Annotated in this window: 48 protein-coding genes and 8 tRNA genes (1 of these 56 only partly in view); 16 read left to right on the plus strand and 40 right to left on the minus strand. The window is 73.0% G+C overall.

Annotation, left to right across the window (positions count from 1 at the left end; all coding sequences use genetic code 11):
* Positions 1–164 precede the first annotated feature (164 nt).
* Genes ACIQE0_RS35050 through pgsA form a run of 3 tightly spaced genes read right to left on the minus strand, consistent with a single transcriptional unit; the run spans position 165 to position 2,871 of the window.
* Positions 165–1,283 (minus strand): glycosyltransferase family 4 protein, encoded by a 1,119-nt coding sequence (locus ACIQE0_RS35050; RefSeq protein ID WP_366337872.1) that lies wholly within the window; start codon positions 1,281–1,283, stop codon positions 165–167.
* A complete protein-coding gene (locus ACIQE0_RS35055; RefSeq protein ID WP_402339535.1) occupies positions 1,280–2,218 on the minus strand; it encodes a phosphatidylinositol mannoside acyltransferase in 939 nt (312 codons plus the stop codon). Before ACIQE0_RS35055 ends, ACIQE0_RS35050 begins: the two co-directional genes overlap by 4 nt.
* Positions 2,218–2,871 (minus strand): phosphatidylinositol phosphate synthase, encoded by a 654-nt coding sequence (gene pgsA, locus ACIQE0_RS35060; protein ID WP_366337876.1) that lies wholly within the window; start codon positions 2,869–2,871, stop codon positions 2,218–2,220. The genes ACIQE0_RS35055 and pgsA overlap by 1 nt, the downstream gene beginning before the upstream one ends.
* A 275-nt stretch (positions 2,872–3,146) precedes the next feature.
* Between pgsA and ACIQE0_RS35065 the strand changes: the two genes are divergently transcribed.
* Positions 3,147–5,345, plus strand: coding sequence for an elongation factor G-like protein EF-G2 (locus ACIQE0_RS35065; protein WP_402339538.1), 2,199 nt, complete (start codon positions 3,147–3,149; stop codon positions 5,343–5,345).
* A 171-nt stretch (positions 5,346–5,516) separates the two neighbouring features.
* A complete protein-coding gene (locus tag ACIQE0_RS35070) occupies positions 5,517–7,187 on the plus strand; it encodes a hypothetical protein (RefSeq protein WP_402339541.1) in 1,671 nt (556 codons plus the stop codon).
* A 104-nt stretch (positions 7,188–7,291) separates the two neighbouring features.
* Here ACIQE0_RS35070 and ACIQE0_RS35075 read toward each other — a convergent pair whose 3' ends face one another.
* The 6 genes from ACIQE0_RS35075 to ACIQE0_RS35100 all read right to left on the minus strand — a co-directional run bounded on the left by ACIQE0_RS35075 (position 7,292) and on the right by ACIQE0_RS35100 (position 13,902).
* Complete coding sequence (locus ACIQE0_RS35075) at positions 7,292–8,482, minus strand: hypothetical protein (protein WP_402339543.1); 1,191 nt, start codon at positions 8,480–8,482, stop codon at positions 7,292–7,294.
* Positions 8,482–9,285 (minus strand): polysaccharide deacetylase family protein, encoded by an 804-nt coding sequence (locus ACIQE0_RS35080; protein WP_402339546.1) that lies wholly within the window; start codon positions 9,283–9,285, stop codon positions 8,482–8,484. The genes ACIQE0_RS35075 and ACIQE0_RS35080 overlap by 1 nt, the downstream gene beginning before the upstream one ends.
* 90 nt (positions 9,286–9,375) lie before the next feature.
* Positions 9,376–9,933 carry an HIT domain-containing protein gene (locus ACIQE0_RS35085; RefSeq protein WP_366337884.1) on the minus strand — a complete coding sequence of 186 codons (558 nt, stop codon included), beginning with the start codon at positions 9,931–9,933 and terminating at the stop codon, positions 9,376–9,378.
* Between the two features lie 75 nt (positions 9,934–10,008).
* Positions 10,009–11,991 (minus strand): threonine--tRNA ligase, encoded by a 1,983-nt coding sequence (gene thrS / locus ACIQE0_RS35090; protein ID WP_366337886.1) that lies wholly within the window; start codon positions 11,989–11,991, stop codon positions 10,009–10,011.
* Positions 11,992–12,094: 103 nt separating this feature from the next.
* A complete protein-coding gene (locus ACIQE0_RS35095; RefSeq protein ID WP_402339551.1) occupies positions 12,095–13,315 on the minus strand; it encodes a hypothetical protein in 1,221 nt (406 codons plus the stop codon).
* Entirely contained in the window at positions 13,315–13,902 is a 588-nt protein-coding gene (locus tag ACIQE0_RS35100) for a DUF4365 domain-containing protein (RefSeq protein WP_384105237.1), read from the minus strand. Before ACIQE0_RS35100 ends, ACIQE0_RS35095 begins: the two co-directional genes overlap by 1 nt.
* A 223-nt stretch (positions 13,903–14,125) precedes the next feature.
* Between ACIQE0_RS35100 and ACIQE0_RS35105 the strand changes: the two genes are divergently transcribed.
* Positions 14,126–14,851 (plus strand): exonuclease domain-containing protein, encoded by a 726-nt coding sequence (locus tag ACIQE0_RS35105; RefSeq protein ID WP_402339554.1) that lies wholly within the window; start codon positions 14,126–14,128, stop codon positions 14,849–14,851.
* A gap of 135 nt (positions 14,852–14,986) precedes the next feature.
* Here ACIQE0_RS35105 and ACIQE0_RS35110 read toward each other — a convergent pair.
* From ACIQE0_RS35110 to ACIQE0_RS35120, 3 genes are all read right to left on the minus strand, one after another.
* A tRNA-Val gene (locus ACIQE0_RS35110) sits at positions 14,987–15,058 on the minus strand.
* 83 nt (positions 15,059–15,141) lie between these two features.
* On the minus strand, positions 15,142–15,612 hold the full coding sequence (locus ACIQE0_RS35115; protein ID WP_402339557.1) for an SRPBCC family protein: 471 nt from the start codon (positions 15,610–15,612) through the stop codon (positions 15,142–15,144).
* An 86-nt stretch (positions 15,613–15,698) separates the two neighbouring features.
* A tRNA-Val gene (locus ACIQE0_RS35120) sits at positions 15,699–15,770 on the minus strand.
* A gap of 379 nt (positions 15,771–16,149) precedes the next feature.
* Here ACIQE0_RS35120 and ACIQE0_RS35125 point away from each other — a divergent pair.
* Positions 16,150–16,563, plus strand: a complete 414-nt coding sequence (locus ACIQE0_RS35125) for an SsgA family sporulation/cell division regulator (protein WP_003959770.1) — start codon at positions 16,150–16,152, stop codon at positions 16,561–16,563.
* 224 nt (positions 16,564–16,787) lie between these two features.
* Positions 16,788–17,354, plus strand: coding sequence for a CGNR zinc finger domain-containing protein (locus ACIQE0_RS35130; RefSeq protein WP_402339560.1), 567 nt, complete (start codon positions 16,788–16,790; stop codon positions 17,352–17,354).
* A gap of 69 nt (positions 17,355–17,423) precedes the next feature.
* Here ACIQE0_RS35130 and ACIQE0_RS35135 read toward each other — a convergent pair whose 3' ends face one another.
* Together ACIQE0_RS35135 and ACIQE0_RS35140 are read right to left on the minus strand one after the other, a co-directional pair.
* On the minus strand, positions 17,424–17,579 hold the full coding sequence (locus ACIQE0_RS35135; protein ID WP_366337898.1) for a hypothetical protein: 156 nt from the start codon (positions 17,577–17,579) through the stop codon (positions 17,424–17,426).
* A gap of 68 nt (positions 17,580–17,647) precedes the next feature.
* On the minus strand, positions 17,648–18,094 hold the full coding sequence (locus ACIQE0_RS35140; RefSeq protein ID WP_366337952.1) for a hypothetical protein: 447 nt from the start codon (positions 18,092–18,094) through the stop codon (positions 17,648–17,650).
* A 171-nt stretch (positions 18,095–18,265) separates the two neighbouring features.
* Between ACIQE0_RS35140 and ACIQE0_RS35145 the strand changes: the two genes are divergently transcribed.
* Positions 18,266–18,817 (plus strand): DsbA family protein, encoded by a 552-nt coding sequence (locus ACIQE0_RS35145; protein WP_402339563.1) that lies wholly within the window; start codon positions 18,266–18,268, stop codon positions 18,815–18,817.
* Between the two features lie 60 nt (positions 18,818–18,877).
* Here ACIQE0_RS35145 and ACIQE0_RS35150 read toward each other — a convergent pair whose 3' ends face one another.
* The 3 genes from ACIQE0_RS35150 to ACIQE0_RS35160 are packed head-to-tail and all read right to left on the minus strand — an operon-like array spanning position 18,878 to position 21,636.
* A complete protein-coding gene (locus ACIQE0_RS35150) occupies positions 18,878–19,708 on the minus strand; it encodes a GNAT family N-acetyltransferase (RefSeq protein WP_384105226.1) in 831 nt (276 codons plus the stop codon).
* A 37-nt stretch (positions 19,709–19,745) separates the two neighbouring features.
* Entirely contained in the window at positions 19,746–20,570 is an 825-nt protein-coding gene (locus ACIQE0_RS35155) for an aminodeoxychorismate lyase (RefSeq protein WP_366337904.1), read from the minus strand.
* Between the two features lie 4 nt (positions 20,571–20,574).
* A complete protein-coding gene (locus ACIQE0_RS35160) occupies positions 20,575–21,636 on the minus strand; it encodes a chorismate-binding protein (RefSeq protein ID WP_402339567.1) in 1,062 nt (353 codons plus the stop codon).
* Between the two features lie 177 nt (positions 21,637–21,813).
* Here ACIQE0_RS35160 and ACIQE0_RS35165 point away from each other — a divergent pair.
* From ACIQE0_RS35165 to ACIQE0_RS35185, 5 genes are all read left to right on the plus strand, one after another.
* A tRNA-Gly gene (locus ACIQE0_RS35165) sits at positions 21,814–21,886 on the plus strand.
* A 38-nt stretch (positions 21,887–21,924) separates the two neighbouring features.
* Positions 21,925–21,998: transfer RNA gene (locus tag ACIQE0_RS35170), tRNA-Cys, on the plus strand.
* Position 21,999: 1 nt separating this feature from the next.
* A tRNA-Val gene (locus ACIQE0_RS35175) sits at positions 22,000–22,071 on the plus strand.
* A 24-nt stretch (positions 22,072–22,095) separates the two neighbouring features.
* A tRNA-Val gene (locus ACIQE0_RS35180) sits at positions 22,096–22,167 on the plus strand.
* 39 nt (positions 22,168–22,206) lie between these two features.
* Positions 22,207–22,278 (plus strand) — tRNA-Val (locus tag ACIQE0_RS35185).
* 261 nt (positions 22,279–22,539) lie between these two features.
* Here ACIQE0_RS35185 and ACIQE0_RS35190 read toward each other — a convergent pair.
* Positions 22,540–22,749 carry a hypothetical protein gene (locus ACIQE0_RS35190; protein WP_366337908.1) on the minus strand — a complete coding sequence of 70 codons (210 nt, stop codon included), beginning with the start codon at positions 22,747–22,749 and terminating at the stop codon, positions 22,540–22,542.
* Positions 22,750–23,363: 614 nt separating this feature from the next.
* Between ACIQE0_RS35190 and ACIQE0_RS35195 the strand changes: the two genes are divergently transcribed.
* The gene (locus tag ACIQE0_RS35195) at positions 23,364–24,734 is read left to right on the plus strand and encodes a serine/threonine-protein kinase (protein ID WP_402339570.1); all 1,371 of its coding nucleotides are present in this window, start codon (positions 23,364–23,366) and stop codon (positions 24,732–24,734) included.
* Positions 24,735–24,802: 68 nt separating this feature from the next.
* Here the strand turns inward: ACIQE0_RS35195 and ACIQE0_RS35200 are convergent, their stop codons facing one another.
* The 9 genes from ACIQE0_RS35200 to ACIQE0_RS35240 form a co-directional block, all read right to left on the minus strand.
* Complete coding sequence (locus tag ACIQE0_RS35200; protein WP_402339573.1) at positions 24,803–25,351, minus strand: YciI family protein; 549 nt, start codon at positions 25,349–25,351, stop codon at positions 24,803–24,805.
* A 140-nt stretch (positions 25,352–25,491) separates the two neighbouring features.
* Positions 25,492–26,313, minus strand: coding sequence for an RNA methyltransferase (locus ACIQE0_RS35205; RefSeq protein WP_366337914.1), 822 nt, complete (start codon positions 26,311–26,313; stop codon positions 25,492–25,494).
* A 54-nt stretch (positions 26,314–26,367) separates the two neighbouring features.
* On the minus strand, positions 26,368–27,606 hold the full coding sequence (cobA, locus tag ACIQE0_RS35210; RefSeq protein ID WP_402339576.1) for a uroporphyrinogen-III C-methyltransferase: 1,239 nt from the start codon (positions 27,604–27,606) through the stop codon (positions 26,368–26,370).
* A gap of 329 nt (positions 27,607–27,935) precedes the next feature.
* Positions 27,936–32,369: a nicotinate-nucleotide--dimethylbenzimidazole phosphoribosyltransferase gene (cobT, locus tag ACIQE0_RS35215; RefSeq protein WP_402339579.1), complete on the minus strand. Its 4,434-nt coding sequence runs from the start codon at positions 32,367–32,369 to the stop codon at positions 27,936–27,938.
* 235 nt (positions 32,370–32,604) lie between these two features.
* The gene (gene cbiE, locus ACIQE0_RS35220) at positions 32,605–33,825 is read right to left on the minus strand and encodes a precorrin-6y C5,15-methyltransferase (decarboxylating) subunit CbiE (protein WP_402339581.1); all 1,221 of its coding nucleotides are present in this window, start codon (positions 33,823–33,825) and stop codon (positions 32,605–32,607) included.
* 170 nt (positions 33,826–33,995) lie between these two features.
* Positions 33,996–34,631 carry a GNAT family N-acetyltransferase gene (locus ACIQE0_RS35225; RefSeq protein ID WP_366337922.1) on the minus strand — a complete coding sequence of 212 codons (636 nt, stop codon included), beginning with the start codon at positions 34,629–34,631 and terminating at the stop codon, positions 33,996–33,998.
* Positions 34,632–34,933: 302 nt separating this feature from the next.
* Complete coding sequence (locus tag ACIQE0_RS35230) at positions 34,934–35,791, minus strand: MetQ/NlpA family ABC transporter substrate-binding protein (protein ID WP_366337924.1); 858 nt, start codon at positions 35,789–35,791, stop codon at positions 34,934–34,936.
* Between the two features lie 99 nt (positions 35,792–35,890).
* A complete protein-coding gene (locus ACIQE0_RS35235) occupies positions 35,891–36,625 on the minus strand; it encodes a methionine ABC transporter permease (protein ID WP_402339586.1) in 735 nt (244 codons plus the stop codon).
* Entirely contained in the window at positions 36,622–37,668 is a 1,047-nt protein-coding gene (locus ACIQE0_RS35240; RefSeq protein WP_402339589.1) for a methionine ABC transporter ATP-binding protein, read from the minus strand. The genes ACIQE0_RS35235 and ACIQE0_RS35240 overlap by 4 nt, the downstream gene beginning before the upstream one ends.
* 633 nt (positions 37,669–38,301) lie before the next feature.
* Between ACIQE0_RS35240 and ACIQE0_RS35245 the strand changes: the two genes are divergently transcribed.
* Positions 38,302–38,670, plus strand: a complete 369-nt coding sequence (locus tag ACIQE0_RS35245) for a hypothetical protein (protein WP_366337930.1) — start codon at positions 38,302–38,304, stop codon at positions 38,668–38,670.
* Entirely contained in the window at positions 38,663–39,124 is a 462-nt protein-coding gene (locus ACIQE0_RS35250; RefSeq protein ID WP_366337932.1) for a hypothetical protein, read from the plus strand. Before ACIQE0_RS35245 ends, ACIQE0_RS35250 begins: the two co-directional genes overlap by 8 nt.
* A 60-nt stretch (positions 39,125–39,184) precedes the next feature.
* Here the strand turns inward: ACIQE0_RS35250 and ACIQE0_RS35255 are convergent, their stop codons facing one another.
* Entirely contained in the window at positions 39,185–39,673 is a 489-nt protein-coding gene (locus ACIQE0_RS35255; RefSeq protein ID WP_366337934.1) for a GNAT family N-acetyltransferase, read from the minus strand.
* Between the two features lie 202 nt (positions 39,674–39,875).
* Positions 39,876–41,042 carry a glycerophosphodiester phosphodiesterase gene (locus tag ACIQE0_RS35260; protein WP_402339593.1) on the minus strand — a complete coding sequence of 389 codons (1,167 nt, stop codon included), beginning with the start codon at positions 41,040–41,042 and terminating at the stop codon, positions 39,876–39,878.
* 313 nt (positions 41,043–41,355) lie between these two features.
* On the opposite strand from ACIQE0_RS35260, the gene ACIQE0_RS35265 reads away from it, so the two are divergent.
* A complete protein-coding gene (locus ACIQE0_RS35265) occupies positions 41,356–42,027 on the plus strand; it encodes a lysophospholipid acyltransferase family protein (protein WP_402339595.1) in 672 nt (223 codons plus the stop codon).
* A gap of 85 nt (positions 42,028–42,112) precedes the next feature.
* Here ACIQE0_RS35265 and ACIQE0_RS35270 read toward each other — a convergent pair whose 3' ends face one another.
* The 5 genes from ACIQE0_RS35270 to ACIQE0_RS35290 all read right to left on the minus strand — a co-directional run bounded on the left by ACIQE0_RS35270 (position 42,113) and on the right by ACIQE0_RS35290 (position 49,477).
* The gene (locus ACIQE0_RS35270; RefSeq protein WP_402339597.1) at positions 42,113–44,083 is read right to left on the minus strand and encodes a bifunctional metallophosphatase/5'-nucleotidase; all 1,971 of its coding nucleotides are present in this window, start codon (positions 44,081–44,083) and stop codon (positions 42,113–42,115) included.
* 280 nt (positions 44,084–44,363) lie between these two features.
* Positions 44,364–45,995, minus strand: a complete 1,632-nt coding sequence (locus ACIQE0_RS35275) for an MFS transporter (protein WP_402339600.1) — start codon at positions 45,993–45,995, stop codon at positions 44,364–44,366.
* On the minus strand, positions 45,992–46,543 hold the full coding sequence (locus tag ACIQE0_RS35280) for a helix-turn-helix domain-containing protein (RefSeq protein WP_366337944.1): 552 nt from the start codon (positions 46,541–46,543) through the stop codon (positions 45,992–45,994). The genes ACIQE0_RS35275 and ACIQE0_RS35280 overlap by 4 nt, the downstream gene beginning before the upstream one ends.
* A gap of 205 nt (positions 46,544–46,748) precedes the next feature.
* Positions 46,749–48,176 (minus strand): argininosuccinate lyase, encoded by a 1,428-nt coding sequence (gene argH / locus ACIQE0_RS35285; RefSeq protein ID WP_402339603.1) that lies wholly within the window; start codon positions 48,174–48,176, stop codon positions 46,749–46,751.
* Positions 48,177–48,280: 104 nt separating this feature from the next.
* On the minus strand, positions 48,281–49,477 hold the full coding sequence (locus ACIQE0_RS35290; protein ID WP_402339606.1) for an argininosuccinate synthase: 1,197 nt from the start codon (positions 49,475–49,477) through the stop codon (positions 48,281–48,283).
* Between the two features lie 309 nt (positions 49,478–49,786).
* Here ACIQE0_RS35290 and ACIQE0_RS35295 point away from each other — a divergent pair.
* A tRNA-Pro gene (locus tag ACIQE0_RS35295) sits at positions 49,787–49,860 on the plus strand.
* A gap of 123 nt (positions 49,861–49,983) precedes the next feature.
* Here ACIQE0_RS35295 and ACIQE0_RS35300 read toward each other — a convergent pair.
* The 6 genes from ACIQE0_RS35300 to ACIQE0_RS35325 form a co-directional block, all read right to left on the minus strand.
* Positions 49,984–50,526 carry an arginine repressor gene (locus ACIQE0_RS35300; RefSeq protein ID WP_366339636.1) on the minus strand — a complete coding sequence of 181 codons (543 nt, stop codon included), beginning with the start codon at positions 50,524–50,526 and terminating at the stop codon, positions 49,984–49,986.
* A gap of 19 nt (positions 50,527–50,545) precedes the next feature.
* Positions 50,546–51,796 (minus strand): acetylornithine transaminase, encoded by a 1,251-nt coding sequence (locus ACIQE0_RS35305; protein WP_402339609.1) that lies wholly within the window; start codon positions 51,794–51,796, stop codon positions 50,546–50,548.
* Positions 51,793–52,746 (minus strand): acetylglutamate kinase, encoded by a 954-nt coding sequence (gene argB / locus ACIQE0_RS35310; protein WP_366339632.1) that lies wholly within the window; start codon positions 52,744–52,746, stop codon positions 51,793–51,795. The genes ACIQE0_RS35305 and argB overlap by 4 nt, the downstream gene beginning before the upstream one ends.
* Positions 52,747–52,810: 64 nt before the next feature.
* Complete coding sequence (argJ, locus tag ACIQE0_RS35315; RefSeq protein WP_402339613.1) at positions 52,811–53,968, minus strand: bifunctional glutamate N-acetyltransferase/amino-acid acetyltransferase ArgJ; 1,158 nt, start codon at positions 53,966–53,968, stop codon at positions 52,811–52,813.
* Between the two features lie 112 nt (positions 53,969–54,080).
* Positions 54,081–55,109, minus strand: coding sequence for an N-acetyl-gamma-glutamyl-phosphate reductase (gene argC / locus ACIQE0_RS35320; protein ID WP_402339616.1), 1,029 nt, complete (start codon positions 55,107–55,109; stop codon positions 54,081–54,083).
* Between the two features lie 176 nt (positions 55,110–55,285).
* Positions 55,286–55,806: the end of a N,N-dimethylformamidase beta subunit family domain-containing protein gene (locus tag ACIQE0_RS35325; protein ID WP_402339619.1), read on the minus strand. It continues 1,057 nt past the right edge of the window; only the last 521 of its 1,578 coding nucleotides appear in the window; its start codon lies beyond the right edge, outside the window; its stop codon occupies positions 55,286–55,288.

The raw sequence follows: 55,806 nt of genomic DNA on the forward strand, positions 1-55,806 counted from the left end.
GGTGTGCCGGACGTAAAGCGAAGCAGTCCGGCACACCCCTACCGCCCCACAGACCCGGCACCGCACCCAACAGCCCCGCGCAGCGGACAGGCACCACACCCGACAAGCCCCGCGCAGCGGCACCGCAGCGGACCCGCGCCGCAGGCGCAACGTGGGGAGGAGAACTAATCCGCCGCCACCGCCGACGCGCCGGCCGCCACCGTCTCGTAGACGGCGAGGATGTCCGCGCCGACGGTCGTCCAGTCGAAGCGGCGGACGTGCTTGCTGCCGCGGGCCCGGAGCTCGGCCAGGCGTTCGGGGTGGTTCAGGAGTCGGATCGCGGCGGCGGCCAGCGCGTCGGCGTCCTCGTTGGCGAAGAGTTCGCCGGCCTCGCCCTGGTCGAGGACCTGGGCGAACGCGTCGAGGTCGCTGGCCAGTACGGGGGCGCCGGCGGACATCGCCTCCACGAGGATGATGCCGAAGGACTCGCCGCCGGTGTTGGGCGCGACGTAGACGTCCACGCTGCGCAGCAGGCGCGCCTTGTCCTCGTCGGAGACCATGCCGAGGAACTCGACCCGGGAGCGGAGTTCGGCGGGCAGCCCCGCGACCGCCTCGTCCTCGTCGCCGCGGCCGGCGACCAGGAGCCGGGCGTCGGGGATCGCGGCGAGGATCGCGGGCAGCGCCTTCATCACGACCGGCAGGCCCTTGCGGGGCTCGTCGATCCGGCCGATGAAGCCGATGGTGCGGCCCTGCCACTCCGGGCGCGGCTCGGCCCGTGCGAAGAAGTCGACGTCGACGCCGTTGGGGATGACCACGGCGTCGCCGCCGAGGTGCTCGACCAGGGTGCGGCGGGCGTACTCGCTGACCGCGATCCGGGCGCTGATCTTCTCCAGCGCGGGCTGGAGGATCGGGTACGCGGCGATCATGGCGCGGGAGCGCGGGTTGGAGGTGTGGAAGGTCGCCACGATCGGGCCCTGCGCCGCCCAGCAGGCGAGCAGGCCGAGCGAGGGCGAGGCCGGCTCGTGGATGTGGATGACGTCGAAGGCGCCGTTCTGGAGCCAGCGGCGGACCCGGGCGGCGGAGAGGAAGCCGAAGTTCAGCCGGGCGACCGAGCCGTTGTAGGGCACGGGCACGGCGCGGCCGGCCGGGACGACGTAGGGGGGCAGCGGCGTCTCGTCGTCGGCGGGGGCCAGGACGGAGACCTCGTGGCCGCGGCGGATCAGGTGCTCGGCCAGGTCGCGGATGTGGAACTGGACGCCGCCCGGGACGTCCCAGGAGTACGGGCAGACGATGCCGATCTTCACGCGGGCTCCGTTCCGGGGGTCCCGCCGCGCGGCTCCAGGTCGGCCAGCCACAGGCGCTGGAGCATGTGCCAGTCCTCGGGGTGGCCGGCGATGCCGGAGGCGAAGGCGTCGGCGAGCTGTTGCGTCATGTGGGCGGCCTTCTCGGCGCGGGTGCCGGTCTGGGGCACCTCGATCTCCGGGTGGACCCGGCCGCGCATGATGGGGCTGTCGTCGTACCAGAGGGTGACCGGCAGCAGCATCGCGCCGGTCTGGAGGGCGAGCATCGCGGGCCCGGCGGGCATCTTCGCCTCCTCGCCGAAGAACTTCACCGGTATCCCGGAGCTGGACAGGTCGCGGTCGGCGACCAGGCAGACCAGGCCGCCGGCGCGCAGCCGCCGGGCCAGCGTGCCGAACGCGGAGCCGCCGGTGTGCGGCAGCACCTCCATGCCCAGGCCCTCGCGGTAGGCGACGAACCGGTCGTAGAGGGACTCCGGCTTGAGGCGCTGGGCGACGGTGGTGAACGGGACGCCGAGCTTGGTGGTGACCCAGGCGCCGGCCAGGTCGTAGTTGCCCATGTGGGGCAGCGCCAGGACGACCCCGCGGTCGCTCTTGAGGGCCTCCTCCAGGTGGTGCACGTCCTCGGGGTCGAAACCGGCCCTTATCCGCTCCGGGCTCCACGCCGGCAGCCGGAAGGACTCCATCCAGTACCGCATGTACGAGCGCATCCCGGCCCGGGAGAGCGCGGCCAGGCGCTGCGCCGAGGCGTCCGGCACGACCCGGGCGAGGTTGGCTTCCAGGCGCTCGATGCCCTTGCCGCGGCGCCGCCAGGTCACGTCGGCGAGCTGCCGCCCGAGCTGCACCGCGACGCCCTCGGGCAGCCGCTTGACGGTGCTCCAGCCCAGGCCGTAGAGCCCGTCCGCCAGCTTCTCGCTGTCGATCAGCGGTCCGCGTCCCATCAGCGGTTCCCCCCTTGAGTGAGCGCGTCGGCCTCGGCCGACTCCCGGCGTACCGTCACCACGCGCTGGCCGAGGGTGACGGCGCTGCCCGCCGCGACCGCCCACAGGGCGATCGGCAGCAGGACCTCGACGCCCGGCACGCCGAACTTGTGCAGCCCGGACAGCCCGCAGGCGACCAGCGAGATCACCAGCCGCTCGGCGCGCTCCACCAGCCCGTTGACGTCCACCGGCAGCCCGATGGCCTCACCGCGCGCCTTGGTGTACGAGACGACCTGGCCGCTGGCGAGGCAGAAGATGGCGACCGCGCAGAGCGCGAGGCTGTCACCGCGTCCGGCGTACCAGAGCGCCAGCCCGCCGAAGATCGCGGAGTCCGCGACCCGGTCGAGCGTGGAGTCCAGGAAGGCGCCCCACCGGCTGGACCGGCCCAGTTGCCGCGCCATGTTCCCGTCGACCAGGTCGGAGAAGACGAACAGCGTGATCACGATCGTGCCCCAGAAGAACTCACCCTGGGGGTAGAAGATCAGGGCGCCGGCCACCACGCCGCCGGTCCCGACGACGGTGACCGCGTCCGGACTGACCCCGAGGCGGATGAGCAGGGCGGCGAACGGAGTGAGAACACGCGTGAAGAACGCACGCGCGTACTTGTTCAGCATGACCTTCCCGAAAGTTGTTACGGGCCGCGCGGTCAAGGGGCCACCGGCTGGCCCATCGTAGCCAGGACGCTGCGGGGCTCCGCGAACGCATCGCGGCGCGGGGTGCACGCCGGGGCTCGGGCCGGTCACCGCACGCCGTCGGGCGCGCCCACCAGGCCCGTCCGGTGGCCGAGAGCACTCCTAGGGACACCGGCCCCGTGCGCCACGTATGGACGCATCCTGAACCCGGTGGAAAGCTCGAATCACCGCAAAGTGTCGACCTGGAGGCGAGACACATGAGCGAGAAGTCGAGTACACACCCAGGAGCCGCCGGAAGGGCACCGGCGGCCGACCGGCCCGCCGCCCTGCGCAACGTGGTGCTGGTCGGCCACAGCGGCTCCGGAAAGACCACCCTGGTCGAGGCGCTCGCGCTGGCGTCCGGCGCGGTCAACCGGGCGGGCCGGGTCGAGGACGGCGGCTGCCTCTCCGACTACGACGAGATAGAACACCGGCAGCAGCGCTCGGTCCAGCTCTCCCTCGTCCCGGTCGACTGGGGCGGAATCAAGATCAATCTGTTGGACACCCCCGGATACGCCGATTTTGTCGGGGAACTCAGGGCCGGTCTGCGCGCGGCGGACGCGGCCCTCTTCGTCGTCTCGGCCGCCGACGGGGTGGCCGGCGCGACCCGGATGGTCTGGGACGAGTGCGCGGCCGTCGGTATGCCGCGCGCCTTGGTCGTCACCCACCTGGAAGCCGCCCGCGCCGACTTCGACGAGATGACCCGGCGCTGCGCGGTCACCCTCGGCGGCGAGGACCCGGACGCGGTCCTCCCCCTCTATCTTCCCCTGTACGGCACCCCAGGCGCCGACGGCCACGCACCGGTCGAGGGCCTGATCGGCCTGCTGACCCAGCGCGTCTTCGACTACTCCTCCGGCACCCGCACCGAGCGCGCCCCCACCGACGACGAGCTCCCGCTGATCGAGGCGGCCCGCAACCGCCTCATCGAGGGGATCATCGCCGAGAGCGAGGACGAGTCCCTCATGGACCGCTACCTCGCCGGCGAGGAGATCGACGTCAAGACGCTCATCGGCGATCTGGAGACCGCGGTCGCCCGGGGCTCCTTCCACCCGGTCCTGGCCGCCGCCCCGGCCACCGACGGCGCCAAGCAGGGGCTGGGCACCGTCGAGCTGCTGGAGCTGATCACCGGCGGCTTCCCCACCCCCGCGGAGCGCGAGGCACCCGCCGTGACCGGCCCCGACGGCTCCCCGCGGACGAGCCTGGGCTGCGACCCGGAGGGCCCGCTCGCCGCCGAGGTGGTCAAGACCTCCTCGGACCCGTACGTGGGCCGGCTCTCCCTGGTCCGGCTCTTCTCCGGCACGCTGCGCCCGGACGAGACGGTGCACGTCTCCGGGCACGGCCTTACGGACCGCGGCCACGAGGACCACGACGTCGACGAGCGGGTCGGCGCGCTGTCCGCGCCCTTCGGCAAGCAGCAGCGCCCGCTGCCCCAGGCGATCGCCGGCGATCTGGCGTGCGTGGCCAAGCTGACCCGCGCCGAGACCGGCGACACCCTCTCCGCCAAGGACGACCCGCTGCTGATGGAGCCGTGGGAGATGCCCGACCCGCTGCTCCCGGTCGCCATCCGGGCGCACAGCAAGGCCGACGAGGACAAGCTCTCCCAGGGGCTGGCCCGGCTGGTCGCCGAGGACCCCACGATGCGCCTGGAGCACAACCAGGACACCCACCAGGTGGTCCTGTGGTGCATGGGCGAGGCGCACGCCGACGTGGCGCTGGAGCGGCTGCGCGCCCGCTACGGCGTCCAGGTCGACACCGTCGACCACAAGGTCGCGCTGCGGGAGACGTTCGGCGGCGCCGCCGCGGGCCGCGGCCGGCATGTCAAACAGTCCGGCGGCCACGGCCAGTTCGCGATCTGCGAGATCGAGGTGGAACCGCTGCCGGGCGGCTCCGGCATCGAGTTCGTCGACAAGGTCGTCGGCGGCGCGGTCCCCCGGCAGTTCATCCCGTCCGTCGAGAAGGGCGTCCGGGCCCAGGCCGCCCGCGGGATCGCCGCCGGGTACCCGCTCGTCGACGTCCGGGTCACCCTGCTCGACGGCAAGTCCCACTCCGTCGACTCCTCCGACGCCGCGTTCCAGACGGCGGGGGCGCTGGCGCTGCGGGAGGCCGCCGCGCAGACCACGATCGAGCTCCTGGAGCCGGTCGCCGACGTGCGCATCCTGGTGCCCGACGAGTACGTCGGCCCGGTGCTCAGCGACGTCTCCGGCCGCCGCGGCCGGGTCGTGGGCACCGAGCAGTCCGGCTCCGGCCGCACCCTGGTCCGCGCCGAGGTGCCGGAGATCGAGATCGGACGCTACGCCGTCGACCTGCGCTCGCTCTCCCACGGCACCGGACGGTTCAGCCGCGGCTACCTGCGGCACGAGCCGATGCCCGGGCCGCTCGCCGCCCGGATGCGTGAACAGGCCGAGAACGGCGCATAGTTAACGCCCGGTCAGCCGCCGTCCCGGACACCCCTGTTGGGCCGGGCCGGCGGCTGTACGCTGGGACTCCATCGCTGCGCCGGGCGTTGTGGGCCAACCTGCGAACCTGCGGCGCGGCAGGTGTGCGCGCAAGCGCAGTCGGGTAGAGCGCATCAGCGGGTACATGCGGTGATGGGGGCGGTAGTGGCAGACGGTTTTGACTTCAGTCCGGGAGCGCAGGTCCCCATTTCGGGGGGCGCCGGACAGACGGCGGCGACCCAGGCCCTGGCCTCGGCCGCCTATCGGGACAGCCCGCTCTCGGACATCTCCAAGGCGGACTCCGACTCCGGCGCCTCCAGCATCAAGAAGCCCAAGCTGTCCCTGTTCGCACCCAATCTCGGGGAGGCGTTCTCGCGCGCCGTCCAGATGCGGATGCTCGGCGGCGGCCGCGGCCCCCTGATCCAGTCCTTCGGCACGGAACCCCAGACGATCGTCGAACACTGCCTGGCGGCCACCCGTATCCGCAAGCACCGCGACACCCGGCTGACGGTCCTGATGGTGGTCTGCGGGCTGCTCTTCCTGCCCGGTGTGCTGCTCTGGCTGGGCGCCTTCCAGCTCCGCAAGATGTTCTCCAAGGACGGCGAGGGCAACGGCATCTCGCTGCTGGGCGGTGCGCTGCTGGCACTGCTCGCCGCCGCCGGCCTGTTCTTCATGATCAAGCTGCCGCTCACCGGCTTCTGGCCGCTCTACGCCCGCGGCATGCTCATCGCCCCGGTGGTGGGCTGGTGGCTGGCCAAGCAGATCTGCGAGCGGACCGCGGTGAGCCTGCGGGAGGCGTGGAAGGGACTGCTGGACGGCGGCGGGGTCGCCGCGAAGATCCCCGAGGCGGTCCCGCTGGACCCCAACCACACCTCCGCCGAGACCCTCCGGCACAACCTCGCCAAGGTCTCCGCCGAGCAGCGCAGCAACGTCGTCTTCTACGCCGGCCCCAAGGGCATACTCGGGATGGGCACCCGCTGGGGCAGCTGGCAAATGGCCGAGGAGCTGCGGCCGGCCAAGGAGGGCACCGAGATCCACCCGTTCCGCAGCTGGGACGTCATCCGCGCGATCCACGACCGGCTGACCCTGCTGCAGCGCAGCCCCCTGCACACCGGCGGGTTCCAGCAGCCGCCGTCGGTCCGCCACTGGATCGTCTCCCCGGTGGGCGAGAACGCCAAGTCCGTCTCCCGCCCCGACGGCAGCCACGTGGACGGCTACGAGATCCGCGGCCACGAGATAGAGCGGATCTGCAACGAGCAGCAGTTCGGCAGCGGCGACCGGCACTACCTCGGCGTCCAGTTCGTGCTGTGGGACGGCCAGTTGGTGATCACGCTGATGATCACCGTCACCGTGCTCCACGAGACGCTGCGCATCGAGGTCAGCGGCCATGCCCTCGGCCCGGTCAACCCCCTGTTCATGGGCAAGCCGTCGCCCAAGACCAAGGAGGTCGCCAAGGTCGTCCGGTTCTGGGAGACCAAGACCCACACGCTGCCGCTGATCGAACCGTCCGAGGTGGTCCGGCTCGCCGCCCGGGCCCCGCTGACGTGGTTCCCGCCGGTGCTGGACTTCCTCGGCGGCAAGCTCGGCCTCCCCGAGCCGTTCGGCCTGCGCCACGTCTGGGCCGACAAGCCCTGGCGCCACCGCTTCATGGCCGATGACGCGCTGCGCGCCGCGACCCCGGTCCTGCGGGCCGTGCACGCCGCCGCGATGAGCGTCCTGAAGGAGAACGGCGTCGACGTCGAGCGCTTCGACAACCGCTCGCTGGTGCTCAGCGGCATGGTCCAGGGCGCCGAGCCGAAGAAGGCCGACGAGTACAACGCATAAGACGGCACCCCGCCTCCGCACGGACGGGCGCGCGCACGGCTTCTCCGCCGGGCGCGCGCCCGTCCCGTTCTCCGCCCCGCCCCCTCATCTCCTCACCGCCGCGGCTAACGGAAGATGCCGGTGTGCCCCAGCGAGTACCGCCCCGGCTGCGGGTAGACCGCGAGCCCGTGCGGCCCCTCCCCCACCCGGATCTTCGCCAAGGTCTTGCCCGACGCGGTGTCGAGCGCGTAGACCTCGGAGTTGTAACGCCCCGAGAGCCACAGCACCTTGCCGTCCGCCGAGACCCCGCCCATGTCGGGGCTGCCGCCGCCGTCGATGTGCCATTTGCCGACCAGATCGCCGGTCTTGAAGTCCAGCAGCGAGATGGAGCCCTCGCCCCGGTTGGAGATGTACATGGTGCGGGAGTCGCGGCTGACGTAGAGGCCGTGCGCGCCCTTGCCGGTGGGCAGCAGCCTGGGCTTGCCGAAGGAGTCGCCGTTCAGGATCCAGACGCCGTCGGCCATCATGTCGGCGACGTACCAGGTCCTGCCGTCCGGCGAGATCTTCACGTCCTGCGGCATCGCGCCCTCGAACGGCAGCTTCTGCTTGTCGATCACCGCCATCTTCGCGGTGTCGACCTTGAGCAGCTCGGCGGAGAACTCGCAGGAGACGATGAAGTACTTCCCGTCCGGCGAGAAGTCGGCGTGGTTGACGCCCGCGCAGTCGACCGGGACGGTCTTGCGGATCTCCATGGTGTGCGGGTCCCGGAACACCAACTGCCGGTCCATGGACGCCATCACCACCGCGTACTTCCCGTCCGGCGTGAAGTAGAGGTTGTACGGGTCGTGCACCCTGACCGGCTTGCCGGCCTTGCCGGTGGCCGGGTCGATCGGGGTGAGGTCGTGCCCCCGGTTGTTGTTGACCCACAGCGTCTTCAGGTCCCACGACGGCACCACGTGCTGCGGCTGCACGCCCACCGGGATCGTGTCGATGACCTTGTACGTCCCGGGGTCGATGACGCTGACCGTGTCGGAACCGGTGTTGGGCACGTACACCCGGGACGGGAAGCCCCTGACCTGCTGCACCAGCCGGTTGGGCCGGTCCGCGGCGTACAGGTCGTGCGGGTCCAGCACCGGCGGCATCCCGGGCAGGCCCTGGGAGACGGCCTTGCCGGGCGAGGCCGGTGCGGGACGCGGGCCGGGGGCGGACTGCCCGCCGCCGGCGCAGCCCGCCGCCGCCAGGACGCAGGCGGTGACCAGCAGCGCGGTGCGGCGGGAGCGGCTCGGGCGGGGGTGGGTGCGGTTCCGGTCAGCCATCAGGTCACTAGCTCCGTTGTCGTCACCGCGCGCAGACCGCGCCGGCGGAGGCCGTCGAGGATCGGGGGCAGCGCGGCCACCGTGCCGGCGTGCCCGAGGTGGAGACTGACGACCGAGCCCGGCCGGACGCCGTCCAGGACCGTGCGTTGGACGGCCGGGGCACCGGGGTCGTTCGCGTCGAGGGAGTCCACGTCGTACGACAGGACGTGCGGATAGCCCGCCTTGCGGGCCAGCTGGATCACCTGCCCGGTGGCCAGCCGGGTCTGCGAGGGGCGGAACCAGCTGCCGATGGTGCCGGTGAGCCGGCGCAGCCGGTCGGCACACTGGCTGATCTCGGCGTACGCGGCGTCCGCGGGCAGTGCGCTGATGTTGCGGTGGTGCATGGTGTGGTTGCCCAGCTCGTGGCCGCCGTCGAGGATCCGGCGGGCCATCGCGGGCTGCTCGTCGAGCCAGACGCCGACGGCGAGGACGGTGACGCGGACGCCGGCCCGCTCGGCCTCGCCCAGCAGCGCCCGCGCCAGCTTGGGGTCGCCCCGGCCGTGGAAGGTGAGGGCCACCGCGTGGCCGTCCCGGGGTCCGTGCTCGATCTCGGCGGGCAGGCCCGGCGCGCGGGTCGGCGGCCGGGCGCCGGGGTGCCGGGCGGGGGCGGACCGGCCCGTTCCGTGGGGGCTCGGTCCGCCGGAGGGCCGTGCGGAGGCGGCGTCGTCGGCCGAGTGCCTCGGGTCGCAGCCCGTCGTGAGCGCACCGGCGGCCGCGGCCGAGGCGGCCGCGCGCAGCACGGAACGACGATCTAGGGAAGTCACCACCCCATTAGAGGGGCAAAAAATCCCAATCGGGGCGATATATACGATTCATCCGAGTACGTGTCGCCCCGTTCACCCGGGGTGCAGCGGCTACGCCGGCCAGGCCGCGGCGAGCATCGCCCGGGTGTCGGCCAGCAGCTGCGGCAGCACCTTGGTGTGGCCGACCACCGGCATGAAATTGGTGTCGCCGCCCCAGCGGGGAACGACGTGCTGGTGGAGATGGGCGGCGATACCGGCCCCGGCCACCGTGCCCTGGTTCATCCCGATGTTGAAACCGTGCGCCCCGGAGGCGGTGCGCAGCGCCACCATCGCCCGCTTGGTGAAGTCCCCCAGCTCCGCCGTCTCCGCCTCGTCGAGGTCGGTGTAGTCGGCGACGTGACGGAACGGGACGACCATGAGGTGCCCGCCGTTGTACGGGTAGAGGTTCAGCACCGCGTAGACCCGCTCGCCGCGGGCGATCACCAGGCCGTCCTCGTCCGACTTCGAGGGAATGGTGCAGAACGGACAGCCGTCGGCGGCCCCCGGGCCGCTCGGCTTGTTCTCCCCCTGGATGTAGGCCATCCGGTGGGGCGTCCACAGGCGCTGGAAGGCGTCCTGCGTCCCGACTCCGATCTGCTGCTCCGGCTCACTCGTCATGTTGCGAAGCATATTCTCCCGGGCCGGCGGGCGAAGCGGCGAGGGGCGGTCCCGACTCCGGGACCGCCCCTCGCCACCTCGGCCTCATCAGATCTCGGCGCGACGCTCCACCACGTCCAGGAGCTTGGCCAGCGCCTCGTCCTTCGGAATGCCGTTCTCCTGCGAACCGTCGCGGTAGCGGAACGACACCGCCCCGGCGGCCATGTCCTCGTCACCGGCGAGGATCATGAACGGCACCTTGGACTTCTGCGCGTTGCGGATCTTCTTCTGCATCCGGTCCGAGGAGGAGTCCACCTCGACCCGCAGCCCCTTGGCCTTCGCCTCCGCGGCGAACTCCGCCAGATACGGGACGTGCGCGTCACCGATCGGGATGCAGGTGGCCTGCACCGGGGCCAGCCACGCCGGGAAGGCACCCGCGTAGTGCTCCAGCAGCACCGCGAAGAACCGCTCGATGGAGCCGAACAGCGCGCGGTGGATCATGACGGGCTGCTGCTTGGAGCCGTCCGCCGCGGTGTACTCCAGACCGAAGCGGGCGGGCTGCTGGAAGTCGACCTGGATCGTCGACATCTGCCAGGACCGGCCGATGGCGTCCTTCGCCTGCACCGAGATCTTCGGCCCGTAGAACGCGGCGCCGCCCGGGTCGGGCACCAGCGGCAGCCCCTGCTTCTCGGCCGCCTGGCGCAGCGCCTCGGTGGCCTCCTCCCACTCCGCGTCCTCGCCGATGAACTTGTCGGACTCCGGGTCGCGGGTGGACAGCTCCAGCTCGAACTCGGTCAGGCCGTAGTCGCGCAGCAGGTCGAGGACGAAGGTGAGCAGGTTGTCCAGCTCGTCCGCCATCTGCTCCTTGGTGCAGTAGATGTGCGAGTCGTCCTGGGTGAAGCCGCGGGCCCGGGTCAGACCGTGCACGACGCCCGACTTCTCGTAGCGGTACACCGTGCCGAACTCGAAGAGCCGCAGCGGGAGTTCGCGGTACGAGCGGCCGCGCGCCTTGAAGATCAGGTTGTGCATGGGGCAGTTCATCGCCTTGAGGCGGTAGTTCTGCCCGTCGAACTCCAGCGGCGGGAACATCGCCTCGCCGTAGTTCGGCAGGTGCCCCGAGGTCTCGAAGAGAGCTTCCTTGGTGATGTGCGGGGTGTTGACGAACTCGTAGTCCGACAGCTCGTGCCGCTTGCGGGAGTAGTCCTCCATCACCCGGCGCACCACGCCGCCCTTGGGGTGGAAGACGGCGAGGCCGGAGCCCAGCTCCTCCGGGATGGAGAACAGGTCGAGCTCGGCGCCGAGCTTGCGGTGGTCGCGCTTCTCGGCCTCGGCGAGGAAGTCCAGGTGGGCCTTGAGCTCGTCCTTGGTGGGCCAGGCGGTGCCGTAGATGCGCTGGAGCTGCGGGTTCTTCTCGCTGCCGCGCCAGTAGGCGGCGGCCGACCGCATCAGCTTGAAGACCGGGATGTGCCGGGTGCTGGGCAGGTGCGGCCCGCGGCACAGGTCCTTCCAGCACAGCTCGCCGGTCTTGGCGTCGAGGTTGTCGTAGATGGTCAGCTCGCCGGCGCCGACCTCGGCGGAGGCGCCCTCGGCGGCGTCCGCGGCGGAGCCCTTGAGGCCGATCAACTCCAGCTTGTACGGCTCGTCCACCAGCTCCGTGCGGGCCTCGTCGTCGGAGACCGCGCGGCGGGCGAACTTCTGGCCGCGCTTCTGGATCTCCTGCATCTTCTTCTCGATGCGCTTGAGGTCGTCGGGGTGGAAGGGCTTCTCGACGTCGAAGTCGTAGTAGAAGCCGTCCTTGATCGGCGGGCCGATGCCGAGCTTGGCCTCCGGGAAGAGCTCCTGCACGGCCTGGGCCATCACGTGCGCGGTGGAGTGCCGCAGGATGTTCAGACCGTCCTCGGAGGTGATCTCGACCGGCTCGACCTCGTCGCCGTCGGCCAGTTCGTAGGTGAGGTCCTTCAGCTCGCCGGCGACCCGTGCGGCCACGATGCTGCGCTCGCCCTGGAAGAGGTCGGCGGCCGTAGTGCCCGTGGTCACCACGCGTTCTTCCCGCTCGGAATCGCGTTGGACGGTCACACGGACGTCTGACACCGGTCTCTCCTGACTCATGTCTCTCTCGCGTCAGCGATTGCTGCGCGCCCCCGATCGTACCGAGCCGTGGGACCGCACCGCGAAACGGATTCCCGCGGCCCGCTCAGGGCTCCGCCGGAGGACCCCCGCACGCCCCGTCGGAAACGTCGAAGCCGTCCTCCCCCGGCTCCGCGGGATGCACGGTTTCTTCCAGGAGTGCCTTCATCAACCGGTCCCGGTCGGCCGGGTCGACCGGTACGGGGGCGACGTCCCGGCCGCCGGTGATCCGCCGGAAACCGCCCCGGCTCTCCAGCCGCCCGCTGAGCCGGATCGGCAGCCCGGCCAGATGCGCATGCCCGGCGATCCGGTAGTCCTCCTCCCCCAGCGCGACCCGCACCTGCCCCACGTCCGCCCCGGAGAGCACCCGCAGCCGCACCGCCCCCGGGCCGTCCGGCCGCTCCCGGCGCAGCCGTACGACGGCGCCGGTCACCCGCACCGGCAGCGACGGCTCGGCTCGGGCGTAGCGCTGCGCGGCCTGCTGGAGGGCGGGCAGGTCGCCGGGCGAGAACTCGACCGGTTCGGGGCGGGCCGCGAAGCCGGGCGGGGTGCCGGCCGCCGGCGACCACGCGATGCCGATCCGCACCCCCTCCGCACCCCGCACCAACGCGATCAGCGACTGCGCCAGCTCATGGCAGACGCCCAGCCCGACGGCGGCGTCGAACGCCTCCATGCCGCCGGTGGCCCGCTGGTAGTCGGTGGCGTCCCGGGCCGCGTGCAGCGCCCGCTGCAACCCGGTGACCGCGCCCCGCCCGGCCGGTACGGGGACGAACGCGGCCAGGTGCCGGCCGGCGGGGGCCGGGCCGATCAGCACCTGGCCGAGGAAGCCCTCGGCCCGGCGCTGGTGCCGGGCGCCGTAGTAGCCGGCGCGCGCGAAGCCGGCCAGCGCGCCGGCGGTCAGCATGGCGCGGGCCGCACCGCGCAGTTGCTCCTGCGCCACCCAGCGCGCGGTACCGGAACCGCCGTCGGGGACCTCCCGCTCCCAGCGGACCTCGTCGCTGGGCACCGCGAGCCCGACCAGCACCTCGCGGGCCGAGGGCGTACCGCACCGCTCCAGCGCGACCAGCGCCTCGGCCAGCAGCTCGGCGCTGTCGGGGAAGCGGCGGTCGTGGGGCACCAGGAGGCTGGTGCCGCCCGCCCCGCCCGGCGGCGTCCAGCGGGAGTACGGGCCGGTCCCGCCGCCCCGGCGCCGCCAACCGTGCCTGGCCAGCAGGGCGTTGAGCACCGCCGGGTCGAGCCGCCCGGGGTCCGGCGGTCGCGTGCCGTAGTCGTCGGTCAGCCGGTCCATCAGGGTCTCCCTCCCGCCCCGACCCGCGTCATGATCTCGCAGAGCGCACGGTCGTCGAAGATCCGCGTGGTCGGGACCCGCACGGTGGTCCTGCGCCGGCCGGTCACCGGATGGCCGGCGAGGTTGATCCAGTAACAGCAGTGCCGCAGTTCGAGGTGGTCGTGGCCGGCCCGCAGCCAGTCCTCCGGGTCCCGCGGGACGAGCATCACGACGAGGATCTTGTGCACCGCCACCGGGGTGCGGGCCAGCTTCACCAGGTGGTCGTTGTCGAGCGTGAAGGCGAAGGTGGGCCCCGGCGGGCGGGGCGCGGTCTGGTAGGTGCACTTGAGCTGCACCTTGACGGTCACCTCGTCGTCGACGGTGTGGCCGGGCGCGGCGTGGCTGACGTGCCAGTCGATGCCGTTGTCCGGGAAGGGCTGTGCCAGCGAGCACCCCGAGGCGGCGGCGACCGCGTGCAGATAGCCCACCTGGAGCGTCTCCATGCAGGCCGTCGTGGCGAGTGCGCCGCGCCGCGGGGCGGTGGGGGGCGGGGGGTACCTGTCGCTGGTGGGGAACAGCCCGCCCGGTTCGGGCTGCGCGAGGGTCATCGCGGGTGCCTTCCGGGCTGTGCCGATCGGGGTGGCGGGCGGTGGGGCCGGGGCCGGCGCGGAACGCGCCGCCGGACCGCGCGGTGCGCGCCACCCGTCACTGAGGTTGTCTCCGCGTCAAGTGGGCGGCAAACAAGGGCGGTTCGAGCCGGTGGCCGGTCGGGTATCACCAGCACGGGTGACATGCCCCGCCATCCCCCGTACGACCGCGAGGAGTTGAATGATGCCGCGCTGGTATGACGGTCCACTGGCCGCCTTCGACACCGAGACGACGGGCATCGACGTCGAGCGCGATCGCATCGTCTCCGCCGCCCTGATCGTCCAGGAGACCCCGCGCGCCGCGCCGCGCGTCACCCGCTGGCTGATCAACCCGGGGGTGGAGATACCGGAGGCCGCCACGGCGGTCCACGGGCTGACCGCCGACCACCTCGCCCTGCACGGCCGCTGGCCGGCGCCGGTACTGGAGGAGCTGGCCCGCTCCCTGGCCGCCCAGGCGGTGGCCGGCCGCCCGCTGGTGGTGATGAACGCGCCCTTCGATCTCACGCTGCTGGAACGGGAGTTGAAGCGCCACCGCGCCAGCTCCCTGACCGCCTACCTGGGGGCGCATCCGCTGCACGTCCTCGACCCGCGCGTCCTGGACAAGCACCTGGACCGCTACCGCAAGGGCCGCCGCACCCTCACCGACCTGTGCGCGCACTACGAGGTCGAGCTGACCGACGCCCACGAGGCGGCCGCGGACGCCCTGGCCGCGCTGCGCGTGGTCCGCGCGGTGGGCCGGCGCTTCGCCGAACGGCTGGAAGGGCTGCAACCGGCCGAGCTGCACACCCGGCAGGCGGTCTGGTTCGCCGCCCAGGCACGCGGGCTCCAGGCGTGGTTCGCGCGCAACGGCACCCCGGAGGCCGTCGACCCGCACTGGCCCCTGCGGCCGGAACTCCCCGCCGCGGCCTGATTCCCGCCCACCGTTCCGGCCGGAATTCCCCGAAGTCCACGACACCGGAACCAATTGCCGCTCCCCGACCACCAGCCCACCGGACCAACGCAAAGAGCCGGACCGCCTCTTGGCGGCCCGGCTCTTTGATCCCGGTGGGCGATACTGGGTTCGAACCAGTGACCTCTTCGGTGTGAACGAAGCGCTCTCCCACTGAGCTAATCGCCCGGGTTTCCGCGGGGTTTCCCCTGCGAACGACCTGAACAATACAGGCCGCGACGGCCTTCCATCAAATTCCCGCTCAGGCGCCCTCACCCGCGGGCCAGCCAGGCCGCCAGCCCGCGCCGCCCGGCCCGCATCATCAGCGCGTGATTGATCCGGAACAGCGGCCGACCAGGCAGCGCCCACCGCCGCAGCACCGGCTTGCGGACCTCCACATCCTGCTCGAAGACCGCCCGGGTCCCGCCCTCCCCAGGCACCACCGTCCAACGCGCCCAGCCGGCCAGGTCCCCGTCCATCGCCACTTCCAACACCCCCGCACCCGGGTCCCGCAGCGTCTCGCGCGCCACCACGACCAGTTCGTACGGCAGAAAGGACCGGAACCGCGCCGCGCCACCGCCCCCGTCGAGCCCGACCACCTCGCACACCTGCGGCCACCACTGCGGATAGGACTCGACCCGCTCCAGCACCGCGTAGACGACGGTGGGCGGGGCGTTCAGCTGCCAGACACCGCGGAAGCGGTAACGGTGCAGACGGCGCGGTCGACCGGACGGGGCGGGCATGATCCCAGTGTGCTCCCCGCCGCGCGCGGGGCGCCCAACAAACGCGACGGCCCGGAGACTTGGAGTCTCCGGGCCGTCGTCCGGGGTGGGCGATACTGGGTTCGAACCAGTGACCTCTTCGGTGTGAACGAAGCGCTCTCCCACTGAGCTAATCGCCCGGGCGCACCGCCAACATTACCGCACGTCGGGGGCGCCTCCGACCACGGCGACCAGCCCGTCGAGGGCCAGGCAGCCCCCGATGGACGACGCCCCCAGGCACCCGCCGCCCGCCAGGCACCGAACACCCGGCACGCCGAACCTCCGGAGATCATCGCGAAGCGCCTCGCGTTCCCTTACTCTGCGTATCCATTTCGCCTCCATACCGCCCGGGATGTCGTGGCCGAAATGCTGCCGGGGACGATCGCGCAATCCGCCGTAAGAGCTACCTGAAGCCACCCAAAACCGTCAGAGGGGTTTACAACGGCACCGTAGGTGGCATGTCGATTTCGCCGACGTGCGAATCCCCGAGCGCACACTGAGCGAAAGGCCCTGGCGCTTATGAACACCACGGTCAGCTGCGAGCTGCACCTGCGCCTCGTTGTGTCGAGCGAGTCCTCACTGCCTGTACCCGCGGGCTTGCGGTATGACACGGCCGATCCTTACGCCGTCCATGCCACCTTCCATACCGGAGCCGAGGAGACGGTCGAGTGGGTTTTCGCCCGCGACCTCCTCGCCGAGGGCCTGCACCGGCCCACGGGCACCGGAGACGTCCGCGTATGGCCGTCCCGGAGCCACGGGCAGGGCGTCGTCTGCATCGCCCTGAGCTCCCCGGAGGGGGAAGCCCTTCTGGAGGCCCCGGCGCGGGCACTGGAATCATTCCTGAAGCGCACCGATGCCGCCGTACCGCCCGGTACGGAGCACCGGCACTTCGATCTCGACACCGAGCTCTCCCACATCCTGGCGGAGAGCTGAGACGCAGCACGCACACCCACCGCATCCATCCGCTCACACTTGCGACCGTCCGACTCGGGGAGACGGCGCAGGACCGACAAGTTCACACGGCACACTTCGGCGCCGTCGCCGCGGACCACCGCGGGGGCGGCGCCGAAGCTCGTTCCAGGCGCTAGAGTCGGCGACCATTCGCCAACGACACCGGGGCGGCACCGGCCGACCCCACCCGGCCAGGGAGCGGAACCGTGATGATCACCCATGACACCCGGTGCGCGCTGGACGCGGTCGTCGATCTGCTGAACACCGCCCCGGAGGGCGACTCCCCCGGCGCGCCGGACAGCCTGACCGACCTCGCGGCCCTTGAGGACTTCGTCCGGCGCAACGAGGTCAGCGACGTGGGTTCCCTGGGACCGGACGACCTGGCGGGCACGCGGGCCGTGCGGGCACGGTTCGCGGAGGTCTTCGCGGCCGCCGACGACCGCACGGCGGCCGAGCGCCTGAACACGCTGGTCGCCTCCGCGGGCACCACCCCGCGGCTGACCGACCACGACGGCTACGACTGGCACGTCCACTACTTCGCGCCGGGCGCCTCGGTCGCCGACCACCTGGCCGCGGACGGCGGGATGGCGCTGGCCTTCCTCGTCGTCGCCGGGGAGCGCGAGCGGCTGCGGCACTGCGAGGCCCCGGACTGCCGGCACGCCTTCGTGGACCTCTCCCGCAACCGCTCACGGCGCTACTGCGACAGCCGGACCTGCGGGAACCGGCTGCACGTCGCGGCGTACCGCGCCCGGCGGCGGGAAGCGGCGGGCTGAGCGGCCGCTGCACGCCGGCCGCTCGCTCCACGGCCCCCTCCGGACCCGCCCGACGCGGCTCGTCGGGCTTCACAGGAGGTAGAGGTCGTGTACCGCGCCTAGGAGGAGCAGCAGGCCGATGATGGCCAGGAAGAGCATCAACGGCGGTTGGGACAGCGCAAACAGGCAACCGCGCGGTTCGGCGGACGGGGCGTCGTCTTGGGCGAGGGCGCACTCATCGTTCATCTCGCGCGCATCATCGCGCGGATGATCGTCCCGGAATCCGCAAAACCCCTCTCAGCAGCGGGAGTTCATCAGATCCCGTGCTTTTTCAGGATCGCTTCGATGTCCGAGAAGTCATCCTTGGGGGCAACGTCGGTGCCCGGGGCCGCCGTGCTCTTCGGGGCCTTCCGGCCGGAGCCGAGGGAGGGCGCGGAGACCGCCGGCGCCACCGCCGGCGCCTCGGAACCCGCCGCGGACCGGCGCTCCTTGCGGCCCCCCACCCCGCGCCGCCGCTCCACCAGCCGGCCGAGCGTGAACAGCACCGCGGAGAGCGCGAGCACCCCGAAGCCCGCCCAGACCGTGGGCTTGAAGACGATGCTGGTGACCCAGTCGACGACACCCGTCATGACCAGGCCGATCGGGATCAGGGCGAAGGCGGCGATCCGGGTCGCGGCCAGGAAACGCTTGCGGTAGGCGGTCAGCGCAGCGATGCCCAGGCCCGCTGCCGATACCGCGGCACAGACTGTCGAGGTCAGCATCCGGTCCTCCTGCCGGTCGAGGGCGAGCGGGCGTTCCGCGCTCCCCTCCATCCTGCCCTCCCCGACCCCGCGCAGGCCATGTCCTGACCCCGACCTCAGGGAGATCTCCGGGTCGCCCTCCTCCGCAGGTCCGGGTTCCGGCCCGAGGCGACCGGCTGGAACACTGGACTCATGAACGACGCCGCCGTCTCCGGCCCCACCCCTCCCGCAAGCCCCGCCCGCCCCGTCCTCGACGTGTGGTGCGATCTGCAGTGCCCGGACTGCACCACCGCCCTGACCGACGTCCGGGCGCTGCGCGCGCGCTTCGGCGACCGGCTGGAGATCCGGCTGCGGCACTTCCCGCTGGCCAAGCACAAGCACGCCTACGCGGCCGCCCAGGCCGCCGAGGAGGCCGTCGAGCAGGGCCAGGGCTGGCCGTACGTCGAGGGGGTGCTGGCACGGACCGCGGAGCTCGACAAGCGCGGCGAGAAGGCGCTGCTGGACGTCGCCGGGGAACTGGGGCTGGACGCCGAGGAGATCGACACCGCGCTGATCGACGGGCGGCACCTGCTGGCGGTGGACGCGGACCAGGCCGAGGGCAAGGCGATCGGCGTGACCGGCACCCCGACGTACGTGATCGGCGGCGAGCGGCTGGACGGCGGCAAGAGCCAGGACGGGCTGCGGGCCCGGATCGAGGAGATCACCGAGCGGCTGCTGGCCGAGCAGGACCCCGCGGCGGGCTGACACGCCGCCCCACCGCGCACCACGCCGCCCGACGGGCCCGGCACGGCCGCCGCGGGCCCGTCAGAGGATCGGCTTCCACATCCGGTAGGCGGCGGTCCGGTAACCCAGCGCGCGGTAGAGGCCGAGCGCCGGGGCGTTGTCCGGATAGACGTTGAGCGCCAGGGAGGAACGCCCCGCGGCCAGCGTCTCCCGTTCGGCGACCAGCATCAGGCTGCGGCCGTGCCCCTCGCCGCGACGCTCGGGCGCCACCCGTACGTCCATGACGTAGCCGCCGGGCTGCCCGGGGTGCCGCAGGGAGAGCCAGAGGGTGCCGACGTCGGCGCCCTCATGGGCAAGGACCCGCAGCACGTGGCCGGGGGTGGCCGCACCGTCGGGGAGCAGGGCGTCGTGCTCGGCGGGCGACGTCTCCTCGGCACGGGCGCGAGGCATCCCCTGGGCGGTCTCCTGCCGGATGTGCTCGGCGACCGCGGCGGCCCGCCAGGCCGGGTACTCGGCGGCGGTCATCGCCCGGTCGCCGCTGCCGTCGGGGAGCGGGCCCGGAGGGGTCAGGGACCGGGCCAGGACGCGGCTGCGCTCGGTGTAGCCCAGGGCCGCGGACAGCCGCACCGCGGCCTCCGCCTCCGCGGGCACGGTCAGTTCGATCTGCCGGCACCCCCAGCCGCGCAGCACCTCCTCCGCGGCCAGCGCGGCGACCGTGGCACGGCCGCGGTGCCGGTCGGGGGCGTCGACGGCCAGGGCCTCGATCCGTCCGGCGGTCGGCCCGAACCGGGCGTCCGTGGCCAGCTGGATCCCGCCGACCCGGCGGCTGTTGACGCAGATGTCGTAGGGGCGGGACCGGCGGCCGTCGTCGTGTCGTACTTCGGGGCCCGCGGGGCGCAGCGTAGTGGTCACGAGGACTTTCTACTCGCCCGCCCGCGGCCCGTCATCATCAGCGCGGGTCGAAGTCCGCGGCCGACTCCCGCGCGAAGATCCGCATCGCCTCCGCGGTCACCGGGCCCGGCCCGTCGGCGAGTTGGCGCCCGTCGATCCGGGTCACGGCCTGGACGTCGCGCAGCGTGGAGGTCAGGAAGATCTCCTGGGCGCTCTCCAGGACGTCCAGCGGCAGATCGGTCTCCTTGGCACCGGCCCAGGCCATGGTCAGGGCGCGGGTGATGCCGGCCAGGCAGCCCGAGGCCAGCGGCGGGGTGTGCAGTTCGCCGTCGAGGACGACGAAGACGTTGGAGCCGGTGCCCTCGCAGAGCGCGCCGACGGTGTTGGCGAACAGCGCCTCGGACGCGCCCTGTTCACGGGCGCGGGCGAGGGCGACGACGTTCTCGCCGTACGAGGTGGTCTTCAGGCCGGCCAGCGCGCCGCGCTCGTTGCGGGTCCAGGGGACGGTGACGGCGGCGGTGGCATCGGGCCGGCGGCCGGCCTCGGAGACCGCGACGACCAGGGTCGGGCCGGCATCGCCGCGGTCCGAACCGAGCGGGGAGACACCACCGGTGTAGGTGATCCGCAGCCGGCCCAGGGGCACCGGGGCGGCCTGAAGTACGGCGGTGCAGCCGTGCCGGACCTCGTCGAGGTCGGGGGCGGGCAGGCCGAGACCGCGGGCCGAGGTGGCCAGGCGCTCCAGGTGGCGGGTGAGGGCGAAGGCCCGCCCCCGCTCGACCTTGACCGTCTCGAAGACCCCGTCACCGACCGTCAGGCCGTGGTCGAAGACCGAGACCCGGGCACTTCCGGCGTCCCGCAACGCTCCGTCCAACCAGATCTTCATCGCTTCACTCTCCGCTCACTCGGTGCTCACCGGACGCTACCGTGAGCAGCCGGCGCGCCTTCAACTCGGTCTCCTCCCACTCCCGCTCGGGATCGGAGTCCCAGATGATCCCGGCCCCGGCGCCGAAGCGGAGCACCGGGCCGCCGGGGGCGGCGCGGTCGATCCAGAACGTGCGGATGCCGACGTTGAGACAGCCGGTGCGGCGGTCCGCGTCCACCCAGCCGATACCTCCGCAGTACGGACCGCGCGGGGCGGTCTCCAACTCGTCGATGATCCGCAGGGCACTGGACTTGGGGGCTCCGGTGACCGAACCGGGCGGGAAGGTGGCCCCGAGGAGGTCGGCCCAGGCCGTCTTCTCGTGGGTCTCGGCCAGTTCACCGCGCACGGTGGAGACGAGGTGGACCAGGCCGGGGTGTTCCTCCACCGCGCACAGGGCGGGGACGGTGACCGAACCGGTGGCGCAGACCCTCCCGAGGTCGTTGCGGACCAGGTCCACGATCATCACGTTCTCCGCCCGGTCCTTCTCCGAGAGATCCGCCGCGATGCGCCCGGTGCCCTTGATGGGACCGGACTCGACGGTGCGGCCGTCCCGGCTCAGGAAGAGCTCCGGGGAGGCGGTGGCGATCTCGATGCCGTGCTGCGGCAGGCGGATCGTTCCGGCGTACGGCGCGGGGTTCCCGTGGGCCAGGACGGCGGAGAGCGCGTCCACGTCGGCGCGCTCGGGATCGGGCAGCACAGCGGTCAATACCCGGCAGAGGTTCACCTGGTAGACCGTCCCGGCCGCGATGTGGGCGCGGATGCGCCGGACGCCGTCCGTATAGGCGGCGCGGTCCATGGAGCTGCGCCAGTCGGCCCGGGCGGGGCCGCGCCAGGCATCGGGCGCGGGGGCGTCCGCCGCGGTGGCGGGGCGCACGTCGGCGAAGCGTGCGCAGACCACGCCCCCCTCGAAGTCGGCGGTCACCGCCCACCAGCCCGCGGAATCCAGGGCCGCGGGATCGCTGGTGACGTCGCGCAGGTCGGTGGCTATCAGGCCGCCGAAGCGGGCCATCGGAGCGAAATCGTGCACGTCAGTGAGTCTATGGCTGGGCACCCTCGATCGCCCGGGCCGAGCGAGCAGCGCAGCACGCTGCACAAACGCGTTTTTGTACTGGCCCAAGAATCCGCTAGAGTTCAACACGTCGCCGGGACGCGAAAGCGCCCCGGAGGACAGGGAGCTTCCCGACACAGTCTGGGAGAGCCACCCGCGGACGTAGCTCAGTTGGTAGAGCACCACCTTGCCAAGGTGGATGTCGCGAGTTCGAGTCTCGTCGTCCGCTCGATGTGGGGGATCATCCCGAGCCCCCCGCACACTCCTGGTGGAGTGGCCGAGAGGCGAGGCAACGGCCTGCAAAGCCGTCTACACGGGTTCAAATCCCGTCTCCACCTCCAAGGACGATTAGCTCAGCGGGAGAGCGCTTCCCTGACACGGAAGAGGTCACTGGTTCAATCCCAGTATCGTCCACTGATCCGGTAACGCCGGATCCCCGCGCGATTAGCTCAGCGGGAGAGCGCTTCCCTGACACGGAAGAGGTCACTGGTTCAATCCCAGTATCGCGCACGCAGCACCCGCGGTGATCTTCGAGATCCGCGGTCCCGAGGACGATTAGCTCAGCGGGAGAGCGCTTCCCTGACACGGAAGAGGTCACTGGTTCAATCCCAGTATCGTCCACCGGAAACCGAGGGCCGGAGCGAAAGCTCCGGCCCTCGGTGTTTTCGTTACGGATCCCCTTGGGCCGCCAACATCCCTGGGCGGACCGGCAGTTCGGGCGAGGAAGACGGACGGGCGGGCGGCGAAGCTCCGGAAAAGCCCGATGGCCGGGCATCTCCCCAGATGCCCGGCCACTCGTGCCGTCCGCCGCACCCCCGTCCCCACGGGGTTTCGATCGGAAGTGCCTGTCCCGGGCCGCTCTCCCGGGACCGGGGCGCCCGCTCAGCGCCCCAACATTCCGACCACGGACGACGCCTGTGTGACGACGGCCTCCCAGCCGCCGAAGACCACGGCCAGGAGCACCGCCAGCGGCACCACCATGGCGACCGCGACGAGGGGGTGGCGCGTGCCCGAGGGCCGGGCGCCGCCGAGCGCGGTGGTCGCCCTGCGACCCCATGCCCGCAGGGCCGTCCGCCCCGTGCCGTCCGCCATCGCCCCGCTCCTGTCGTGTTCCAGGGCGGCGGGCGTCTGACCTCGGGGGACGAGTGCTACGCCCGCCGCTTGACCCCAAGCCTAGGCAGGCGCAGGGGTACCGGGCGTCAGCCCGTCGTACCGCTTGGCGGGCCTCCGGGAGGATGACGGGGAGGCGCCGGGCGTACTCCCCAGGGTGGAGAGGCCGCAGGCACAACCCTGGAAGACCCCTGAGAGGGGCGTGCGGCGCCGGGAGGCGGCGCATGGCGGGCGCGGAGGAACGCCTGGCGCACGGGCCCCGAAGCGGTGACTTCGATCACTCGGGGCGCTCCTCCGCAAGGGCCCGCCCCGGCCGCGGTGCGGGGTCCGCGACATCCGGGGCCCTCGGCGCCCTCCGGCCCTTCGTATCGTCAAATTCCCCTGGGAAAGGGACCATTGGGACGCGTCGCGGGTGGCGGGGCGGGAGGGCGGACGGATTTCCGCGTGTGCGGCGGGGATCGGGGCGGCCGCGGGCAATCGGGTTGCCGACGCATGCGCGGCCTCTCAGCACAGCGAGCCGGCAATCCGTAAGCTGTGCCACGTCAGACGGTTGAGCGGAGTGGGGCCTGCCTCCCCACCGCAGGCAGGGGACGGACATGGCGATGATGCGGCTCCGACGCGAGGACCCGCGTGTCGTCGGATCGTTCCGACTGCACCGCCGGCTCGGCGCGGGCGGGATGGGCGTGGTCTACCTCGGCTCGGACAAGCGCGGCCAGCGGGTCGCGTTGAAGGTGATCCGGCCGGATCTGGCGGAGGATCAGGAGTTCCGGTCGCGGTTCGCCCGCGAGGTCTCGGCCGCCCGGCGGATCCGCGGTGGCTGCACGGCGCGGCTGGTGGCAGCCGATCTGGACGCCGACCGCCCGTGGTTCGCGACCCAGTACGTCCCCGGGCCCTCGCTGCACGACAAGGTGAACGAGGAGGGGCCGCTCTCCCCCGCGCAGGTCGCCGCCGTCGGTGCGGCGCTGTCCGAGGGGCTGCTGGCCGTCCATGACGCGGGCGTGGTGCACCGGGATCTGAAGCCGTCCAACATCCTGCTGTCGCCCAAGGGCCCGCGGATCATCGACTTCGGCATCGCCTGGGCGACCGGCGCCAGCACGCTGACGCACGTCGGGACGGCGGTCGGCTCCCCCGGCTTCCTCGCGCCGGAACAGGTGCGCGGCGCCGCGGTGACGCCGGCCACCGACATCTTCTCGCTGGGCGCCACCCTGGCGTACGCCTGTACCGCGGACTCGCCGTTCGGGCAGGGCAGTTCGGAGGTCATGCTCTACCGCGTGGTCCACGAGGAGGCGCAGCTGGCCGGGGTGCCGGACGCGCTGGCGCCGCTGATCGCGACATGCCTCGCCAAGGACCCGGCGGACCGGCCCAGCACGCTGTCGCTGTCGCTGCGCCTGAAGGAGATCGCGGCCCGCGAGGCCCACGGGCTGTCGGGCGGGGCGTGGGACAACGGCTCCGGCGGCGGGGACGGTTGGGAGCGCGCCGAGCGGCGGCCGGCGGAGCGTCCGACCGGGCAGCGGGCCGAGGAGTACGCGCGGCAGCGGACCGAGCGGGGTGCGGCGGGCACGCCCGCGCCGCGTCCCCGGCCGGCCCGTCCGGCGGCGCCCCGCGAGGCGGCGGCCCGGGCGCAGGGCCCGGCGCCGGGGGCGAATCCGCGGACCGGCGGGCGGAGCACGGGGCGGCGGCCGGCGGCCCGCCCCACGGGGCGAAACGGTTCACGTAGGCCGGTGCGCACCGGCTCCGGGGGACGGCGGCCGGGCCCGGACCGGCGGTTGCTGCGGCAGCGGGTCGTGGTGTTCGTCGTGGTGACGCTGCTGGTGGCGCTGGGGATCGCGGCCGCCCAGGGGTGCCAGGGGCCGACCCGCGGGTTGGGCGGGGAGCGGCCGGTGAGCGTGGCGTCGTACGGCGGTGTGAGTGCTGGGATGGGGACCGGTACGGAGGTCGGTGCCGGTAGGGCTGGGGAGTTGGGCTGAGGCCGTCCAGGGGCGGACGGCCGGTGGGGCTTTCGGTCATGGTGCGGCGGAGGCCGGTGGGCCCCCGCTCATGAGCGGCCGCCGAACTGCCAGTTGTGGACCTCGATGTCGGCGTACCGGCCCGCGGGCAGAACGGCGCGTGCCGCGTCCGCGTCGGGGGCTCGGACCAGCGCCGCCGTGCCCAGCCAGGTGGTGCCGTCGTCGGACAGCAGGGGCCCGTACGCGATCAGTTCGTCCTGCTCGGCGGGCTCGGTGAGGACGGCGTCCGGCACCGGGCCGAGGCCGAGCACCAGGTAGCGGTTGCCGTCGGTCGGGCCACCGGGAAAGTCCCACATGGTGCGGCCCAGCATGTTGCGCCACCGGCGGAGCAGCACGTCCCGGTACGCCCCGGCCTGGTAACCGGGCTCGTCGAAGGCGAACGCACGGGCGGCGGCGGGGTCGGGCAGGTCGGCGATGTGCACGCTGCCGGTGGGCGTCTCGCCGTCGTCGGCCATTGTCGGGCCGCGGGCGATCATCTCCTGCGCGTAGCCGTCCATGTAGGACCAGTGTTCTTCGAGAAGTTCCTGGCGCAGGGCGAGGGAGGCCGGGCGGTCGCGGTGGTAGCAGAAGAACTCCATGCGCGTACTCTCCACCACGATGCGCCGCGGCACACACCGAATTGGCGCGCGGGGATCACGGCGTTCAGGCTGTTCAAGCCGTTCGTGCCGCTCACGTCCCGTCCCTGATACGGGATCAGGGACGGTTCACCGTGGGGCGGCTATCCCTGGGCGCGTTGGGTGGGTGAGACCGCGTAGAAGGCGACCGCGGCGGCGGCGCCGACGTTGAGGGAGTCCACGCCGTGGGCCATGGGGATGCGGACCCATGCGTCGGCGGCGCGGAGGGCGCCCGTCGTCAGGCCGCCGCCCTCGGCGCCGAGCATGAGGGCGACGCGTTCGAGGGTGTGCGGGGCCGCCTCGTCGATGGCGGTGGCCCCTTCGGCCGGGGTCAGGGCGAGCAGCCGGAAGCCGGCCTCCCGTACGACGGACAGGTCCCGCGGCCAGCTCTCCAGACGGGCGTAGGGGACGGAGAACACCGCGCCCATGGAGACCTTCACCGAGCGGCGGTAGAGGGGGTCGGCGCAGTCCGGGGAGAGCAGGACCGCGTCCATCCCCAGGGCCGCGGCGCTGCGGAAGATGGCGCCGATGTTGGTGTGGTCGTTGACCGCTTCCATGACCGCGATCCGCCGGGTGCCGGCGAGGAGTTCGGCGGCCGTGGGCAGCGGCTTGCGCTGCATGGAGGCGAGCGCGCCGCGGTGGACGTGATAGCCCGTCACGCGTTCGGCGAGTTCCGGGGTGACGGCGTAGACCGGGGCCGGGACCTCGTCGATGACGTCGCGCATGACGTCGACCCACTTCGAGGAGAGCAGCATCGAGCGCATCTCATAACCGGCGTGCCGGGCCCGGCGGATGACCTTCTCGCCCTCGGCGATGAAGAGCCCTTCGGCCGGTTCGCGCCGGCGCCGCAACTCGACGTCGGTCAGGCCGGTGTAGTCGCGCAGCCGCGGGTCGTCCGGGTCCTCGACGGTGATGATTTCTGCCACGGAAAGAGGGTGCCTTGTCGGTGTCGGGGAGTCGATGGGGCGGGAGCGGCCCGGTCAGTGGGAGGGGGCGGCGGGGGCGAGGGTGACCACGTCGCCGATGACGATGACGGCCGGCGGACGGACGCCCTCCGCCCGTACGGTCTCGCCGAGGGTGGCGAGGGTGGCGTCCACCCGGCGCTGGGCGGCGGTGGTGCCCTCCTGAATGACGGCGGCCGGGGTGCCGGCGGGGCGGCCGCACGCTATGAGCTTGGCCGCGATGGCGCCGCTGTTCTCCACGCCCATCAGGACGACGAGGGTGCCGCGCAGCTTGGCGAGCGCGGCCCAGTCCACCAGCGAGCGGGCGTCGTCGGGGGCGACATGGCCGCTGACGACGGTGAACTCGTGGGCCACCCCGCGGTGGGTGACGGGGATGCCGGCGGCGCCGGGGACGGAGATGGTGCTGGAGATGCCGGGGACGATCGTGCAGGGGATGCCGGCCTCGGCGAGCGCCTGGGCCTCCTCCATACCGCGGCCGAAGACGAACGGGTCGCCGCCCTTGAGGCGGACCACGGCCTTGCCGGCCTTGGCATGCTCGATCAGCGCGTTGTTGATCGCCTCCTGCGCCATGAACCGCCCGTAGGGGATCTTGGCGGCGTCGATGACCTCGACGTGCGGCGGGAGTTCGGCGAGCAGGTCGCGCGGGCCGAGCCGGTCGGCGATGACCACGTCGGCCTCGGCGAGCAGGCGCCGGCCGCGGACGGTGATCAGGTCCGGGTCGCCGGGACCGCCGCCGACCAGCGCCACCGTGGGGGTGTGCGGGCGGCGGTGGTGCGGGGCGGCGATGCTGCCGTCGCGCAGGCCCTCGACGATGGCGTCGCGGACGGCGGCCGAGCGGCGCGGGTCGCGGCCGGTGAGGACGGCCACCGTGACGCCTTCGCTGCGGCCGGTGGCCGGGGTCCAGGCGGTGGCGGCCTCGGCGTCGTCGGAGCGAACGGCCCAGACGCGGCGCTCCTCGGCCTCCTGGGAGGCGGCGGCGTTGGCCTCGGGGTCGTCGGTGGTGATCAGCGCGTACCAGGCGCCGTCGAGGTCGCCGGGGCGGTAGCGGCGGCGTTCCCAGCACAGTTCGCCGGTGTCGGCCATCGCCTCGACGGAGGGGGTGGCGGACGGGGAGACCAGCAGGACGTCGGCGCCGGCGGCGAGGAGCGCGGGCAGCCGGCGCTGGGCGACCTGACCGGCGCCCAGGACGACCACACGGCGGCCGGACAGCCGCAGTCCGACGGGGTAGGCGACGTGTTCGGCGGCGGGCTCGGCCATGGTGGGGGCTCCTCGTGGGTGGTGCGAGTTCGACGACCGTGCCAGTCGCTGCGGCGTCGGAGCGGCTGAGGGTGGTACGGCCGGGCGGGCGTACGGCCCCGGCCCACAGCCTAGGGCCTGCCGCCGTCCTCCCGTCGTCCGCCCGAGGCGGGCCGGGCGGTGTCCGGTGCGTGCGCCCGGCGGGCCCGGGACGGCCCCGGTACGGGAGGTGTACGGGGGCCGTCACCCGGTGCGGCACAAATACGGGCCGGACGACGACCGGCAGGCGGCGGGCCTGGGACTGCGGGCCGGGGTCGAGCGGGGCGGCCCTGCCTCGGGGCCCGCCCCGGTCAGCTCTTCTCGGTGACTCCGGCGGAGTCGAAGGTGGCGACCTCGTGCATGGCGCGGGCGGCGCTCTGCACGACGGGCAGCGCCAGCAGGGCACCGGTGCCCTCGCCGAGCCGCAGGTCGAGGTCGACCAGCGGGCGCAGGCCGAGCTTGTTGAGGGCCGCGACATGGCCCGGCTCGGCGCTGCGGTGGCCGGCGATACAGGCGGCCAGGGCCTCGGGGGCGATGGCCCGGGCGACCAGGGCGGCGGCGCCGGCGCTGACGCCGTCCAGGATCACCGGGGTGCGCAGCGAGGCGCCACCGAGGATCAGGCCGACCATGGCCGCGTGCTCCAGGCCGCCGAGCGCGGCGAGGACCCCGATCGGGTCGGCCGGGTCGGGCTGGTGGAACTCCAAGGCATGGCGGACGACCTCGACCTTGCGGGCGTGCGTCTCGTCGTTGATGCCGGTGCCGCGGCCGGTGACCTCGGCCGGGTCGACGCCGGTGTAGACGGCGATCAGGGCGGCCGACGCGGTGGTGTTGGCGATGCCCATCTCACCGGTCAGCAGCGCCTTGTTGCCGGCCGAGACGAGGTCCCGGGCGGTCTCGATGCCGACCTCGATGGCCTTGAGGACGTCCTCCTGGGTCATCGCCGGACCCTGGGTGAAGTCGGCGGTGCCGGGGCGGACCTTGCGGGGCAGCAGACCGGGGGTGGCCGGCAGTTCACTGGCCACGCCGACGTCGATCACGCAGACCTCGGCGCCGACCTGGGTGGCGAAGGCGTTGCAGACCGCGCCGCCGCCCAGGAAGTTGGCGACCATCTGGCCGGTGACCTCCTGGGGCCAGGGGGTCACGCCCTGGGCGTGCACGCCGTGGTCGCCGGCGAAGATCGCGACCGCGGCCGGTTCCGGGATGGGCGGCGGGCACTTGCGGGACAGGCCGCTGAGCTGCGCGGAGATGATCTCCAGCATGCCGAGCGCGCCGGCCGGCTTGGTCATCCGCTTCTGCCGCTCCCACGCCTCGCCGAGCGCCTTGGCGTCCAGCGGGCGGATACCGGCGAGGGTCTCCTGGAGGAGGTCGTGCGGGTCCTCGCCGGGCAGCGCGCGGCGGCCGTAGGTCTCCTCGTGGACGACCCAGGACAGCGGGCGGCGCTTGGACCAGCCGGCCTGGAGCAGCTCGGGGTCGTCGGGGAACTCGTCGACGTAGCCGACGCAGAGGTAGGCGACGACTTCGAGGTGCTCGGGCAGGTCCAGTTCGCGGACCATCTCCCGCTCGTCGAAGAAGCTGACCCAGCCGACGCCCAGGCCCTCGGCGCGGGCGGCGAGCCAGAGGTTCTCGACGGCGAGCGCGGAGGAGTACGGGGCCATCTGCGGCTGGGTGTGCCGGCCGAGGGTGTGCCGGCCGCCGCGGGTGGAGTCGGCGGTGACGACGATGTTCACCGGGGTTTCGAGGATGGCCTCGATCTTCAGCTCGCGGAACTGCTTGGCGCGGGCCTTGGGCAGCGACTGGGCGTACGCCTCGCGCTGCCGCATGGCGAGCTCGTGCATCTTGGCGCGGGTCTCGTCGGACCGGATGACGACGAAGTCCCAGGGCTGGGAGTGGCCGACGCTGGGGGCGGTGTGGGCCGCTTCCAGGACGCGCAGCAGGACCTCGTTGGGGATCGGGTCGGAGCGGAAGCCGTTGCGGATGTCGCGGCGTTCGCGGATGACGCGGTGGACGGCGGCGCGCTCGGAGTCGTCGTAGGCGGGCGCGGGGGCCGTCACGGGGGCGGGCTCCGCGGGGGCCTCGGCGGAGCGCTCGTCGTCGCCCTCGGTGTGCTCGGCGTGCTCGACCAACTGGGCCTCGTCCTGCTCGTGCGGTCGGGCGTCGGCCTCTGCCTGGCCTTCGGCTTCGGGCTCGGCTTCGGCTTCGGGGGTGCCGTCGGCCGGGGCGGGCTGGGCCGGAACGGCGTCGGCGGCGGCCTCGGCGGGGGCCTGCGGGGCCGCCTCGGCGGCGGGCTCCTGCGGGGCGATGGCGGGCTCGTCGGTGGCCTGGGCCGGGATCTGGACGGGGGCGGCCTGCGCCTCGGGGACGGCCTGCGCCTCGGGGGCGGGGGCCGGGGCGACGGGCTCGTCGGCGGCCGACTGGGCGGGGGCCTCGGCCGGGGCCGCGGCGGCTTCGGGCGCCTCGGCTTCGGCGGCGGCCGCGGGCTGCGCGGACGACTGCTCGTCCTGCGGGGTGGCCTGCGGCTCGTCCGGTGCCGCGGCGGGCTGCTGGCCCTCGGCGTCCGCGGGCGCGGCGGGCTGCGATTGCCCGGCGGCCTGGGGCTGTGCCTCGGGCGCCTCTATGACGGCCTGCGGCGCCTCCTCCGCCGGGGCCTGGGCGGCCTCGGGTGCCTGGGGAGCGGCGTCGGCGGTGGCCGGAGCGGCTTCGGCCGCGGAACCGTCCTCGGCGGACTGCGGGGCCTCGGGGGCGGGCTGCGGGGCCGCGGCCTCGGGCTGCTCCGGCTGGTCCGGCGCCGGGGTGGCGGCGGGGGCCTGGTCAGCGGCCTGGTCCACGGCGGCCGTCGGCTGGGGCTGGTCTGCGGCGGCGGGGGCCGGCGCGGGCTCGGCGGCCGGCTGCCGGTCGTCGGCCTCGGGGGCCTGGGCCGGGATCGGCTCCGCCGCTGCCTGCTGCGGGGCGGCCGGAACGGCCTCCTGGGCCGCGGCGGCGGCGTCGGCGGGCTGCTGCTGAGCCGCGGCCTCCGGGGCTGCGGCCTCCGGGGCGGGGGTCTGCTCGGCGGGCTGCTGCTCCGAGGGCTGCTCGGGTGCCTGCTGGGCGGCGGTGTCCGTGGTGGCGTCGGCCGCCTGGGCCGCGTTCGCCACGGGCTCCGCGGCCGGCGGCTGCTCGGCGGGCGCCTCCGCGGCGACCGGGGCGGCGGCCTCGTCGGCAGCGGCCTGAGCACCGGCCTGCGCCGGGGCATCGGCCTGCGCGCCGTCGGCGGCGCCGGGCACCTCCGCGGCAACAGACGGTTCCCCGGTGACGGGCGCCTCCGCGGTGACGGGCGCCTCCGCGGCGTCGGGCGCCTCCTCGACGACGGGAGCGGGAACGGCACCGGGAACGGAAGCATCATCAGGAGCTGCCTGCGCGCCGGCCTCCGCCGGAACCTGCGCGGGCACCGTCGCCGGCGCCGCCTGAGGCTGCTCCCCCGAAATCTGCTCCCCCGGCATCTGCTGCGCCGGGACCTGCTCGGCCTGCGCCACCCCGGCCTCGGCCTGAGCCGGTGCCGGCTCCGCCGCTGCCTGCTCGACGACTACCTGCTCCACCGTCGCCTGCTCGGCAGGCAGTTCCTCGACGGGAGGCTGCCCAGCGGGCGCTTCCTCAACAGGAAGGTGTTCAACAGGGGGCTGCTCAACAGGAAGCTGCTCAACAGGTGCTTGCTCAGCAGAAAGCTGATCGGCAGACAGTTGCCCAGCGGGCTCCTGCTCGGTCGGCAACGCGCCTTCCTGGACGTCCTGCTGCACAGCCGCGGCGGGCGGCTGGGCCGCGGGTACGGCCTGCTCCGCGCCGGCCGGTGCGGCCGTCGGGTGCGCGACGGGTGCCACGGCGGCCTGGGCGGGCGCCTCTGGCCACGGCTGCACCTGGACCGGTGCGTGGGAGGGGATCTCGCCCAGCTGCGGCCCCGGCAGCGGGCCCTGGCCGGCGGCCCCGTAGGCCTGCTCGGCGTACAGCTGGCCCTCGTAGGGCTGCTGACCGTACGGCGGGAGCGGCGCGGGCTGCGGGCCCTGCCGGGCGGCGTCCGCGGGCAGGACGGGCTGCGGGGACGGCTGGCCGGGAGCCGGCTGCGGCTGGGCGGCCGCCGATCCGTCGTCGACCTGCTGCACACCGGCGGCCTGCGGCGCCGCGGGCTGGGCCTGGGCAGGCTGCGGCGCGGGCTGGACGGTCTCGGTGGGGACGTCGAGGTATTCGGGTCCGGCGGCCGGGCGGGCGGCCTGCCGGGCGGCCGGCTGGGGTGCCTCCGCGGGGCCCCGGTCGGCGAGCGAACGGACCACGCCGCCGGTCGCGTCCGGGACCGGCGGGCCCATGTGGAGCGGGCGGCGGGGCGGGGCGGCGTGGGCGGGCTGCTGCGGGGCTGCGGGCTGCGGCACGCGGACGGCGCCGAGGTCGACGGAACCGGTGTCCCGGCCGCCGGTCTCGTGGTCGCCGGCCGGGGCGGCCGCCGGCGCGTAAGCGACGGCGGGGTCGTACGGGGCGGCCTGCGGGAGCGGCTGGGCGGGGTGCGGCATCTGCTGGGTGCCCTGTTCGCTCCAGGCGCCCTGGGCGCCCGGCATCAGCAGGTCGTCCTCCTCGACGGCACCGTCGGCCGGGCCGAGGTAGGGGTAGTCGCCGGGGGGCTGGGTGGGGCCGTGGTCGGCAGGGGTGGGAACGGCCTGCGGCTGCCCGTGTCCGCCTGCGTTCTCCGGCTGTCCCTGGCCCGGGACCTGGCCGGTGTCGGTCATGCGTACCCCTCGCCCACTGTTAGTGCTCCTTCCAAGCGCTCGTGCGACGCGCCGACCGGTGCGCACCGACGCCCCAGTAGCGAGAACGAGCGAGCACGCCTCCCGGCACGACCGCCCTCTAGTGCTTCATATTCATCCAAAACCACGGCAATTTCCGGATATTGGTGCACGAAGCCGAACGCGGAACGGCGGCGCAACGATCCGCCAGCCTACCTCGCGCGGGTGGCCTCCCTGGTCACGGGTGAGGAACGCGATAGCCGCTCAGCAAAAACACCACAGCGCGTTCACGTTCGACCCAAACGGAAGTGTCGAGTTCCACGGACTGGAGGAGGGCGCACTCGACTTCGTAGCCGCCGTCGGCCAGCGCCCGGCCCAGCGCCTCGGCCTCGTCGCGGGTCGCGGCGTGGGTGACGATCCGTTCGGGACGGCGGGCCGCGCAGGCGGTGACCACGGCCGCTCCCCCGCCGCCGATGCGCACCACGTCGGGCTCCGGGAGGTCCTCCAGGATCTGCGGTGCGCGGCCGTGCACGGCCTGGAGTTGGACGCCGTGCCGGCGGGCCAGGGCCAGGGCGCGCCCGCAGGCGTCGGGGTCGGCGTCGACCGCGAGGACCGCGGCGCCGAACCGCGCGGCCTCCACCGCCGCGGCCCCGCCGCCGGACCCGATGTCCCAGACCAGGTCGCCCATCCGCGGCCCGAGGCGGGCGAGTTGCGCGGTGCGCAGGTGGACGGACTCGCCCTCGCCCAGCGCCCCGCCGTAGGCGCGGTCCGGAAGTCCCCAGCCGCGCGGGCCCGTCGGGTGGCCCACCTCGTGCCCGGCGAGCCAGCCGGTGCCCTGGGCGGCGGCGCCGGCCGGCGAACCGCCCACGACGATGACGACGTTGGGGTCGCGCCAGACGTGGTCGGCGACCTTGTCGGAGGTGAGGACGGTCACCCGCTCCCGTTCGGTGCCCAGGTCCTCGCAGATGACGAAGGTGCGGAGCACGCCGGCCAGGAGGAGGGCGAGTTCGGCGGGGCCGGCGCCGGGCGAGGTGAGCACCGCGACCTTGGGGTGGGCGCGGCAGACGTTCACCGCGCGGCGCAGGTCGCGGCTGTGGGCGACGACGACCTGGGCGTCGTCCCAGGGCATGCCGGCCCGGGCGAAGGCGGCGGCGACGGCGGAGACGGCCGGCACCACCTCGACCTCCAGCCCGTATTCGGGGGCGCGCAGGGTGCGGACCACGCCGAAGAAGCCGGGGTCGCCGTCGGCCAGGACGACGGCGGTGCCGCGGTGCTGGGCGATGCGGCGGGCGGCGAGGGCGATGCTGCCGAGCCGGATCCGCTCGGCGGTGGCCGGGACCTCCGGCAGCGCGAGGTGGTGGGCGGCACCGGCGACCAGGGTCGCGGCGCCGAGGGCGGAACGGGCTGCGGCGGTCAGCGGAGAGCCGTCCCATCCGATCACCGTGACCCGGTCGGCCATGCTCGTCTGTCTCCTGGGGATGGTGGGGTCCCGGACGGACGGCTAACGGGTGCGGTGGCCGTGCTCCGGGGACGCTGCGGGGTGCCGGTCCGCGCTGGTCGGGGCGGGTCCGGCCGGTTGCCGGCAGGCAGAGGGTACCCCGGCGGGCGCGGGCGTCGGCCGGCGCGGGGTCAGTTCCACTCGGGGTAGGCGAAGCCGTTGGCGTCGACCATCTGGCCGGGGAGCCCGTCGAGGTCCTCGGGCAGCAGGCTCCAGAGGATCTGGTCGGTGCGCAGGTCGGTCCATACGCCGTCCTCCGTACGGGTCCGGGCTATGCAGGCGTTGCGCAGCACGCCCTCGCTGATGCAGCCGATCTTCTGGGCGACCTGCTGGGAGGCGGTGTTGCCGGCGGCGGTGCGCAGCTCCAGGCGCTCGAACTTCTGGTCCTGGAAGAGCCAGCGCGCGGTGACGAGGGCGGCCTCGGACGCATAGCCCTCGCCGCGGGCCCAGGAGGCGACGATGTAGGAGAGTTCGGTGGAGCGGACCCGCCAGTTGGTGCGGCCCAGCTGGATGATGCCGACCAGGCGCTGGGTGAGGAACTCGGTGACCGCGAGGTCCAGGCCGCGTCCGGCGATGCGCTCGGTGGGCGCGTACTCGGTGATCCAGGCGCGGGCGGCGTCCTCGGAGTAGGGCTGGGGCACCGTGGTCCAGGCGCCGACCAGTTCGTCGTTCATCATGGCGGCCAGGGCGGGGACGTCGTCCTCGTCGAGCGGGCGCAGCATCAACCGGTCCGTGCTGAGGGAGATGTCCGGGAAGGTGGATGTCATGCCGATGCTCCAACGCCGTTGACTGGGTGCTCCGGAGCGTCACGCGGGCCGTGTGCGCCGCGCGGCCGGGGCCGTCCTGACCTGTCTTTGAGTGCACCAGCATGCAGCATGCGCCCACGGGCCTGCCACGCGCCCGGGCCCCGGCCGCGCGGGTGGGCGCGGCCGGGGCCGGCCGGCCGGACCTGCGCCGAAGCGCGGGGGCGGTGGCGGAAAACAAGAGGTGCGGGCGGGCGGCGGGTTATAAGGGCCGCCGCCCGCCCGTCCCGTAGGGGAGGCGGGGTGCCCGCCTCCCCCACGGGGCGTCAGCTCTTGACCGGGCCGAAGGCCGGGATGACCGAGCCGTCCTTGTACTTGTCCTCGATGAACTTCTTGACCTCGGCGGAGTTGAGGAGCTTGGCGAGCTTCTGGACCCGCGGGTCGTCCTCGCTGCCCTTCTTGACGGCGAGGAAGTTGGCGTAGGGGTTGCCCTTCGACTGTTCCAGGGCGAGGGCGTCGCTGGAGGGCTTGAGGTGGGCGCCGATGGCGAAGTTGCCGTTGATGACGGCGGCGTCGACGTCGGCCAGGCGCGGCGCGGTCTGCGCGGCCTCCAGCTCAGTGATCTTGACGCCCTTGTCGTCCTTGACGTCGGTCAGCTTGGCCGCGGCGCCGACGCCGGGCTTGAGGGTGATCACGCCGTTGTCGGCGAGCAGCTTGAGCGCGCGGCCCTCGTTGGAGGGGTCGTTGGGCACCGAGACGGTGGAGCCGGCCTTGAGGTCCGAGAGCTTGTGGATCTTCTTGGAGTAGACCCCCAGCGGCTCGATCAGGACGTTGACGACCGGGACGATGTGGGTGCCGTTCTCCTTGTTGTAGGAGTCCAGGAACGGCTTGTGCTGGAAGAAGTTGGCGTCGACCTCACCGTCCTCGGTGGCCTTGTTGGGCAGCCGGTAGTCGGTGAACTGCTTGACGGAGAGCTTCAGGCCGACCTGGGGCGCCAGCTTGTCCTTGACGTAGTCGAGGATCACGCCGTGCGGGGTGGGGCTGGCGGCGATGACCAGCGGGGCGTTCTTGTCGCCCTTGTCGCTCGCGGCGGTGGTGTCGGAGGGGGCGCTGCAGGCGCTCGCGCCGAGGGCGACGGCGGAGGCGGCGGCTATGGCCACGAGGGTCTTGACGGTGTTACGCACGAAGAGTGCCTCTTTCTTGTGCACACGGGGTCCGTGTGGGCTGCGCCCGGCAAAGGGTCCGGGCCTTGGGGAATGCGGTGACGCGGGTGGTTCGTGGGGTCAGGCGGCCTCGGTGACCGCGGCCGGCTCCTCGGCGCGTACCCGGCGCAGGCCGACGCGCAGGGAGGAGGCGCGGGCGCCGCGGCGGGCGAGCCGGCGGACGATCAGGTCGCCCAGCAGCTGGACGACGGTGACGATGACGATCAGCTCGACGACGGTGATGATCATGAGCTGGGTCTCGTACTGGAGGTAGCCGTAGTTGTAGGCGATGGCGCCCAGTCCGCCGCCGCCGACCGCACCGGCGATGGCGGAGTAGCCGATCAGCGTGATGACGGTGGTGGTGACGGCGGCGACCAGCGCGGGCAGCGCCTGCGGGAGCAGCACCTTGAAGATGACGGTCCAGGTGCCGCCGCCCATCGCCTGGGCGGCCTCGACCAGCCCGTGGTCGACCTCGCGCAGCGCGGCCTCCACCATGCGCGCGAAGAACGGGATCGCGGCGATGGCGAGCGGGACGACCGCGCCGGTCGGGCCGATGGAGACGCCGACGACGAGCCGGGTGAAGGGGATCAGCACCACGATCAGGATCAGGAACGGGAAGGACCGTCCGACGTTCACGATCGCGCCGGCGACCTTGTTCACCACGACGTTCTGGAGCATGCCGCCCCGGTCGGTCAGGTGGAGCAGCACGCCGACGGGGACGCCGACGAGGACCGCGTAGAACGTCGACCACCACACCATGAAGAGGGTGTCGAGGGTGTTGTCGTACAGCAGCGGCTGCATCTCGTTCCAGCTCACCGGGAGCCTTCCTTCTGAAGCGGGGCGATGGACGCGGCGGCCTCGTCGGCGACGTCGACCTGGAGACCCTGCTCGCGCAGGAAGCCGATGGGGACGACGTTGTCCTCGAAGCGGCCGGGCAGTTCGATGCGCATCCGGCCGACCTGCTTGCCGCCGATGGTGTCCATGGCGGCGCCGAGGATGGAGATGTCGACGTTGTAGGTGCGGGCCAGCTCGGAGATCACCGGGCGGGTGGCGGCCGCGCCGTGGAAGGTCACGTCGACGACGGTACGGCCCTCGGCGGAGGCCTCCCCGCCGACCGGGAACAGCTCCCGGGCGAGCTCGGAGCCGGGGGTGGCCAGGAGCTCGGAGACGGTGCCGCTCTCGACGACCCGGCCGCCCTTCATGAGCGCGGCGGAGTCGCAGATGGTCTTGACGACGTCCATCTCGTGCGTGATGAGGACGACGGTCAGGCCGAGCTGCTGGTTGAGGTCGCGCAGCAGCGTCAGGATGGAGCGGGTGGTCTCCGGGTCCAGGGCGCTGGTGGCCTCGTCGGAGAGCAGCACCTTGGGGTCGCCGGCCAGCGCGCGGGCGATGCCGACGCGCTGCTTCTGGCCGCCGGAGAGCTGGGCGGGGTACGCCTTGGCCTTGTCGGCGAGGCCGACCAGGTCCAGCAGTTCCACGGCCTTGCGGGCGCGGTCGCGGCGGGGGACCTTGAGGATCTCCAGCGGCAGTTCGACGTTGTCCTGGACGGTGCGCGAGGACAGCAGGTTGAAGTGCTGGAAGACCATGCCGATGTGGCTGCGCGCGGCGCGCAGCGCCGCGTTCGCGCGCTGGCCCCCTCCGCCGAGGGCGGTGAGGTCCTGGCCGGCCACGGTGACCGTGCCGGAGGTGGGCCGCTCCAGGAGGTTGAGGCAGCGGATGAGGGTGGACTTGCCGGCGCCGCTCTGACCGATGACGCCGTACACCTCGCCCTCGCGGACGTGCAGATCGACGCCGTCCAGGGCGGTGATCTCACGGCCTCCGGATCGGTAGACCTTGGTCAGGCCCGTTGTGGTGATCACAGGGAATTCCGTCACTGTCGAGTGCTCGGCGGCTGGCCCGCCGGGCACGGGGCATTCTGGCGAGTGCGGCAGGGGGAAACGGGGAGCGGCGGTGGGCGCGGCTCCGGGTTCCGATGACGCGGGGCGGCCGGGCGCCGGGGCTCGGCGGTCGGCTCATGGCAGCAGGTCTCGCTTCGGGGCGCGAGGCTCAGGCGGGGGCCCTCAGCAGTCACACATTCGACACATGCAACGAGCACCGGGCATGAGGAATGCCTCGGTCGCGGAGGTGCGGCGGCTCGTCGTGGTCATGCTGGCCAGTAAACCAGACAGCGCTCTGGCCGAATCAACCCTGTCCGCATATCGGACAGCGCTGATCGTTCCGTGGACCGCACCGCCCCCGGTCCGGACGTCTTCGACCGGGCCGCCCGTGGCCTGCGCGGATGCCGGGGGCGGCGCGCGCGACGGTGGCCGCCCGGCCGGCCGGGGGCCGCACGGGCTGTGGCCAACGCCACGGCCGGCGGGCCGGGCGCACGCCCCGGCACCGGACCGGCGGGCCCCGGCGGGGCCGGACGCGGCCGGCCGCCCGGCGCCGATTAGCATCGAGCCCATGCCCCACAACCCCACGGCGCGCGGCCGCCTCGCCCGGAGGCCGCGGTGATCGACGCGCTGACGCTCGCGGTCGGTGTGACCGCTCTCGCGCTGGCCGCCTGGTGCGGCTTCGCCGCGTACCGCAACGAGCCCACCAAGGACTGGCACTTCATCGGCATGGCCGCGGTGTCCCTGCTGTGCGTCGTCCAACTGGTCATCGCCCTCGTGCAGTTGGCGCGCGGGCAGCACCCGGACAAGGGCACCGCGCTCTTCCTGGCGTATCTGCTGGGCGCCGCCGCCTGCGTCCCGGCGACCGGGTTCATGTCGCTCTCCGAGCGGACCCGGTGGGGTTCGGCCACCGTCGCCGCGGGTGCGGTGGTGCTGGCCGTTCTGGAAGTACGGCTCTTCGACATCTGGGGAGGCGGCAGTGCCTGAGACTGCCCCGAACACCACCGCGGCCGGTGCCGCGCAGCAGCGCACCGACCGGGATCCGGCCACGAGGCTGGGCGCGGGCCCGGGGCGGCTGCTGGTCACCGTCTACGGCATCTTCACCGTGGCCGCCGCGTCCCGCTCGCTCTACCAGCTGATCGCCCAGTTCGACCGCGCGCCGCTGGCGTATCTGCTGTCCGCGGTCTCCGCACTGGTCTACGGCTTCATCACCTTCTCGCTGGTGCGCGGCGGCGAGGGGGCCCGCCGGGCGGCGGTCGCCTGCTGCGCGCTGGAGCTGGCCGGGGTGATCGGCATCGGCGCCTGGACGGTGGTGGACCCGGCGGCGTTCGCGGACTCCACGGTCTGGTCGTACTTCGGCATGGACTACCTCTTCATCCCGGTCGCCCTCCCGGTCACCGGACTGATGTGGCTGCGCCGGGCCCGTACGGCGACGGCGTAGGACAGGATCCGGGCCGGGCGGCACGTCCGGGCCCGTCTGCGGTACGGGCCCGGTCCGGCGTCACTGCGCGGTGGCGAGCTCCTTCTCCAACGTGACCAGGGTCAGCCGGCGGGTCAACTGCTCGGTGCCGACCGGGGCGTAGCCGTGCTCGCGGTAGAGGCGGAGGTCGGCCTCGCTGCGGTGGCCGGCGAAGAGGCGGTAGCGGCGGGCCGAGCGCTGCTGCGCCAACTCCTTCTCGACGGCGGCCAGCAGCCGGCCGCCGAGCCCGTGCCGCTGGAGCCGGGGATGCACGATCAGTTTGGCGATGCTCGCGGTGCCGTCGGCGTCGACCGTGCCGCGCACCGAGCCGACCACCTCCCGGCCGAGTCTGGCCACCACGACGCAGCCGTCGGCGAGTTCGGCGCGCAGCGAGTCCAGGGTCTGGGTCAGGGGCTCGATCCCGTAGTCGTCGTAGAGCGCGGCCTCGGGTTGGTAACAGAGGTACTGGAGTTTGAGGATCTGCTCGGCGTCGTCGTCGGTCCCCGTCGAGATCGTCACGCTCGTGCCCATGCGCGGGTGCCTCCCCATGTCGGTTCGCTGTCCGCTTCCGGACTCCCCGGACTGCGGCCGCGGCAATCTTCGCGGTCAGCATTGTGCGCGGACATACGCGGCAAAGGGAACGGACCGGCGCCAAGCTCCCCTGTGACATTCCCAACGCGGCGGCGTGCGCGGGAGGACGGGGGCCGGGTGCCGGTCCGCGGCGCCGGGCGGATCAGCGCCGGCGGAACTCCTCGGCGGCCACCAGCGCGGTGTCCGGGTTGTCGGAGAACAGGCCGTCGATGCCGGTCGCGAAGAGCGCCTTGAAGTACGCCGGCGAGTTGCCGTAGTCGCCCGGGTTGCTGCCGACGCGGAAGTCCGCCGGCAGGAAGCTGTTCTCGTTCCGCACGGTGTACGGGGTGAGGAACAGCCCCGCGGCGTGCGCGTCCCGGACGAGGGTGGTGGGCTTGCCGAGCTTGCCCTTGTCGTCCTGGGCGATGATCTGCGGCAGCCACGGGCCGATGCCCTGCGCGAAGCCGGCGATCCACTTCAGCCCCTTGGGCGTCAGGAGGTCGGCGGTGGTCCGCGGGTCGCCGGCCTCGACGAAGTCCCAGGGCCGGACGGACGGCTCGTCGAGCAGCACGATCTTGGGGCACTTCAGGCCGAGGGCGTTGAGCCGCTGGATGCTGCTGGGCTCGAAGGACTGCAGGATGACCGGGGCGTTCGCGGTGTGCCGGCCGTACCGGCGCAGCAGCTTGGCGAGCGGCTCCTCGATGCCCAGGCCCTGCTTGCGGAAGTAGGTGGGGTGCTTGGTCTCGGGGTAGATCCACACGGGGCGGCCGCGGCGGCGCCCCTCGCGCTCGGCCCACTGGAGGACCTCTTCGAAGGTGGGTATCTCCCAGTGGCCGTTGTAGAGGGTGTTGTGCTGGCGGACGTCGGGGATGCGCTCCTCGGCGCGCAGGGTCTTCAGCTCGGCGAGCGTGAAGTCCTCGGTGAACCAGCCGGTGAGCGCCTTGCCGTCCACGGTCTTGGTGGTCTTGCGGCCGGCGAACTCGGGGTGGTCGGCGACATCGGTGGTCTGGCTGATGTCGGGCTCGTGCCGGCAGACCAGGTGCCCGTCCTTGGTGGGGACGAGGTCACCGGCCTCGATGACGTCCGCGCCCATGTCCAGGGCGAGTTGGTAGGAGCCGAAGGTGTGCTCGGGGCGGTAGCCGCTGGCACCGCGGTGGCCGACGACGAAGGGGACCGGCAGCTTCCCGACCCGCCCGGTGGACGCCGGCCGGGCCGCCGGGGCCGCCGCGTTCGCCGCGTTGGCCTGTCCCGCGCCGGCCAGTACCGCTCCCGCGCCCAGGGCGGCGGCGCCCAACACCATCCGCCGTCCCGGCTCGTGCCGCTTCTCCATGCCCGCGCTCCTTGCTCTATCGCGCCCCGGTCCGTTCCGACGGTGTTCCGGACCGTCCCGGGGTCGTGGATGTCTCTGGGTGCCCCGGGAGATGTGGCAGCCACCCCGCCCGAAAGCCCCATGATCCTAAGCACGGACGGGTGATGCTGGGGAGACGCCTGCGAAGACTGTGGGGAACATGGACGTAACACCCGTAAACCCTGCGTATCGGCTCAGTGAACCCGATGTGCGCGCGGGAGTGACCCGCGAGTATGGTCCTGGGCTGCAACGTGCAGCGCCCCTCGAACCTGACCACCACGACCCGGAGGACCCGTTGTCCCGCATTGTGCTGAAGGCGATTCTCGGACTCGTGATGCGCGTCCTCTTCCGCCCCAAGGTCGAGGGCGTCGAGCGGATCCCGGGGACCGGCCCGGTGATCCTGGCCGGCAACCACGTCACCTTCATCGACTCGCTGTTCCTGACCCTGCTGGTCAAGCGGGCGGTGTTCTTCATCGGCAAGGACGAGTACGTCACCGGCAAGGGCCTCAAGGGCCGGCTGATGGCCTGGTTCTTCACCGCGGCCGGGATGATCCCCGTGGACCGCGACGGCGGGCACGGCGGCGTCGCGGCCCTGATGACCGGCCGCCGCATCCTGGAGGAGGGCCACGCCTTCGGCATCTACCCGGAGGGCACCCGCTCCCCCGACGGCCGCCTCTACCGCGGCCGCACCGGCATCGCCCGGCTCGCGCTGATGACCGGCGCCCCCGTCGTCCCGTTCGCGATGATCGGCACGGACAAGGTGCAGCCCGGCGGCAAGGGCCGCCCGCACATCGCCCCGGTGACCGTGCGCTTCGGCGAGCCGCTGGACTTCTCCCGCTACGAGGGCATGGACCGGGACCGCTACGTCCTGCGGGCGGTCACCGACGAGGTGATGAGCGACGTCATGGAGCTCTCCGGTCAGGAATACGTCGACGTGTACGCCACGAAGGTGCGCACAGCCGCCTGATCCCCCGCCGCACGCGCCCCGAGGGCCCCGTCCGCCTCCGCGGACGGGGCCCTCGGCGTCGCAGCGGCCGGCTGGCGGCGGGCGGTCAGCAGGGGACCCGGAAGCCGCCGGGCGCCCGCTGCCCCTCGACCTCGTCGGCCAGCGCGGCGAGCAGCGCCGCCTCCTGGCGCGGCACCAGACCGCCGTCGGCGGCGAGGAGTTGCTGGTGCTCGGAGACCGAGCCGAGACGGGCACCGGGGCGGTCGGCGTTCTTCGCCGTGACGCGGTGCGCTTCGGCCGGCTTCAACTCCCGCTCGGTGCGGACGTAGGCGATGAAGCTCTCGAAGTCCCGGGTGTGCCGGACCGGTTCGGTGAATCCGGTGAAGGCGCTGAAGCCGTCCTGGTTGATGAGGGTGTACGACGGGGCCGCCAGGCGGTAGCGGCGGGCCACGTCGAGCGGCTTGCCGTCGATCAGGACGTCGGCGGGGTCGATCCGGTGCCCGGCCGGGGCGGCGGCGTCGAAGGTGTAGCGGACGTTGCCGGAGACGGCCAGCGGGGAGAAGGACAGGCCGCCGCCGGTGGTCGGCGCCCACTGCTGCTCCAGGGCGTCGTGGATCTGCCGGCCGGTGACCGTGGCGGTCACGATCGGATCGCCGAAACCGACCGCGTTCCACGCCTGCCCGAAGGTGACCACGCCGTCCGACGCCTCGTCGCGCACCAGGTCCCCGGAGATGATCGCGGCGCCGACGCGCGGGGCCAGCGCGATCACCGCGAGTTCGGCGGGGACGTTGCGGTTCCCGCCCGGGTCGTCCATCGGGCCGTGCGGCTGCCCGCCCGCCCACAGCGCCCAGTCGGCGACGAGGTTGCCCATGGTGGACTCCCCCAGCTCGTTGCGGCGCCGGGTGAAGGAGGCGGACTGGGTGCCGATCCGGGTGCGGGCCCGGCGGGCGCCGTAGCCCGCCCAGTAGTCGGCGATCTCCTTCAGCTCCCGGTCGGGCGCGATATCACGGGTGTTGGGGTGGTTGACGGAGGTGGTCAGGGATCTGATGACCTTGCCGCTCACCGGGTCGAGCCGGAGGTTGATCTCGTTGATGATCTGGCCGTAGCAGCCGGCCTCGACGAATGGGCGGGGCACGCCCTTGGGGTCCGGCACCATCATGGTGAAGGCGCAGTGCCAGTGGCCGGTGACGATGGCGTCGATGTCGGGCGAGACCCGCAGCGCCAGTTCGTAGGCCGGACCGGAGGGGTTGCTGCCGCTTTCGAAGTCGGCTCCGGCGACCGCGCCGTCGTGCATGCTCAGGACGATCGCGTTGACGCCCTGGCTCTTGAGGGCGGCGGCGCAGCGGTTGGCGGTCTCCAGTTCGTCCAGGGTGCGCAGTCCGGGCTGGTAGGAGCCGGGGAAGGACTCGGTGCCGATGGCGGTCAGGTGGATGAAGCCGATCGGCAGCCGGCGCCCGCCGCCGGCGTCCACGTGCACGATGTTGTACGGCGGCAGCACCCGCTTGCCGCTGTCGTGCCAGACCATGTTGGCGCTGTAGTAAGGGAAGTTCGCGCCGCGGAAGCGGTGGCCGGTGGAGTCGGTGAAGGAGACGTCGCGGCCGACGACGGGGAACGAGCGGCCGCGCGCCATGTGGTCGGTGAGGAAGACCGCCGACTTGTCGAACTCGTGGTTGCCGGCCGAGGCGAAGTCCAGGCGCATGGCGTTGAGCGCCTCGATGGTGGGTTCGTCGGCGAAGGAGGCGGCGTCGAACTCCCAGCCGGAGAAGAGGTCCCCGGGGGCGAAGAAGAGGGAGTTGCGCCGGCCGTCGCGCAGCCGCTCCAGGTGGGCTGCCATGTAGGCGACGCCGCCGACGGTGTAGCGCTTGCCGCCGGTGCCGGTGATGACGGAGTTGGCGCCCGGGGCGCCCTGCAGATAACCGTGCAGATCGGTGATGTTGAGCAGTTGGACGTCGACGTACTCGTCGGCCGTTGCGGCGTCGCGGGCGTGGCCGGTGGCGTAGGCGTTGGTGCCGATCGCGCTGGCGGTGGCCATCGCCCCCGCGGCGGTTACGAAGGACCGTCGTCCGATGTCGCGCACTGCGTCACTCTCCTGAGCGGGTCCGACCGTTGGGGGGACGACGCGAGAGTCAAGCGAGCCGTGCGGGACAACCGGCCACCAGGACGCGTACCGGGCGTGAACGGCAGGGGACAGTCGCCCCCAGGGGCGTGTCCTGTGGATCATGGCCGGTGCGCGCGGTCGTGATCCACGGGACACGCCTGGACGGCGGCGCGGCGCGCGGCGGTGTCCCTCGTTCGCCCCGTGGGCGGGCCCTTACGGGGGCGCGGTCAGGGTGGCGCGGGGAGGCGTGCCGGGCCGGTCAGGGGCGTCCGGGCGGACCGCCGGCGACGGAGCCCGGCCCGGCCGCCGCGACGGCCTCGGATTCCGTCGCACGCCCCTGGCCAGGGGCGCTGTCCGCCAGCTCCTGGCCCCGGAGCAGGAACCACGCGGCCGCCGCGGCGCCGAGCAGCACCACCGCGCCGACCCCGGCCGCGGTGTCCACCCCGTTGACGAACGAGTCCTGAGCGGTCTTCAGCAGTGCGGCGCCCTGCTCGGCGGGGAGGGTCCCGGCGGCGTCCACGGCACCGCCGAGCGAGGCGCGGGCGGTGACGACGGCCGGCCCCGGCACCCCGGCGGGGGCGAGGAAGCCCTGGTAACTGTTGGTGACGATGGAGCCCAGCAGGGCGATGCCGAGCGCGGCACCGAGCTCGTAGGCGGTCTCGGAGACCGCGGAGGCGGCGCCCGCCTCCTCCTTGGGCACGCTGGAGAGGATGACGTCGGCGGTGACGGTGAAGGCGAACCCGGCGCCGACGCCGACGACGAAGAGGATGACGCACAGCGCGAGGGTGCCGGTATCGGCGTGCAGGGCCATGCAGCCCGCGAGCGAGAGACCGACCACCGCCAGACCGCCGGCCACGACCACGCGCACCGACAGCCGGCGGGCGACCCAGCCGGCGGCCAGTCCGGCCCCCACCGCGCCCACCGCCGCCGGAAGCTCGACCAGGCCCGCGTTGAGCGGCGAGCGCATCTGCACCATCTGGAGGAACTGGGAGAGGAAGAAGACCAGTCCGGACAGCCCGAGGATGGTCAGCAGGTCGGCCAGGACCGCGCCGGAGAAGCCCCGGTGGTGGAAGAGCTTCATGTTCAACAGTGGTGCGTCGAGGGTGCGCTGGCGGCGGACGAACAGCACCAGGGCGAGCACGCCGACGACGGCGGCCAGCCCACTGTCCCAGCGGACGCCGTGCACCGCCGCCTCCTTGATCGCGTAGACCACGCCGACGACGCCGACCAGCGACAGCAGGACGCTGGGGATGTCCCACGGGCCCGGATCGGGATTGCGGGACTCCGGGATCACCTTGGCGCCGACGACGACCAGCAGCGCCATCACCGGGAGGTTGATCAGGAAGACCGAGCCCCACCAGAAGTGGCCCAGCAGGAAGCCGCCGAGGACCGGCCCGACCGCCATACCGGCCGAGGCCATCGCGCCCCAGATGCCGATCGCCAGACTGCGTTCCTTGGGGTCGTGGAAGAGGTTGCGGATCAGGGCGAGGGTGGACGGCATCAGCGTCGCACCGGCCACGCCCTGGAGCGCCCGGGCGGCGATCATCATCTCCGGGGTGGCGGCATAGGCGGCGAACACCGACAGCGCGCCGAACGCCACCGACCCGATCAGCAGCAGCTTCTTCCGGCCGATCCGGTCGCCGAGGCTGCCCATGGAGACCAGCAGTCCGGCGATGACGAAGGAGTAGATGTCACCGATCCAGAGCAGCTGGACGCCGGACGGCTTGAGGTCCTCGCTCAGGAAGGGGGTGGCGAGGCCGAGGACGGTGGCGTCGACGCCGACCAGCAGCACCGCCAGGACGAGGACCGAGAGCGCGAGCCAGCGGCCGGGGCGCGGCTGGTCGTCCACATGGGCCGAACCGGCCCGGTCCGCCGCTGTGGTCTCGCTCATTTCTCCATGCTCCGTCGGATGCCGCCGAGCAGCAGCTCGACGATCGAGTGGTGGAGGCCGCCGCGCGCCAGGCGCCCCTCGTGCACCGCCCAGGCGCCCGCGCCGAGCAGGCCGTAGAACGCCTCGGTCAGCCAGACCGCGGTGAGGTCGACGCGGAAGTCGCCCTCTTCCTGACCGCGGCGGAACAGCGCGGCGAGCCGCGCGTCGAGCCGCTCCCAGCCGGCGTTGACCGCCTCGCCCTCGAAGAGCTGGTTCTGGGTGAAGAGGAAGGCCAGCACGCCGGCGACCGGTTCGGCCTCGCGGGCCAGCCGGCGCAGCGCCCCTTCGGCGTCCCCTTCGTCGAGCCGGGCGGCGTCCATCGCCTGCGCGAACCGCTCTATCCCGTGCTCCTCCAGAGCCCGGATCAGCGCGTCGCGGCCGGCGAAGTGCCGGTGCAGGGTCGCCCGGCTGATGCCCGCGGCGCGCGCGATCTCGTCCATGGACGTCGTCGAACGGCGGGTGAACAGCGCGGCGGCCTCGGTGAGTACGTGTTCCCGATCCACAGCCATGAGACACAGACTAACCGAATGAGACATCAATGTCTCACGCACATCGATGTCTCACGCCGTCTCACGGGACACCGCACCGCACCGCCGGCCCACCGGCCGCCTCCGCCGCGGGCCGGGGCGGGCGGCGGCGGGCACGCGAAAGGCGGCCCCCACCCGCCCAGGGTGGAGGCCGCCCGCGCCTACCGGGGAGCGCCCGGCAGGGCCGTCACTTCGTGGCCGCGGCCCACTTCTGCTGCCGCGCCAGATCCGCCCGCACCTCGGCGAGCTGCACCGCCACCGCCGACGGCGCGGTGCCGCCGCGGCCGTTGCGCGAGGCGAGCGCGCCGGGGACGTTGAGGACGCCGCGGACCTCGGGCGTCAGATGCGGCGAGATCCTGGCGAACTGCTCGTCGGTGAGCTGGTCCAGCTCGATGCCCTGCGCCTCGCACTCCTTGACGCACTCGCCGGCCACCTCGTGCGCCACCCGGAACGGCACGCCCTGCTTGACCAGCCACTCCGCGATGTCGGTGGCGAGCGAGAAACCGGCCGGCGCCAGCTCCTCCATCCGCTCCCGGTTGACGGTCAGGGTGGCCATCATCCCGGTGAACGCCGGGAGCAGCACCTCCAGTTGGTCGCAGGAGTCGAAGACCGGCTCCTTGTCCTCCTGGAGGTCGCGGTTGTACGCCAGCGGCAGCGCCTTCAGCGTCGCCAGCAGACCGGTCAGATTGCCGATCAGCCGCCCGGACTTGCCGCGCGCCAGCTCCGCGATGTCCGGGTTCTTCTTCTGCGGCATGATCGAGGAGCCGGTGGAGAAGGCGTCGTGCAGGGTCACGAAGGAGAACTCCTTGGTGTTCCAGACGATCACCTCCTCGGCGATCCGGGAGAGGTTGACCCCGATCATCGCGGTGATGAAGGCGAACTCCGCGACGAAGTCCCGGGAGGCCGTGCCGTCGATGGAGTTGCCCACCGAGCCGCGCTCGAAGCCGAGGTCGGCGGCGACCGCCTCCGGGTCCAGGCCCAGACTGCTGCCGGCCAACGCGCCCGATCCGTACGGCGAGACGGCGGTCCGCTCGTCCCACTGCCGCAGCCGCTCGGCGTCCCGGGACAGCGCCTGGACGTGGGCGAGCACGTGGTGGGCGAAGAGCACCGGCTGGGCGTGCTGGAGGTGGGTGCGGCCGGGCATGGCGACGTCCGGGTGCGCCTCGGCCAGGCCGATCAGCGCCTCCTGGAGGTCGGCGAGCAGCCCGCCGACGATCCGGGCGTGGTCGCGCAGGTACATCCGGAAGAGCGTGGCCACCTGGTCGTTGCGGGACCGGCCGGCCCGCAGCTTGCCGCCGAGGTCCGGGCCGAGCCGCTCGAGCAGGCCCCGCTCCAGGGCGGTGTGCACGTCCTCGTCGGCGACGGTGCCGGTGAACGAGCCGTCGGCGACGTCCCGTTCGAGGGCGTCGAGCCCGGCGAGCATGCCCGTCAGCTCGTCCTCGGTGAGCAGTCCGGCCTTGTGGAGCACCCGGGCGTGCGCACGGGAGCCGGCGATGTCGTAGGGGGCCAGTCGCCAGTCGAAGTGGACGGAGGCGGAGAGGGCGGCGAGGGCCTCGGCCGGCCCGTCGGCGAAGCGGCCGCCCCAGAGCCGGACGTCACCGTTGTTGCTGCTCACTTGCTGTGCTCCTCGTCGGTGGTGGATTCACGGCGAGCGCCCGGCGGGCTGACGGTCAGCCCGACCGGCGCTCGTGGACAGCGGGCCGGTGGGACCCGTCTGGCTCAGCCTGCCAGGTCCCGCTTCGCTGCGATCTTGCTTGACATGCCGAAGAGCTCGATGAAGCCCTTGGAGAGCGACTGGTCGAACGTGTCGCCGGTGTCGTAGGTGGCGAGGTGGAAGTCGTAGAGCGACTGCGCGGAGCGCCGGCCGGTGACCACCGCGCGGCCGCCGTGCAGGGTCATCCGGACCTCGCCGGATACGGACTGGTTGGCCTCGTCGAGGAAGCCGTCCAGGGCCCGCTTGAGCGGCGAGAACCACAGGCCGTCGTAGACCAGTTCACCCCAGCGCTGCTCGACCTGCCGCTTGTAGCGGGCCAGTTCGCGCTCGACGGTGACGTTCTCCAGCTCCTGGTGCGCGGTGATCAGCGCGATCGCGCCCGGCGCCTCGTACACCTCGCGGGACTTGATGCCGACCAACCGGTCCTCGACCAGGTCGATCCGGCCGATCCCCTGGGCGCCGGCCCGCTCGTTGAGCTTCTGTATCGCCTGCAGGACGGTGACCGGCTCGCCGTCGAGGGCGACCGGTACGCCGCGCTCGAAGGCGACGACGACCTCGTCGGCCTCGCGGGCGAGGGCCGGGTCCTGCGTGTACGCGTACACGTCCTCGGTCGGCGCGTTCCAGATGTCCTCCAGGAAGCCGGTCTCCACGGCCCGCCCGAAGACGTTCTGGTCGATGGAGAACGGCGACTTCCTGGTGGTGGCGATCGGGAGGTCGGCCTTCTCGGCGAAGGCGATCGCCCGGTCCCGGGTCATCGCGTAGTCACGGACCGGCGCGATGCAGGTGAGGTCGGGGGCGAGGGAGGAGATACCCGCCTCGAAGCGGACCTGGTCGTTGCCCTTGCCGGTGCACCCGTGGGCGACCGTGGTCGCGCCGTGCTTCCTGGCGGCGGCGACCAGGTGCTTGACGATCACCGGCCGGGACAGCGCGGAGACCAGCGGATAGCGGTCCATGTAGAGGGCGTTGGCCTTGATCGCCGGCAGGCAGTAGCCGTCGGCGAACTCGTCCCTGGCGTCGGCGACCTCCGCCTCCACCGCGCCGCAGGCGAGCGCACGCTTGCGGATGACGTCCAGGTCCTCGCCGCCCTGGCCGACGTCCACCGCGACGGCGATGACCTCGGCGCCCGTCTCCTCGGCGATCCAGCCGATGCAGACGGAGGTGTCCAGACCGCCTGAGTAGGCGAGTACGACGCGCTCGGTCATGGGCTTCTCCTTACGTGCTCGCGCATCCCCCGATAGGCATAAGTATGCATTGCACTGCATGGATCGTCAATGGAGGGGGGAATCGCAGGCCGGCGAGGGCGGCGTGGTCGCCGGAGGTGCGCCCCGGCGACCGCGCCCCGCCCGCTTCGCCTCGCTTTGGCGCCTTAAATCCGCTGAAAAGCGGTCGTGGAAGGCCCGCCGGAAGGCCCGGGACGGCCCCTGAGGGGACCCGCTTTGGATTCATCGGCCGGGACAGGGTATTTTTCTTTCTGCACGCCCCGACCGGGAACGCCCGGTCGGTACGAGCACCGGGACGTGGCGCAGCTTGGTAGCGCACTTGACTGGGGGTCAAGGGGTCGCAGGTTCAAATCCTGTCGTCCCGACGGTGCAGAACACAGGCCGGAGGCCGCCTTCGCAGAGATGCGAAGGCGGCCTCCGGTGTTTTCGGTTCCGGCCGGGGCCGGCCCGCCGCCGCGCGGCGCGGGCGGCCCCCTGGAGCCTGGGCCCTAGCGGGCCCCCTCGGCCAGCTGGAGCAGGTGGTCGGCCAGCTGCTGGCCGCCCATGGGGTCGCGGCTGATCAGGAGCAGGGTGTCGTCGCCGGCGATGGTGCCGAGGATGTCGTGGAGCTCCGCCTGGTCGATGGCGGAGGCCAGGAACTGCGCGGCGCCCGGCGGAGTGCGCAGGACGACGAGGTTGGCCGACGCCTCGGCGGAGATGAGGAGTTCGCCGGAGAGGCGGCGCATCCGCTCCTCCTTGGCGGACTCCCCCAGCGGCGCCCGCGGCTTGCGGTCGCCGCCCTCGCTCGGTACCGCGTAGATCAGCTCGCCGCCGGTGTTGCGGATCTTGACCGCGCCCAGTTCGTCCAGGTCGCGGGAGAGGGTCGCCTGGGTGACGGAGAGCCCGTCGTCGGCGAGCAGCTTGGCGAGCTGGCTCTGGGAGCGGACCGGTTGCCGGTTGAGGATGTCCACGATCCGGCGGTGGCGGGCGGTGCGGGTCTGCGGTACGGCCGGGCCGTTGATCTGCGGCTCGGTGCCCTGCGGCTCGATCATCGTTGCGTCAGTCTCCGGATCATCGTTCCCCGTTGGCCGTTTGCTCGGCCGTCGACAGGACGCCGGGGAGCTTCTGGAGGAAGGTCTCCACCTGCTCGTCGGAGACGATCAGCGGCGGTGCGAGCCGGACGACGTCCGGCGCGACCGCGTTGACCAGAAGGCCCGCGTCCTGGGCCGCCTGCTGCACCTGCGGCGCGTGGGGCCCGGTCAAGACGATACCGAGGAGGAGGCCGACACCGCGGATCTGGCCGACGATTGGGTGCTCCAGGGACTCGATTCCGGCGCGCAACCGCGCACCGACCCGCTGGACGCGGTCGAGGAGGCCGTCCGCCTCGATGGTGTCCAGGACGGCGAGGGCGCCGGCGCAGACGACCGGGTTGCCGCTGAACGTCGAGCCGTGCGAACCGGGGGTGAGGAGACCTGCGGCCGGGCCGAAGGCGAGGGTGGCGCCGATGGGCAGGCCGCCGCCGAGGCCCTTGGCGAGGGTGATGACGTCGGCCTCGACCTCCTCCGCCTGGGACGCCAGCCAGTGGCCGGTGCGGCCGATGCCGGTCTGGATCTCGTCCAGGACCAGCAGGGTGCCGGTGGCGGCGGTGATCTCGCGGGCCGCCTGGAGGTAGCCGGGCGGCGGGACGACCACGCCGTTCTCGCCCTGGACGGGCTCCAGGATCACGAAGGCGGTGTCGGTGGTGACGGCGGCCCGCAGGGCGTCCGCGTCGCCGTACGGGACGTAGTCGACGTCACCGGGCAGCGGGCGGAACGGGTCCTGCTTGGCGGGCTGGCCGGTGAGGGCCAGGGCGCCCATGGTGCGGCCGTGGAAGCCACCGATGGTGGAGACCACGTGGGTGCGGCCGGTCAGCCGGCCGATCTTGAACGCGGCCTCGTTGGCCTCCGCGCCGGAGTTGGAGAAGTAGACCCGGCCGGGCCGCCCGGCGAGCGCCAGCAGCCGCTCGGCGAGGGTGACGGTGGGCTCGCTGATGAAGAAGTTCGACACATGGCCGAGGGTGGCGACCTGGTCGGAGACGGCGCGGACCACCGCCGGGTGCGCGTGGCCCAGCGCGTTGACCGCGATCCCGCCGAGGAAGTCGAGGTAGGCGTTGCCGTCGGCGTCCCACACGGTGGCGCCCTCGCCCCGGACGAGCGGGATGCGGGGGGTGCCGAAGTTGTCCATCATGGCGCCCTGCCAGCGCCCGGTGAGCCCGTCGTTGGTGACCGGGCCGTGGCCGGTCAGCGTGCCCCGGGTGGCCTCGGTGCCTGCCGCCGTGTTCATTGCGCCCCCTGTGCGGTGTGGTGTGCGGTGTACCGGTCGTCGCCGGTGTGCGGATCGGGGTCGGGGACGACCATGGTGCCGATGCCCTCGTCGGTGAAGATCTCCAGCAGGATCGCGTGCTGGACCCGGCCGTCGATGACGCGGGCGGTGCGCACCCCGTTGCGCACCGCGTGCAGACAGCCCTGCATCTTGGGGACCATGCCGCTGGCCAGCTCCGGCAGCAGCTTCTCCAACTGGCTCGCGGTGAGCCTGGAGATCACCTCGTCGCTGTGCGGCCAGTCCTCGTAGAGGCCCTCGACGTCGGTGAGGACCATCAGGGTCTCCGCGCCGAGCGCCGCCGCCAGCGCGGAGGCGGCGGTGTCGGCGTTGACGTTGAAGACGCCGGAGGGCTCGCCCTCGTCGCTGCTGCGGGCGATGGAGGAGATCACCGGGATCCGGCCGTCGTCCAGCAGCGCCCGCACCGCGCCCGGGTCGACCGCGGTGATCTCCCCGACCCGGCCGATGTCGACCTGTTCGCCGTCGACGTCCGCGTAGTGCTTGGTGGCGGACATCAGCTGGGCGTCCTCGCCGGTCATGCCGACGGCGAGCGGCCCGTGCTCGTTGAGCAGGCCCACCAGTTCGCGCTGGACCTGGCCGGCCAGCACCATCCGCACCACGTCCATCGCCGCGGGCGAGGTGACCCGCAGCCCGCCCTTGAACTCCGACTCGATGCCGAGGAGTTCGAGCTGGGCGCTGATCTGCGGGCCGCCGCCGTGGACCACGACCGGGCGCAGTCCGGCGTGCCGCAGGAAGACCACGTCCTGGGCGAACGCGCGCTTGAGCTCCTCGTCCACCATCGCGTTGCCGCCGAACTTGATCACCACGGTCCTGCCGTGGTGCCGGGTCAGCCAGGGCAGCGCCTCGATGAGGGTGCGTGCCTTGGGGAGCGCGGTGTGCTTGCGGGTCGTCATGCGGCGGTCTCGTTCCGCTCCGTGGGGTGGGGGTGGGGTGCGCGCGGGTGCGCGGCGGGGCCGGTCACGAGGAGTACGCGCTGTTCTCGTGGACGTAGTCGGCGGTGAGGTCGTTGGACCAGATCACCGCGGACTCGGTGCCGGCGGCGAGGTCGGCGGTGATCCGCACCTCGCGGTAGCGCATGTCGACCAGGTCCCGGTCCTCGCCCACCGAGCCGTTCTTGCAGACCCAGACGTCGTTGATCGCGACGTTGAGCCGGTCCGGGTCGAAGACGGCGGAGGTGGTGCCGATGGCGGAGAGCACCCGGCCCCAGTTGGGGTCCTCGCCGTGGAGGGCGCACTTGAGGAGGTTGTTGCGGGCGATGGTGCGGCCGACCTCGACCGCGTCGTCCTCGGTGGCGGCGCCCACGACCTCGATGCGGATGTCCTTGCTGGCGCCCTCGGCGTCGCCGATCAGCTGCCGGGCCAGATCGCCGCAGACCTCCCGGACCGCCTCGACGAACGCGTCCGGGTCCGGCACGGCACCGGAGGCGCCGGAGGCCAGCAGCAGCACCGTGTCGTTGGTGGACATGCAGCCGTCGGAGTCGACCCGGTCGAAGGTGGTGCGGGTGGCGGCGCGCAGCGCGGCGTCCAGCTGCTCGGCCGGCACGTCGGCGTCGGTGGTCAGCACGGCGAGCATGGTGGCGAGTCCGGGCGCGAGCATGCCGGCGCCCTTGGCCATCCCGCCGACGGTCCAGCCGCCCTCGGCGGTGACCTGCGCGGTCTTGTGGACGCTGTCGGTGGTCTTGATGGCGATGGCGGCCTTCTCGCCGCCGTGGCCGGTGAGTTCGGCGGCGGCCTTCTCCACACCGGGCAGCAGCTTGTCCATCGGGAGCCGCACCCCGATCAGGCCGGTGGAGGCCACCGCGACCTCACCGGCACTGTGCCCGTCCAACGTCTTTGCGACCTTCTCCGCGGTCACGTGGGTGTCCTGGAAGCCGAGCGGGCCCGTACAGGCGTTGGCGCCACCGGAGTTGAGGACCACCGCGGAGACCCGGCCGCCCTTGAGGACCTGCTCGGACCACAGGACCGGCGCGGCCTTGACGCGGTTGGCGGTGAACACGCCGGCGGCGGCCAGCCGCGGCCCGCTGTTCACCACGAGCGCGAGATCGGGCTGCCCGCTCTCCTTGATCCCGGCGGCGATGCCCGCCGCGAGGAATCCCTTGGCTGCGGTCACACTCACTGCTTCTCCTCGTTCGCCCCGCCGCCGTGGCGGCTCGTGTCACTGTCGGCCGCGCAGCGCGGCGGCGCGCCGTCCGTCGTCATCGGCAGCCCGGTGGCTGCGCACGGGACGCTCACGGCGCGAGTCCCGTCGTGGAAAGGCCCAGGTCCTCCGGGAGGCCGAGGGCGATGTTCATGCTCTGGACCGCGCCGCCGGCGGTTCCCTTGGTCAGGTTGTCGATGGCGCTGATCGCGATGATCCGGTCGGTCGCCGGATCGAGCGCCACCTGGATCTGCGCGGCGTTGGAGCCCTGCACGAAGGCGGTGGCGGGCCACTGGCCGTCCGGCAGCAGCCGGACGAACGGCTCGCCGGCCAGCGCCTTCTCGTACGCGGCGCGGACCGCCTCGGCGTCCACGCCGGGCCGGGCCTTGGCCGAGCAGGTGGCGAGGATGCCGCGCGGCATCGGCGCCAGGGTCGGGGTGAAGGACACCGCGACCGGCTCGCCGGCCGCGGCGCCGAGGTTCTGGGCGATCTCCGGGGTGTGCCGGTGCCCGCCGCCGACGCCGTACGGGCTCATCGAGCCCATCACCTCGGAACCGAGGAGGTGCGGTTTGGCGGCCTTGCCGGCGCCGGAGGTGCCGGACGCCGCGACGATCACGGCCTCCGGCTCGGCGAGGCCGGCCGCGTAGGCGGGGAAGAGCGCGAGCGAGACGGCGGTGGGGTAGCAGCCGGGCACCGCGATCCGCCGGGCCCCCTGGAGCGCCGCCCGCCCACCGGGCAGCTCCGGCAGTCCGTACGGCCAGGTGCCGGCGTGCGGCGAGCCGTAGAACGCCTCCCACGCGGCGGCGTCCTTCAGCCGGAAGTCCGCGCCGCAGTCGACCACCAGCACCTCGGGGCCGAGTTGCTCGGCGACCGCCGCGGACTGGCCGTGCGGCAGCGCGAGGAACACCACGTCATGGCCGGCCAGCGCCTCGGGCGTGGTCGGCGCCAGCTCCCGGTCGGCCAGCGGCGCGAGGTGCGGTTGCAGGGCGCCCAGGCGCTGCCCGGCACTGGAGTGCCCGGTCACCGCCCCGATCTCGACCCGGGGGTGCCCCAGGAGCAGGCGCAGGAGCTCACCTCCCGCATATCCACTCGCACCGGCGACTGCTGCTCGTACCGTCATGGCCCCTGGACCCTTCCCTTCGATGGCATGACTATACGGACGACGACAGTTTTATGCAATGCCTGGCGGGTCTATGCATCGGGGCCGCTTGCGACCGGGTTCCCCGGACGGCCCGGGCCCGCGCCGTCGGGACGCGGGGGTGCGGACCACCGCCTCGGCATGCGCCGCCGCCCGGCTCATCCCCCGTACACCCGGCGGGCGTTCGGCTCCGGGGCCGGGTGGTGGCGGGCCGCCGGGCCCGCGGCGAAGGCGCGCAGCAGGTTCTCCGTGGTGCGGGTGACGAACGCGCCGGTGCGGCGGTCCAGGCCGTGGTTGCGGCCGTTGTCGCGGGTGCCGGCCATGAGCGCCTCGACCCAGCGCATGGTGCCGGTGGCGAAGACCCCGGCGCCGCCGGGGACGGTGTAGTAGGCGGAGTCGGCGTGGCTGGCGCGGCCCCGGCAGACCAGCGGGGAGTGCGCGACGATCTCCAGGGCGGCGGGGGTGGGCGCCTCCGGCGTGACCCGGTCGTACTCCACCCCCACCAGGTGCGGGAAGGCGTCGCCGGACCTGACCCCGGTGCCCTCGAAGAGCCAGTGGCCGGCGCCGTGGACGACGTAGGGCGCGTCCGTCGGATAGCCCTCGTAGAGGACGCCGGTGAGGGACGACTCGGGGTCGGCGGCGGGCGGGGCGCGGAAGTCGTGGGTGGGCGCCTCGTGCC

This window comes from Streptomyces sp. NPDC093097, from assembly GCF_044754325.1.
In the GTDB taxonomy this organism is placed as follows: Bacteria; Actinomycetota; Actinomycetes; order Streptomycetales; family Streptomycetaceae; genus Streptomyces.

What these genes read in the sequence shown, in the direction of transcription:
- ACIQE0_RS35140 (WP_366337952.1), bottom strand. Translation starts at nt 18,094, where the DNA reads ATGCTGACCTCGACAGTCTGTGCCGCGGTATCGGCAGCGGGCCTGGGC.
- ACIQE0_RS35200 (WP_402339573.1), bottom strand. Translation starts at nt 25,351, where the DNA reads ATGGAGTTCTTCTGCTACCACCGCGACCGCCCGGCCTCCCTCGCCCTG.
- ACIQE0_RS35305 (WP_402339609.1), bottom strand. Translation starts at nt 51,796, where the DNA reads ATGAACACGGCGGCAGGCACCGAGGCCACCCGGGGCACGCTGACCGGC.
- ACIQE0_RS35300 (WP_366339636.1), bottom strand. Translation starts at nt 50,526, where the DNA reads ATGATCGAGCCGCAGGGCACCGAGCCGCAGATCAACGGCCCGGCCGTA.
- ACIQE0_RS35255 (WP_366337934.1), bottom strand. Translation starts at nt 39,673, where the DNA reads ATGGGCACGAGCGTGACGATCTCGACGGGGACCGACGACGACGCCGAG.
- ACIQE0_RS35260 (WP_402339593.1), bottom strand. Translation starts at nt 41,042, where the DNA reads ATGGAGAAGCGGCACGAGCCGGGACGGCGGATGGTGTTGGGCGCCGCC.
- ACIQE0_RS35085 (WP_366337884.1), bottom strand. Translation starts at nt 9,933, where the DNA reads ATGCTTCGCAACATGACGAGTGAGCCGGAGCAGCAGATCGGAGTCGGG.
- ACIQE0_RS35135 (WP_366337898.1), bottom strand. Translation starts at nt 17,579, where the DNA reads ATGAACGATGAGTGCGCCCTCGCCCAAGACGACGCCCCGTCCGCCGAA.
- argB (WP_366339632.1), bottom strand. Translation starts at nt 52,746, where the DNA reads ATGACGACCCGCAAGCACACCGCGCTCCCCAAGGCACGCACCCTCATC.
- ACIQE0_RS35070 (WP_402339541.1), top strand. Translation starts at nt 5,517, where the DNA reads ATGGGGGCGGTAGTGGCAGACGGTTTTGACTTCAGTCCGGGAGCGCAG.
- ACIQE0_RS35105 (WP_402339554.1), top strand. Translation starts at nt 14,126, where the DNA reads ATGCCGCGCTGGTATGACGGTCCACTGGCCGCCTTCGACACCGAGACG.
- argC (WP_402339616.1), bottom strand. Translation starts at nt 55,109, where the DNA reads ATGACGGTACGAGCAGCAGTCGCCGGTGCGAGTGGATATGCGGGAGGT.
- ACIQE0_RS35275 (WP_402339600.1), bottom strand. Translation starts at nt 45,995, where the DNA reads ATGAGCGAGACCACAGCGGCGGACCGGGCCGGTTCGGCCCATGTGGAC.
- ACIQE0_RS35055 (WP_402339535.1), bottom strand. Translation starts at nt 2,218, where the DNA reads ATGGGACGCGGACCGCTGATCGACAGCGAGAAGCTGGCGGACGGGCTC.
- ACIQE0_RS35195 (WP_402339570.1), top strand. Translation starts at nt 23,364, where the DNA reads ATGGCGATGATGCGGCTCCGACGCGAGGACCCGCGTGTCGTCGGATCG.
- ACIQE0_RS35095 (WP_402339551.1), bottom strand. Translation starts at nt 13,315, where the DNA reads ATGGACCGGCTGACCGACGACTACGGCACGCGACCGCCGGACCCCGGG.
- ACIQE0_RS35100 (WP_384105237.1), bottom strand. Translation starts at nt 13,902, where the DNA reads ATGACCCTCGCGCAGCCCGAACCGGGCGGGCTGTTCCCCACCAGCGAC.
- ACIQE0_RS35190 (WP_366337908.1), bottom strand. Translation starts at nt 22,749, where the DNA reads ATGGCGGACGGCACGGGGCGGACGGCCCTGCGGGCATGGGGTCGCAGG.
- ACIQE0_RS35115 (WP_402339557.1), bottom strand. Translation starts at nt 15,612, where the DNA reads ATGCCCGCCCCGTCCGGTCGACCGCGCCGTCTGCACCGTTACCGCTTC.
- ACIQE0_RS35290 (WP_402339606.1), bottom strand. Translation starts at nt 49,477, where the DNA reads ATGACCGAGCGCGTCGTACTCGCCTACTCAGGCGGTCTGGACACCTCC.
- ACIQE0_RS35075 (WP_402339543.1), bottom strand. Translation starts at nt 8,482, where the DNA reads ATGGCTGACCGGAACCGCACCCACCCCCGCCCGAGCCGCTCCCGCCGC.
- cbiE (WP_402339581.1), bottom strand. Translation starts at nt 33,825, where the DNA reads ATGGCCGACCGGGTCACGGTGATCGGATGGGACGGCTCTCCGCTGACC.
- ACIQE0_RS35225 (WP_366337922.1), bottom strand. Translation starts at nt 34,631, where the DNA reads ATGACATCCACCTTCCCGGACATCTCCCTCAGCACGGACCGGTTGATG.
- ACIQE0_RS35145 (WP_402339563.1), top strand. Translation starts at nt 18,266, where the DNA reads ATGAACGACGCCGCCGTCTCCGGCCCCACCCCTCCCGCAAGCCCCGCC.
- cobA (WP_402339576.1), bottom strand. Translation starts at nt 27,606, where the DNA reads ATGGCCGAGCCCGCCGCCGAACACGTCGCCTACCCCGTCGGACTGCGG.
- cobT (WP_402339579.1), bottom strand. Translation starts at nt 32,369, where the DNA reads ATGACCGACACCGGCCAGGTCCCGGGCCAGGGACAGCCGGAGAACGCA.
- ACIQE0_RS35065 (WP_402339538.1), top strand. Translation starts at nt 3,147, where the DNA reads ATGAGCGAGAAGTCGAGTACACACCCAGGAGCCGCCGGAAGGGCACCG.
- ACIQE0_RS35155 (WP_366337904.1), bottom strand. Translation starts at nt 20,570, where the DNA reads ATGAAGATCTGGTTGGACGGAGCGTTGCGGGACGCCGGAAGTGCCCGG.
- ACIQE0_RS35280 (WP_366337944.1), bottom strand. Translation starts at nt 46,543, where the DNA reads ATGGCTGTGGATCGGGAACACGTACTCACCGAGGCCGCCGCGCTGTTC.
- ACIQE0_RS35125 (WP_003959770.1), top strand. Translation starts at nt 16,150, where the DNA reads ATGAACACCACGGTCAGCTGCGAGCTGCACCTGCGCCTCGTTGTGTCG.
- pgsA (WP_366337876.1), bottom strand. Translation starts at nt 2,871, where the DNA reads ATGCTGAACAAGTACGCGCGTGCGTTCTTCACGCGTGTTCTCACTCCG.